Source organism: Vibrio hibernica, from assembly GCF_015223435.1.
Classification (GTDB): Bacteria; Pseudomonadota; Gammaproteobacteria; order Enterobacterales; family Vibrionaceae; genus Vibrio; species Vibrio hibernica.
Genome location: NZ_VHKO01000019.1, coordinates 1 through 47,405, shown reverse-complemented (window position 1 = coordinate 47,405; position 47,405 = coordinate 1). Strand labels below are relative to the sequence as shown.

The following is a 47,405-nucleotide window of genomic DNA, read 5'->3' as shown; positions in this document are numbered from 1 at the left end:
TGGTATTGCTCACCCTGCCAGTGAAAGGTCATGGTGTGCACGTTCTTGTAGGCATCAAAATGTTTTTCTGGGAATGCAATAAATTGCTTGTGCGTCTGCTTAAAGACTTGTCGGAAAAACGGAAGCAGTTGATTTAAATCGCTACGGGTGTAAGCTTCGTAGGGTTCTGTATCGCTGTAACCTCTGACCACCACGTTATCAAAGTAATGAAACGACAAGTCAAGGTATTTGATAAACAAGATACTCATTTGTCCGCGTATCTGCGCGTAGGTCGAGCTTTTCATCAAACCCAACATTACTCGGTCATTATGGTGAGACATATAGCCTTCAACAGAGCATTGGGTGAATGCGTTGACACTCTGCTTATCGCACCACCTGAGATATAAGGATGTGGTAGAAAAGATCTTGTACAGGGAGTGATGGCTGCCGCCTTCTTCAATAGCTTTATCGAAACTCTGTTTTAACTGAAGAATAACGCCCTCTCGGTCAGCATCTTCAAATTGTCCGCCCTGTTGCAATAACTGCGTAGAGGGAAAGTGCTTGACCAGAAAACGGTTAAAGTCCGCTTTTTGAATGCCATATATGTCTAATTGAATACACAGCTCTGGCTGCCAACCGCTGAGATATTCCACTTTACTCATTTTCACCTCCCTGTTCGTCATGTAATGCGCTGTGCATGATGTTATCGAGGATGCCAAACTTGACCTTGAAAGCCTTTTTCCGTCTTAGAAAGCGCAAATACTTCCAGGTGGTCGATTCATTTTTATGTCCCATCCACGCCATCAACAGTTCCATACACTCAAGATCAAGGAGTCCGGCTTCGAGTAAGTCGCTGAGGCGGTAAGTGCCATAGGTCGAGCGAAAATCGTGGAAACGGTGGGTGAAGGTAGGGTGTGACTTTTTAATTACGCTGCGTAACTCTGACCACCTTGCTTCGATTGATTTTGCGGTTACCGGATTACCTTGTTCACTGACAAACAGAGGTTCGTGGCGCTCACAGCGCTCCAACGCATCAACAGCTTCCTGTTTTAGCTCTAATGCCACTTCAAATAAATTATCCAGTTTATTATTTAGCTTTTTCACACGCAGTAAGCGCCGCTCGGAGGTGCGGTAATCATCTAACTGAGTTAATAATTCGGCTGATATTTCAATGGTTCTTCGCTTGGCATATTTGGTTTGAACACCATTCAATTGCGGTGAAATTATCAGTTCATAGCGGTGCTCACTTTCAGCAAGTCGTATGGCAGTCTTTAATGCATCAAGGGAGACTGTGGCGACTTCGTTGATCCGCATTCCGGTATCAATAGAAAGCAGCACTTGAAGGCGTAATTCAATGGATGCTTGAGGCAGATACGAGGTCAATATGCCCAGCGAATCATTACTCAGGGGGGTGAGCGGCCTTATGTTCTTGCTGCTACTGTCCCTCGGCACTTTAATTCGTAGATCACTTGTCTGCACGCTGAATGTTGGCGAAATATGTGCCAGCATCCCTGTGCTTTGAATGGAGACAAACTCTATTTTGAATGGAGCCTCTTTCTCGTTTTTGATCTTCAAGTAACCATCATGCATTAACCATTTGTAGTAGTTAACAATTTGGTTCATTCGCACGCTGGCAGTGCTATGCGCCAAGTCACCCTTTTTAATCTGCTTTAGTAGGTGGGAGCGAAATAGATAAGTTGGTTTTAGCCTTTTGACGGGAGGGAATGTATCCCACGCTAAGTTCTCATCTTCAAGGAATTGATAATAGGCATAAAGAGCTTGGGAGCAGGGACTAAGGTCTTTAGCATCCTTAACCGCTTTTTGGTAAAAGAGGTAGCTATTGGCTTCATGGTTGAATGAGCCATCACCATTGAAGAGAGTTGGGAGGCTGCCAATATTTCCCTTAACAGGAGAGCACTGGTAGGTGTTGTCACTGATTGATAGTTCTGTCTGTTTATAGACATTGCTTGATTTTATGAGATACATAAATTCACCTAGAAAACCACTGACTATACATACAGCATAGTCAGTGACTGATTGTTTTCCAGATTTATTTATGTGTGTAAGATGCTTTTCCTACACTAACCCGTCATAGTAACGAATTCTTCGCTTCCTGTTGGATGGATAGCAACAACGGCATCAAAATCTGCCTTGGTTGCACCCATTTTCATCGCAACTGCAAAACCTTGGATCATTTCATCCACTGTAAAACCGATACCATGTAGCCCGACAACTTTTTCATCGTCACCCGCACAAACGAGCTTCATCTTACATGGTTGGCGATGTTGCGTTACCGCGGTGTACATTGCGGTGAATCCTGACTGGTAAACTTTTACATTGTCTTTGCCGTATTGCTCAACTGCTTGTTGTTCAGTAATACCAATAGTACCAATTGGCGGATGGCTGAATACGACGGTAGGAATAAGGTCATAATCCATTTTGGCGTTAGTCTGCCCATTGAATAGGCGCTCAGATAATTGACGGCCAGCTTTAACTGCCACCGGAGTCAGTTCAACACCACCTTCCATAATGTCGCCTACACAATAGATACCTTTTACGTTGGTTTCTTGGTATTCATCGACTTTAATATAACCGCGGTCATTAGTGGCAACACCGGTCACATTTAGGTTAATTGTATCGGTGGCTGGATGACGACCAATTGCCCAAATAAGTGTATCAACATTTTGGCTTTCACCGTTTTCAAGATGAAGAGTGACGCTGCCATCAGCTTCTTTAATTACTTCTTTAGGAACAGAATGTGTATGCAGCGTTGGACCTTCGGTATTCATTACTTCAACCAAGGTTTCTACAATCATAGGATCAAAGCTGCGTAGTGGCGATTCTTTGCGGACATACAAATGGGTATCGGTGCCGAGAGCGCTTAATACGCCAGCGATTTCGACTGCAATATAACCTGCGCCAACGACAGCAACACGTTTTGGTTGTTCGTTTAGCTCAAAGAAACCGTTTGAATCAATACCATGCTCTGCACCTGGTACATTTGGAATGCTTGGGCGTCCGCCAACGGCAATTAGAATATGATCGGCGGTGTAAAGTTCACCGTTTACTTCAACCGTTTTTGCATCGACAAATTTCGCAAAGCCACGGATAACATTGATTTTATTGTTACCTAAAACACGGTCGTAAGACTGATGAATACGACCAATGTATGCTTGGCGATTCTCAACCAGTTTTGCCCAGTTAAAGCCTTTTACATCGACATCGAAGCCGTAATCTTTTGAGTATAAATTGATAGCTTCAGCTACTTGTGCGCCATGCCACATCACTTTTTTCGGTACGCAGCCGACATTAACGCAAGTGCCGCCGAGATCTTGTGCTTCGATCAGTGCTACTTTTGCGCCATGCATTGCTGCACGGTTAGCTGATGCGATGCCGCCACTGCCGCCACCAATACAAATGTAATCAAAATGCGTCATCTTGTTCTCCGTAACTGTGTTGAAGGCATGCGATATTGTTAGCATGCTCATGATTATTAAGTTTGTGAGTTATTAATTCATAATGGGGATCACCCACCAGAACTGCAACCCCAATTGTTGTGAGTTCGATTATTCCGGGACAACCCAGTCTACTTTAGAAAATCCGGTAGCTGGCGCGATAGCTTGTTGTAATAAAGGTAAGATTTCCTGCATCTGACTTTCTAGCTTCCACGGCGGATTAATCACGATCATCCCTGATGCCGTCATACCTCGCTCTTCACTGTCGGCCGAAACGCCTAATTCAATTTGCAGGATTTTACGAATCCCGAGATCTTTTAAGCCTTTCATCATGTCATCGATATTACGACGGTAAACCACTGGGTACCAAATAGCGTATACGCCGGTTGACCAGCGCTTGTAACTTTGGCTAATTGCTTTCACCACATCTTGGTATTCGTGCGCCAATTCGTAAGGGGGATCGATTAACACCAATCCACGGCGTTCTTTTGGCGGCAAACATGCTTTTAAATGAGCAAAGCCGTCTTTTTGATGAATAGATACTTGGCGATCACGATGAAACTCTTGTTCAAGTAACGGAAAGTCACTAGGGTGCAACTCTGTAAGAACCATGCGATCATTTATTCGTAAGTGAGCACGCGCTACGCGTGGAGAACCTGGATAATAACGTAGCTCATCACCGTCGTTTAAGTTTTGAATCGCGTCTAAGTAACTGCTCACCTCTTCAGGCAATTCAGAGTTCCAAATACGAGCAATCCCTTGTTTGTATTCGCCGGTTTTTTCCGACCATTCATGGGTTAAATCGTAGCGGCCAACCCCGGCATGAGTATCGTGATAAACAAATGGCGCATCTTTTTGCTTCAGAGCATTAAGAATGAGGCTTTGAACAATATGTTTAACAACGTCGGCATGATTGCCAGCATGAAAACTGTGGCGATAACTCAGCATGAAAGGTCTCTTTAAAATAATTCAATATTGTCGCCATGATACCGAATATTGACTGGCGATGCCTTACAAAAGATAAACCGCGTTACCCATTGAATTTTACTTATATCGACTACATTTAATAGCAAAGACACAAATAATCTAGAATTTAAGCATTGAGCAATAAAGTCTCTCGCTTTAAAAGAACTTGGCGATTACGCCTTCAGTGATTAAGGAAGCATTCATGTCTAACCCGTTATTAAGCTTTACTGACCTCCCGCCATTCACTCAAATAAAACCAGAACACGTTCAGCCAGCAATGGAACAAGCAATTGCTGATTGCCGCGCTCAAGTGGAAAAAGTATTACAAAATGATGCTGTACCAAGTTGGAATACCATCTGTGAGCCATTAACTGAAACCGATGATCGCCTTGGTCAACTTTGGTCACCAGTAAGCCACTTAAACTCAGTAAAAAACAGCAATGAGTTACGTGAAGTGTACGAAGCGTGCTTGCCGTTACTATCTGAATACGGCACGTGGATTGGTCAACATAAAGGCTTGTACGATGCGTATAAAGCAATCAAAACCAGTGATGAATTTGCTACATTAAACACCGCACAACAAAAATCCATTACCGATGCATTAAAAGATTTCGAATTATCGGGTATTGCGCTTCCTGCGGATGAACAAAAACGTTATGGCGAGATCAGCAAACGTTTATCTGAGTTGGGGTCAACCTTCTCCAATAATGTGCTGGATGCGACCATGGGTTGGAGCAAACTGATCACGGAAGAATCCGAATTAGCCGGAATGCCAGAATCGGCTGTGGCGGCGGCAAAAGCGAATGCAGAAGATAAAGAATTAGACGGTTGGCTGTTAACTCTTGAAATGCCATCTTACATTCCTGTGATGACCTATTGTGATAATCAAGCATTACGCCAAGAAATGTATGAAGCCTTTGTGACTCGCGCGTCTGATCGTGGTCCAAATGCAGGGAAGTGGGACAACACAGAGATCATGGCTGAAGAGCTAAAACTGCGACATGAAATCGCCCGTTTATTAGGTTTTAGTTCGTATGCAGAAAAATCTCTAGCAACCAAAATGGCAGAAAATCCTGGTCAAGTGATGGGATTCTTAAACGATTTAGCCACCAAAGTGAAGCCACAAGGTGAGAAAGAAGTCGAGGAATTACGTCAGTTTGCTGAGCAAGAATGTGGTGTGACTGAATTGAACTTGTGGGACATCGGCTATTACAGCGAAAAGCAAAAGCAAAAATTGTTCCAAATTTCAGATGAAGAACTGCGCCCATACTTCCCAGAAGCTAAAGTTGTTTCGGGTTTATTTGAAGTATTAAACCGTCTGTTTGGTATGACGGTCAGCGAAAAGCAAGGCGTAGAAGTATGGCATGGTTCTGTCCGCTTCTTTGAAATTAAAGACTCGAAAGGCGAATTACGCGGCAGTTTTTACCTAGATTTATATGCCCGTGAACATAAACGTGGCGGGGCGTGGATGGATGAATGCCGAGTTCGCCGTAATCTAGAAGATGGTTCTATCCAATCACCAGTGGCCTACCTAACTTGTAACTTCAACAAGCCAGTGGGTGATAAGCCTGCGTTGTTTACCCATGATGAAGTCGTGACCTTATTTCATGAATTTGGTCACGGCATTCATCACATGCTAACCCAAGTTTCTGTTGCGGACGTATCGGGTATTAACGGCGTGCCTTGGGATGCAGTTGAGCTGCCAAGCCAGTTCTTAGAAAATTGGTGCTGGGAAGAGCAGGCGTTGTCATTTATCTCTGGTCATTACCAAACGGGTGAACCACTGCCAAAAGAAATGCTCGATAAAATGCTAGCCGCCAAGAACTTTCAATCGGCGATGTTTATTTTACGCCAGTTAGAGTTTGGCCTATTCGATTTCACTCTGCATTCGCAATACGATCCTGAAGTCGGTGCAAAAGTGCTGGAAACGTTAGCCGAAGTAAAAGCCAAGGTTGCAGTATTGCCAAGCTTAGAATGGAACCGTTTTTCACATGCATTTAGCCATATTTTTGCAGGTGGTTACAGCGCGGGTTACTACAGTTATTTGTGGGCTGAAGTACTTTCTAGTGATGCATTCTCACGTTTTGAAGAAGAAGGCATTTTCAATAAAGAAACTGGCCAAAGTTTCTTAAACAATATTCTAGAAATGGGTGGTAGTGAAGAACCTATGGAGCTGTTCAAGCGCTTCCGTGGTCGTGAGCCACAAATTGATGCCATGTTGCGCCATGCTGGCATTGAAGGATAAATAATTCTTTTTATTTGCAATGAAAACACCAAGCCCTGAATGAAAGTTCGGGGCTTTTCTTATTTATAAAGCTTATTTAATAGGGGTAGAGTGTTCTTTCATATAACCGATGGAATCAATAAACGCTTTAGCGTTATCTTGATCTCTGGTGTATATACGCTTTATTAAACTAGGGGTTTTATTTTGGATATCTATAATATACCAGCTTCTCTTGCTCCAAAGTGTCGTGGGGCCGAGGGAGTTGAAATACACTCTTGAATTATTTGATTTGGTTTTTGTTGTTGAAATGCCAGAAGCGATTATTGACGTATTACTCTGTGCTGCCGATCCAATGCCTATGGTCTTACTTGAATAGCCGTCATTAAAACCAATATAATCATCATTTATGAACAATGATTCTGGGCGATATTTATCAGGTTGTTGCATTATGACCTGCTCAATGATCTTTGTGGCATAAGCTTTGTTTGAAATAGATTTCGGGGAATACTCTACTCTTTCGGCTGTTGAGCAGGCACTAAGAAGTAAAGGGATAAGTAAGGTCCATGTTTTCATTTTTAACTTTCCATAATATTGAATAGCCATAAGGTCAGCAATATAGCTTATGTATTAGTGATACTTTTAATCGTTATTTCTATCTAATCAATCTTTGCACATTCGAGCTGACTAACACATTCGACAATTTTTCCAACAGCGAACCATTTTGGTGCCAATAATGCCAGTACAGTGGGACTTGTATGCCGTCCTGTTGTGGGAATATTTCAACTAATCGTTCAATAAAAGGTTCCGCTTGCAAGAGCGGCAGCAAACCATAACCTTGGCCGTTGAGTACCATGTGCACTAAACCTTCGCTTGATGGGCAAATATGGTAAGGATAGGTTTGATTACAGCCATATTGTTGCAAAGATTGTTTATGCAGTTTATCGGAGGAGCCAAAAATAACCGCGGGCGCATGAGATAATTCTGCATGTCGATCGTGAGTGGAAAAGTAACGCTGATAAAAATCATGTGTACAATAAAAGCGGTATTCCATATTGCCAAGAAAATAGCTACGAGTGCCATTGAGTGGTTTTTCTGAGCTACACAAACAGCCCAGCACCAACCCTTCTTCCAGATGCTTTAAGCCTTCACTTTGATCTTCAATCATGAGCTCAAACATTACACCATGCTGTTGTGAAAAATGCTGAATAGCAGGAAACCACCACGTGGCCAAGCTGTCGGCGTTCACCACGATTTTGATGGCATGTTGTTTGGTCATATCATCCATCACATGACTTAACTCTAATTCGAGTTGTTTGACCTTAATGACATGATTAGCCAGTGCTTGTCCGGTTTCCGTTAATGACAGAGCTTTGCCGCGATGAACCAAAATCGCACCGACTTTTTGCTCAAGCGAGCTGATACGTTGAGAAATAGCCGATTGCGTAATATTGAGTTCATTGGCAGCAGCATCAAAACTTTTGAGTGCGCCAATACGCTCTAGTGATTCTAATAATTTATAGTCGAACATAATCCACTTTATATAAGATTTTCTAATGTTGGTTAAGTTATTTTAATTTTAACTTATGATTATTTGCAGTGATACTGCGCGTCTCACGTTTTCACTTCAAGTTTTTAAGGAATCCACAGATGTTGGCAATGGCAGTAAAAGGGGCATTTTTGTCGGGCAGTTTAATTGTGGCAATAGGCAGTCAAAATGCGTTTTTATTAAAGTCAGGATTGAAGAATAACCATGTGATGCTGGTGGCGACCATTTGCTTTATTGGCGATATTTTGATGATTTCCACTGGTATTCTAGGTGTGGGTGCATTATTAGAACAAGCGCCAATGTGGCGTGATGCCTTAACATTGGCGGGTATTGCTTTTTTATGTTGGTATGGATTTTTATCGGCTAAATCAGCATGGAAAGGCCAAAGTCATCTAGATGTTGACTCAGGTGATGTCAATCGCAGTTGGATGGCAGTGGCAATGATGACGCTCGCGATGACTTTCCTTAATCCACATGTGTATATTGATACTATTGTGGTGTTAGGCGGTGTCACTTCATCGCTTACTTTTGATGAGAAAAAATGGTTTTTGCTTGGCTCACTAACGGCGTCGGCAGTGTGGTTTTATGGCGTAGCGTATATCGCTAAGAAATTGATTCCTGTGTTTGCGAAACCCGTGACTTGGCGAGTGTTGGACACTGTAATTGCACTGGTTATGTTTGGCATTGCTCTTAGTTTAATAAAGCCGCTGCTTGAAGCGAACTTGGTTTAATTTCTATCCCCATTCGCACAAAAAAAGGCTTCTTATCTCTCGTTAGCGAAAAGTATCGCTAACGAGAGATAAGAAGCCTTTTGATTAAGGGAGCTGAGTAGAATCGTTACGAGAACTGATTCATGGTGTTGTTTTCACCTGAAGCTTTCAGTGCTTGGTCGCCAGAGAAGTACTCTTTGTGATCATCACCAATGTTGGAACCTGACATATCTTGGTGTTTCACGGATGCCAAACCTTGACGCAGTTCTTTCCGTTGAACGCCCGCCACATAAGCCAACATGCCTTGCTCACCGAAGTAGTCTTTCGCCAAGTTATCGGTAGAAAGCGCTGCGGTGTGGTATGTCGGTAGCGTGATCAAGTGGTGGAAAATACCCGCTTGTGCCGCTGCATCACGTTGGAAGCTTTGGATTTTTGCATCCGCTTCTAGTGCCAACTCTGAACCATCGTACACTTGGTTCATCAATTGAGAGCGCTCATAAGTGGATACGTCTTTTCCTGCTTCATTCCAACCATCAAACACTTGTTGGCGGAAATTCAGCGTCCAGTTAAATGATGGGCTGTTGTTGTAAACTAGCTTAGCGTTCGGAATCACTTCGCGAATACGATTAACCATGCCCGCAATTTGTTCAACGTGAGGTTTTTCGGTTTCAATCCACAATAGATCAGCGCCGTTTTGTAGAGAGGTAATGCAGTCTAGTACAACGCGATCTTCACCTGTGTCAGGCTTGAAGCGAATCAGACCATTAGGCAGACGAGTGGGTTTGATCACTGCATTACCTTGTTTTAATACCATATCACCGGATTCAAGCTCAGATAACGAGGTAATTTCTACGCCATCAATATAAGCGTTGTATTGATCGGAAAGATCGCCTGGTGTCTGTGATACTGGAATTTTTTGCGTTAGCCCTGCGCCCAATGAATCGGTACGCGCCACAATCACGCCATCTTCTACGCCCATTTCTAGGAAGGCGTAACGCACTGCATTTATTTTGGCTAGAAAGTCTTCATGTGGAACGGTGACTTTACCGTCTTGGTGGCCACATTGTTTGGCATCCGATACTTGGTTCTCAATTTGAATGCAGCACGCACCCGCTTCAATCATTTTCTTCGCGAGTAAATAAGTCGCTTCTTCGTTACCAAACCCGGCATCAATATCAGCAATAATTGGGACTACATGAGTTTCAAAGTTATCGATTTGCTTTTGCACTGCTTGAACTTTTATTTGGTCACCTGACGCTTGCGCCGCATCCAAGTCTTTAAATAGATGATTTAACTCACGAGCATCGGCTTGTTTTAAGAAGGTGTACAACTCTTCAATCAGCATCGGAACCGAGGTTTTTTCATGCATGGATTGGTCGGGCAGTGGGCCAAATTCAGAGCGCATAGCAGCGACCATCCAACCGGAAAGATATAAGTAACGACCGCGTGTGGTTTCAAAATGCTTTTTAATTGAAATCATCTTTTGCTGGCCGATAAATCCATGCCAACAACCTAGAGATTGAGTGTAGTTAGATGAATCAAGATCATAAGCGTCCATGTCTTCGCGCATTATTTTTGCGGTGTAGCGTGCAATGTTTAATCCGGTTTTGAAACGATTTTGCAGGCGCATACGAGCCACATATTGTGGTGTGATCGCACTCCAAGTGCTGCCTTGCTTTTCGATCATTGAGGTCGCATCTGCAAGCTGTTGTTTGTAGCTGTTTTGCTGACTATTTGATAAATGAGTAGTGGTATTTGGCATAATGATTCCCTTCTTTTCTTATTAACAATATTCACGTTATTGGATTTTGTTTTGATTGATGTTGTCATCCTGAATAGTGACGAAGGAGTGTGGTTCAGGATCTCCTTCCACTATTTGAATTGAACCTCAACGGTGTAGGAGAGCTTGGACAACTCGTGCCTCATTTCCTTATTGATTCTTAGCCCAAGCTCGATATTGATGTAACAAAGGTTCGGTATAGCCACTTGGCTGATTGCGGCCTTGGAATATCAGCTCTCTTGCCGCTTGAAACGCTAAACTTTGTTCGGTGCGAGGCGACATCGCTTGATAGCCTTCAGTACCTTGGTTTTGGCTGTCTACTACTTGCGCCATCTTATGCATGCTGTCCATGACTTGTTCTGGGCGGCAGACGCCGTGTAATAACCAGTTGGCAATGTGCTGGCTGGAAATACGCAGCGTCGCGCGATCTTCCATTAACTCAATATTGTTAATATCTGGCACTTTTGAGCAGCCGATACCCATGTCTACCCAGCGAACCACGTAACCTAAAATACCTTGAATATTGTTATCGAGTTCCGCTTCTATTTGTTGCTCGGTCAGTTCGTTTTCAGTTAATAATTCAAGGTGTAATAAGTCGGCAAGTTTTGCTGGTGGACGTTGGTAAATACTCGCGTGCTGTTCAAATACATTCACTTGATGGTAGTGAATAGCATGCAATGTGGCGGCAGTTGGCGATGGTACCCAAGCGGTATTAGCACCTGATTGTGGATGCGCGATTTTGGCACTCATCATGGCATTCATTTCCTCTGGCATCGCCCACATGCCTTTGCCTATTTGCGCTTTACCTGCAAAACCACACGCTAAACCAGCGTCAACATTGTTGTTTTCATAAGCTGAAATCCAAGCTTGATGTTTGATCTCAGCTTTTGGTTTGAATGCGCCCGCTTGCATGCTGGTATGAATTTCATCGCCAGTGCGATCTAAAAATCCAGTATTGATGAACACCACACGAGATTGCGCCGCGCGGATGCATTCTTTTAGATTAACGGTGGTGCGACGTTCTTCATCCATAATGCCAATTTTGATGGTGTTTGGTGCAAGTTCTAGCATGTTCTCTACACGTTCAAAAATTTCGTTACTAAATGCCACTTCTTCTGGGCCATGCATTTTGGGTTTCACGATATAAATGCTGCCGGTACGGCTATTAGTGACACGACACGCTTGAGGATTTTTGATTTCGATAGCTGCAATCAAGGAGGTGATCACGGCATCAATCAAGCCTTCTGGCATATTGTTGGCGTGTTGGTCTTGCGCTAAATCACTTGTCATTAAGTGGCCGACGTTACGCACCATCAAAAGTGATCGACCATGTAAGGTGTAGTCATCGCCATTTTTATGGGTGTAACTACGATCGCAATTAAGGCGGCGAATCTGGGTTTGATTGCCTTTATTGATGGTCGCAGTTAGGTTGCCAGTAATTAAACCAAACCAATTACGGTACGCTTCAATTTTGTCTTCACTGTCCACTGCGGCTACCGAATCTTCAAAATCCATGATGGTAGAAAGTGCCGATTCCATTTGAATATCATCTAAACCAGCGATGTCATGCTGACCAATCGATCCTTTGCGGTTAATGATCAGCTCAATATGCAGGCCATTATTTTTTAAAACGATAGACGTTGGTTCAACATCCGGATTACTTGAAGCCACAAACTGGCAAGGCTGGGTTAAACCAGATTGGCTTCCATCTGGAAATGTCGCCAATAGGTGGTGAAAATAAACCGAATAGCTTTGAACATCGTGATGTGAACCTTCTTTTAATGGAAAACTATCATCTAGAAAGGTTTTAGCAAAAGCAATAACATGCTTACCACGAGCAGGATTGTATTTTTTGCCCGCCTTTAAACCGTCAGATTGTGGAATCACATCCGAGCCGTAAGCAGCATCATATAAACTGCCCCAGCGAGCATTAGCCGCGTTTAAAGCAAAGCGAGCATTTCTAATCGGAACCACCAATTGTGGCCCCGCCATGATCGACATTTCTTCATCTACATTGCTGGTGGTGATTTTGAAATCATTGCCTTGTTCAACCAAGTAACCAATGTCACGTAAAAATGCGTGGTATTGTTCGGTATTTAATTGGCGAGGGTTGGCTTGATGCCATTGATCAATCTGTTGTTGTAGCGTTTCACGCTGGGCTAAAAGCGCATTATTTTTTGGGGTAAGATCGGTTAACAGTTGGCTAAAATCTTGCCAAAACTGTGCTTGGTTTAACCCTGTTAGCGGCAACACTTCTTGATTGACGAATTGAACTAGGTCAGCGTTGAGCTTGTGTACCATCGATGGTGTGTTTTTGGTATTGATTGTCTGAGCTAAGTTCATAATGTTTCCCTCGTGTTACCGGTTATAAATGTGGTTCTGATAGAGCAATTAGTGACGGTTGTCTTAAAACTGAACATCAAATGCGGTTTTCTTATCTTGTGACTAAAAGAATATCGATAAATTAACTAAAATTTCACAAAGGAAATTACACAGTGTAAATTTTACAAAATAATCATAGGAAGTTCTCAAGGATGAAAACGGTACATTCACTCAATCGACAATCTCATTTTTTGGGAACAAAAGTCCGTAACCTGCGAAAACGTAACGGATTAACGTTGGAGGATTTATCCGCGCGTTGTGTCAAAGTGGATGCTGAAGATGCGCCATCTGTTTCTTATCTTTCGATGATCGAGCGCGGTAAAAGAGTGCCAAGTGAAGCGATGCTGGATGTGATTGCGCAAGTATTTCAAAAGCCATTAAGTTGGTTTTTGGACGATGCCAGTGAGGAGCAAGAATTCGCACCAGAAAAAGGTACCCGTGGTGGTATCAATGGCATGGTGCTTGAACCAAGCTTCCTTTTTTCGAATGATATTTTACAGATTGCCATTCCAGAAATGCTGTCTCAAACGGGAACGACGGGGCATCAATTTGCTCATTTGCTTATTCGTGCCCACCAAGAACATCATCAAAACCATTTTCCAGATCTAGAAAAAGCGGCGGAAAAAATCGGTCAAAAACGTATGCCACTTTCCGTTGAGGATTTACTGGAAATCTGTAAAGAAGTCGGCGTAAAAATTAAATGGTTTGACGAACCATCACAAGATGTAGTCGATAAAGCGGGTATTAAATCTAAGCATATCGTACGTTCTTACGCTGAAACTCCGAGTGTTATTCGTATTAATAAAGCCCTTAAAGCGACGCCAGAAAAGTTGAAATATGATCTAGCGGTTCATATTGGTCATAAGGTGTTGCATAACAGTGATGGTGAAAAAAACGTTATCGCGTCTGATAATCGTAATTTATCGACACTCAAACGAGATGATAAATCTCGAGATACGTTAAATTTGGATTCACAACATATTCTACAAGCGTGGCGAGATTTTGAATGTTCGTTTTTTGCCGGTGCGTTACTGTGCCCGAAAGTGCCATTTCGTCAATTGCTTGACCGCCATGGCTATGAGATCAGCGTGAGTAAATTGATTGGTGTATCGGAATCGGTGGTGATGCGTCGTATGACCGCTGTGTCTTCGTATCCGCATTGGCATTATTTTGATGCATACAATCCCGGGAAATTAAAAGCGGTGTATCGCGGTAATGGTATTCCGCTGCCGTGGGGCAATATGCGCATGGTGGAAGATCCGTGCCAGCATTGGTCGGTATTTCGCATGATTGGTATTCCGGGTAATACGCCAGTCGCGCAAATTTCGGTGTTAAATCAAAATGGTGTACCGCACATTTATTGCTGTGAATCGGTCAAGGTGAAAGACATGGCGGGCAATTACCATGTGCTATGCAGCGGAATCGATTTAAATCCCGCTTTGGATGCACAAGGTGAAGATGCGGTAGAGATTGCCACGGCACTGCAAAAAGAATGTGTACGCCGAGGTGGGCAAGCCGTGATACCACATGGCATTCGACAAAAGTTATTAACCGTGGCCAGAATTTTAAATATTAATTGGATTGAGCGCGGAATTGAAAATGACGCCAGAGTGATTTGTGCTCGCGGCGGCATGTGCCCACGGGTACCAACCTGTTATACCGAGAAAGCCGAACTTCGTAGCCCGGAACTGAAAATACCAACGTTATAAGATTAAGGCCAAGTAAACACTATCGGGATCTCTGATATTGAGATCCCGACATGTGAGAAACGAGGTTTATGCCCCAATCACACCACCATCTTCACGGGTAATTTTCATCACGGTTGAGCGCGGAATACCGTTGAGCTCAGAGAAACTTCCCGTGGGATGCTGTACGCCAATCAACATGGTTTTATTATCTGGGCTAAAGGTTAAGCCTGTGATTTCACAACCAGTTGGCCCAGTGAGAAATCGTTTAATTTCGCCAGTATTAGGATCGCCACACAGCATTTGATTATTGCCCATGCCTGCAAAGTCGCCTGAATTTGAATAATCACCATCGGTTTGGATCCATAAGCGACCAGCGTTATCAAATCCAATCCCATCAGGACTATTGAACATATTGTCTTTGTTTATATTCTGGCTACCCGAACGCGGATTTTTAGCATCGTATTTATCCGGATTACCTGCCATCACATAAATATCCCAAGTGAATTCATGGACGGCATGGTTACCATTTTTAGGTTCCCAACGAATGATATGACCATAAATATTATTTTCGCGAGGGTTGGCTGCATTTAATGCTTGGTTCTCTTTCACGCCTCGGTTTTTATTGTTGGTTAATGTACAAAATACTTGATCTGATTTTGGATTAATCGCTACCCATTCAGGGCGATCCATTGTAGTTGCGCCCACTTGTGTTGCTGCTTGGCGAGCAAAAATAACTACTTCAGCTTGATTATTAAAACCATTTTCAGGCGTTAAACCATTTTTACCAAAGGTCAGCTCTAACCATTCGCCATTACCGTAAAGCTCACCATCTTGAGCGGAAAACTTGGCCACATACAATGTCCCTTCATCCAATAAATCACGATTGGCTTCTGGTTTACTCGCATTATATTTTGCTTTTGAAACGAATTTATATAAATGCTCACCACGTTCATCATCACCTAAATACACCACTACTTTGTCATCTTGGTTGATGGTTAATGCAGCGTTTTCATGCTTAAAGCGGCCCAATGCCGTGCGCTTTTTAGGTTTGGAGTTTGGATTCATAGGATCGATTTCGACTACCCAGCCGTGACGGTGGTTTTCATTTGGCTCTTTTTGTATATCAAATCGTTCATCAAATTGATGCCAATTGAAATCACCATCTCCTGATTTTATGCCATATCGAGCATCTCTCTTTGGCACTTTAATGTCGTTTTTACTGCCAAAGAAGCCATCAAAATTTTCTTCACAAGTCAGGTAAGTTCCCCAAGGTGTCGAACCATTAGCGCAGTTATTAAATGTGCCGAGTACTTGTGTACCAGTTGGATCCGCGTTGGTTTTGAGGTGTTGATCGCCGGCGGCAGGGCCGGTGAGTACCATTGGCGTGTAAGCCGTGATGCGGCGATTAAGACGACCATCAACATTCACATTCCAGCCTTGCTGATCGTTACGAAGCTCAACAATAGAAACCCCAACCGCAGCTTGTGAACGGCGAACTTTTTCGGCGGTTAATGTTTTACCGTGATCATTAAATAAAGTGGCGTAATCGGTGCTTTCATTGTTTACCGCTAAAACGGCACGCGATTGGCTGAGTGGCAAAAATGTCATGCCATCGTTATTGTCACCAAATTGGTTTTCTTGATCGGTGGCTGAGTTGGTTTGGGAAAAAAGAGTAGCTTTAGGTTTAATTGAATCACCCCAAGCGATAAGCGGTTGAGCAAGATAACCTTTTGGAACCACAACGGTATCTGAGGTTGAGGCTGCGATAGGATTAAAGCCAATAACGGTCGAGTCGCTGTGTTTTTTTGTCATCGCATTGGCTAATGGCGAGGTCGCAAAAAAAGCAATAGAACTTCCTACTGCCGTTGTTTGTAAAAATCGACGTCGACTTAAGCTATTGTCGATAATTTTTGAAAAATCAGAAGGTGTAGATAAAAGGTTATTTGAATGATCATCGTGTTCAATATGGCTCATAACAGCTTCCTTGGTCTATTTTTAGTTTGACCAAGAGGCTAAGGCTTCTATGTTAAATAAATATGACGATCTATTTACGTTAATATTTCATGCGAGATATTCCCGCCTTACTTGCCGCCTCATTGCAACTTCAATTACTTTGGGTATAAATGCTGAGAAGGTCACAATGAGTACTCCAAAATACGTTATGGATTCACGTTGCGATTAATGGGGTTTTGCAAAGAAATCAAGGTTTCAGTGGACTGAACTTCATCAATTGCTTGCAGCTTATTGATCAAAACATGCTGTAATTCTTCGATGTTTTTACACATCAGTTTGACGAAAATATTGTAAGCGCCGGTGGTGTAATAGGCTTCAACCACTTCATCGAGGGCATTTAGTTTTGCGATCGTGGAATGATAATCACGCGCCGCGTTTAAGTTAATCCCAATAAAACAGCACACATCATAGCCAAGCTTTTTCTCATTAATGACCACTTCGGTGCGCTCAATAATATTCGCGGCGCGCATTTTTTCTACCCGAACATGTACGGTGGCTGGGCTAACATTAAACATTTTAGCCATTTCGGCGTATGGGGTACGAGCATCGGCCATCAAAGTTTTGAGAATATCTCGATCAAGTTGGTCGAGTTTAGGTACGTTATTTTGCATGCTGTCTTCCTGATCCTGAATAGAATATAATTTATCACAGATTGACGCCTATCTAATCTTATCGATTATATTTCCTTTGTGCGCGGTTGAACGCCTTCATCTGTGAAGTGGTCAGGTTAATTATTATTTATCTATTTAGAGGTTGCCGATTGTGCAGTTGAACTTATGTTGTGAAGCGCCAGAAAGAATGGCGGAACTGCAAGAACTTGCCCAACGCTGGCAGCTGACTCATCAAGTTGACTCCGTATTTGCCCTGGTTTTAACTTCTGACAGATTAGAACTGCGCAAATTAGATGAGCCTAAATTAGGGGCTATTTATGTTGATTTGGCGGGTGGAGCGGTAGCACATCGGCGTAAGTTTGGTGGTGGGAAAGGGCAAGCAATCGCCAAAGCGGCGGGATTAAATAAAGGCGCTAGACCCACGGTTTTAGATGGTACCGCTGGGTTGGGGCGAGATGCCTTTGTATTGGCCTCATTGGGTTGTAAGGTGCAGATGGTTGAGCGTAATCCAGTGGTGGCGGCATTGTTAGATGATGGGTTAGCGAGAGCCAAACAAGATCCCGAAATCGGCGGTTGGGTGAGTGAGCGAATGAGCTTGCTGCATGCTTCTAGTCATGACGCTTTGACGCAATTAACACAGCAAGCTGACTTTGTAATGCCAGATGTCGTTTACCTTGATCCTATGTATCCGCACCCTGAAAACAAAAAGAAATCGGCATTAGTCAAAAAAGAGATGCGCGTTTTTCAATCTTTAGTCGGGGCAGATAACGACGCGGATGCGCTGCTTAAACCAGCATTATCGCTCGCCACTAAACGAGTGGTGGTGAAGCGTCCTGATTATGCGGATTGGCTAGATAATCAAAAACCAAGTATGGCGATTGAAACCAAAAAGAATCGTTTTGATGTGTATGTGTTAAACGCCATGACAGAAAAATAGAACGCGTAATAACGAACACTTGACCTAACGTTCACAAAGATATTGAAATTTATTCGTTATTAGATGGTCTTATCTACTTGAATGGCACATTAAAAAAAGAGAGCAATATGAAATCTACGACCTTATTACTATCATTAGCGTTATTGCTACCTGCGACCACATTTGCGGCAACGTCAACTGCGGATTCAGCTTGTTCTGAATTGAACAACAAGATCATTGTCGGGGAAAAAGAATGGCTGACGGTGATGAATACCGATCAAAGAACAATTGCTAAAGTGGATACGGGGGCAACGACCTCTTCCATTAATGCGCTCGATATTAAAGACTTTGAAAAAGACGGCAAAGATATGGTGTCATTTAAACTTAAATCAAAAGATAAAGTCAGTGATACGATTACATTGCCAGTAAAACGTTGGGTTAAAATCAAGCAGTCTTCGAGCACTAAACTGTCTCGCCGTCCAATCGTTGATCTTGAAATTAAGCTCGGTGATAAAACCTACACCACCCCATTTAACCTGGTCGATCGTGATCATATGATTAGCGATATATTACTTGGTCGCTCATTCCTAAATCCGATCGCTTTGGTCGATGTTGAGCAAAAATACATTTATAAATAAGCGTTGTTATCAATGATGCTCAAAGTTTAAGTGAAGAGTTTAAGGTGCTTATGGCGTATCGCTATAGGCACCTTAAACTGTTAATAAGATAAGATAAGATAAGATTTAGATAGGTAATTTTGAGTATTGCATGACTAACTCAGCAATACTTTTAGTCGCAAACTTCTTCATTAAACTAGAACGATGTACTTCCACGGTTCTGACCGCAATACACAAATCATCGGCGATTTGTTGATTCTTCATACCTTTCACGATTAACGCTAAAATTTCTTTTTCTCTTTCGGTTAATGATGCAAATGCCAATTGGATGGTGATGGTTGCTTGTACTTGGCGTGAATATTCACATGCTTTATCTATTGCCTGAGCGAGCTTGAATCCATCGACTGGTTTTTGCAGGAAATCCACCGCGCCTTGTTGCAGAGCTTCAACTGCCATCGGGACATCGCCGTGTCCAGTTAAATACACCACTCCTAATGGGCTGCATTGTGCGATCAATTGTTGATGGACTTGTTGGCCGCGCATTAATGGCATACGGCTATCCAGTACGACACATCCTGCCTTGTCTAATTGAGCATGATTGAGAAAATCGGGTCCATTAGAAAAACACGTCACCGAATAATCTAATTCTTGTAATAAGAAAGCCAATGAATCGAGTACGGAATCATCGTCATCGACGAGATAAATAGGAAGCGTCATTATACTTATTTATTCCTTAAGATGATGGAGTGCTAGATAGTTGAGTGAGAGCACTATAGGGCAGTTGAATGCGAGCTTCACAACCATGAGGCTGAATGGATTGTAAGCTGAAATAGCCACGATGGTGCTCAATAATATCGTGGCAAATCGATAAACCAAGCCCTAACCCTTCCTCTTTAGTGGTCACAAATGCAGCTTGTAAATGTTCAATTGGATGACTTAGCCCCGCGCCATTATCAGTAATAATAATATGGGCTTCGCTTGCAAGATATTCGACCACAATCTTAATGTGATTATCCAATGGATCACCGTGACTTAAGCAAGAGTCGGCTGCATTGTTGAGTAGATTAATCAGTACTTGTTGTATTCCGACTGGATCAAGATGAACGTCACGAGCATGACCAATGGTTTGAGTATGAATATTCACATGTTTAAGGCTTAAATCATGGTGTAGCAGAGCAATGGTGTCATCTATAATCGCTTGAATATTGAAATCCCTAGTGGCAACTGGCCGTCTAGTGATTAAGTTACGTAAGCGTTGCACGATCGCATCGACACGTACCACTTGTTGCTCAATTTTGTCCATGACCGGAGCGAGATCTTCCGCTTTGGCGCCCTTAGATATTTTAAGTATTGCCCCTTGATTATAATTACGGATCGCGGCCAAAGGCTGGTTGATTTCATGCGCTAGGTTGCTGCCCAACCCGCCGACAATGGCGACTCGCTGTGCATGTTCCAGCATTTGGCTTTTCTGTTTCAGGTCGTAGTTGGCTAAGTTCAACAATTTTTGATTACGATTAAAGCGGTATTCCAACCAAAAATGATAACCGCTGAGTGCCAAGAATAAGATTAATGCCCCCCATGCCCATTGTTGATTTTGCTTTAACCACAATAATGCTTGTTGCCACCAAGGCGTTTGTAATGGATGTATATCGAGTTCTTGATATAGCTTATCAATACGGTGTGGGCTAATTGGGGAGGCCCAACCTTTTGATTGGGCAGCTTTTGCTGCAACGCTGTCGGCAGGCAGGTTGAGTAACGCTTTAGCGACATTGGTGGCAAGACCTTCACTGGCTTTACTGGTTTTGGCAAATGACCAGTTGGGATAAAGCGGGGTGGAGACGGAGCAAGGAAAGCCTGGAGGCGGGTTATTATTAATGACGCGAAATTTTTCAGCATCAATTAATCCTTCCTTGGCCATGTTCTCAAGTAAACAGGCAGGCGTAATTGCCACATCGGCGCGGTTATCACGCAGTTGATAGATCATGGCGTCTAATGGAAATCCAATGTACTCAACGTGCTGAAAGAAGTTTTGTGGGTTTTGTTGCTGTGATTTTAAATATTGTTTTAAAGTCAGAAAGCCGCCAAAGGCATCGGGTGAAACCGCCACGGCGTTCGAGTGTTGTAAATCGCCCAAATTTAAAAAAGGACTATTCACTCTTACTACTAAAGCACTGCCTAATGCTTGACTGGTACCATGTGGCCAAGGGCTGTTTAACGTGGCGATCCAAGACAGTGGGAATTGCCGCCCAAGTATGACGGATTGACCAGGATTGGTGATCGCAAATTCGACGGTGTCTTCACGCACGGCTTGTTCTAGCTGCTCTAAATTACTGGGTAATAACTCAAACTGATATTGAGGAAGTCGGAGGTTGAGCCAATCAATCGTAGGCTGCCAACGTTGTATTGCGTCAACATTGCCGCGTGGCGCTAAAACGGCAACCTTGATGATAGGCGCTTGAGGTTGCTGCGCATAAGCGTTTAGGCTCAATAGTGGGCTGCAAAATGGAATAAGCAGCAGACAGAATAAGCATCTTATTTTTCGAACATGGATGAGATGCGTCAAATTGTATCCTTTTATGCCAAATTAAATGATGAGTAAGAAGTGATGCGCTCCTCTATACCTAAAATCGTGACTGTTTTAAATAAATTGCACCTCTTTATTCTAGCCTAATTTGTTCTAGATCAAGTGAGGTTCGCTTATGTGGAAAACCACAGTAGAGCAAAAATTACCCATTAGAGAGAATACCTCTTAAGAGCTAGTATCACCAAGGTAGATTCTAATGGATAAAACGAAACGTCGATTTTTTAGTGGTATAGGTGCTATCACCGCAGGCGCTGCCATCATTCCTGTGACCAGTGTCGCCGCGACACCCATTATTCGCAATAACCAAGAACCTGATCGCCAAGGCATGAAAGGTAAGCGTTATGCGATGGTGGTTGATTTGCGTAAATGCATTGGCTGCCAAGCGTGTACTGTGGGGTGCAGTATTGAAAACCAGGCGCCAATCGGCCAGTTTCGAACCACGGTTAAGCAATATGAAGTCACTTTAGATGATGGTTCAACTGCAACCAAACAAACTAAAATGTTTACTTTGCCGCGTCTTTGCAACCATTGCGAAAACCCACCTTGTGTTGCTGTCTGTCCGGTTCAAGCTACTTTTCAGCGTGAAGATGGCATTGTCATGGTGGACAACAAACGTTGTGTTGCCTGTGCTTATTGCGTGCAAGCTTGCCCTTATGATGCTCGTTTTATTAATGAAGAAACGCTCACCGCCGATAAATGTACTTTTTGTGCTCATCGTTTAGAGCAAGGTTTACTGCCCGCTTGTGTCGAAACTTGCGTGGGTGGCGCTCGGGTGATTGGGGATATTAAGGATCCAAACAGTGAAATTAGCCGTTTATTAGCCGAGCATAAAGATGACATTAAAGTATTGAAGCCAGAAGAAGGCACCAATCCTCATGTGTTTTACATTGGTTTAGCGGCCGAGTTTACCTCTCATATTGGTAGCGGAAATGTTGACGCTAGAGCCGCGATTTACGATCCGGCTGAAGTTCACAATAAAGGAGCGAACTTATGAGCATTACTGAAGTATTAGTTCCCATGCAAGATGTCGCTTGGCTGCCGTGGGCGGTGCAATATTTTTTCTATATTGGTAGTGCTTATGCGGCGGCAATTTTATTTTTAATTAGCTTAGTGTTGCGAGATAAGACCAGCCATCAACTGAGAGCATCATTCGCATTATGTTTAGCCATTTGCGCCATTGTTGGCCCATTAGCTTTAACCGCTGATTTACACCAACCCGGCCGAGCATGGCATTTCTTCACTCATCTAACATCGTGGTCTTGGATGTCACGTGGCGCATTATTATTGCCGTTATTTTCAATGCTGTCTGTTGCGGCGGCGTGGTTGTATTTACGTCCCGATATTGATCAATTAGAGAAAAGCGAGCATAAAATTGTACGTTTATGCTCAATGCTAACGCTAGGAAAATGGCAAATATCCAATCGATTAATGATAACGGTGGCGGCTATCACCGTGCTTTCTGGTTTGTCGATTGCGATTTACACCGGCATGGAGATTGCGGTGGTGGCATCACGCCCAATGTGGCATCAGCCTGCTTCGCCGATAATTTGGTTTGTCACGGCTTTCTTTGGCGCCATTGGATTTAGTCTGTTCATTTTAAGTTTCTTATCGAGCAATGAACCAACCCAAACGTTAACGTCAACCGATGTTAGTTTATTAAAACGCAGCGTGGTGATCTGCTCGGTGTTATCACTGATTTTATTACCAATTTGGGTATCCAATGGTGCGTATATGGATTTACTTCATTACGGACAATGGTTCGCCAATTTATTGCTGATGATGGGCGCATTCGCCGCGTGCTTGGTGATGTCGTTATGGCTTTTACGCGGTCATCAATTTAAGCGTATCAGTTTGTGGGTTGCGAGCGCGTTAACCATTTCAACGTGTTGGTCGATTCGTTGGATGACTATGATCGAAGTGCAAACATTGCCAAAGTTTGATGTTGGCCCTTACCCCTACGATGTGCCATGGGGCGCACCGGGGATTTTAGGTGTGGTTGGTATGGCCGGATTATGGTTATTACTGGCGATGATATTAACGGAGATCGTCTCCGCCAAGGGAAATCAGCCTCAATTAATGGCAGTAGATTCAGGAAAAACAGCATCAAATTCATCACAACCAGTAAGAGGTCATCATGGATAATAAACGTCGTAAGTTTTTAAAATCTGGTCTTGCTGTTGGTGGTGGTGTTGCATTTGCTGCCGGTTATGCCTCTACCGCTAAACATACTGCAGAGGGTATTTTAGAAGGTACATCGGGTGAAAAAACCAAACATGCGCATTTTGGTAATTCATTAGAGCCAGAATACTACGTCAAAAATGGTAATTTGATCGCCAATGATAAACAACGAGTTGCACCTTCGATGTGCTTTGGTTGCTATAGTTTATGCGGTGTGCGTGTGCGTATTGATAACGAAACGGATAATATTTTGCGCATTGCGGGTAATCCGTATCATCCGCTTTCGAGTGAACAAAAAATCCCATTCGAAATGCCAGTTAAAGAGGCATATTTGTCGCTAACGGGTGAGGCGGGCATTGAGGGTCGTTCCACTGCTTGTGCGCGTGGCAATGCCATGATGGACGTACAAAACAGCCCATATCGCGTGACTCAACCATTAAAGCGAGTGGGAAAACGTGGAGAAGGGAAATGGCAGCCAATCAGTTTTGAGCAGTTGGTTAAAGAGGTGGTGGAAGGTGGTGATTTATTTGGTGAGGGTCACGTCGATGGCTTGCAAACGATTCGCGATCTTAAAACACCATTGGATGCGAATAATCCAGAATATGGTCCATTAGCTAATCAGCTATTAGTGACCAATGCGACCAATGAAGGGCGTGATGATATTTTAAAGCGTTTTGCCTTCAATAGTTTTGGCACGCGAAATTTTGCCAATCATGGTTCGTATTGTGGTTATGCATTCCGCGCCGCTTCGGGGGCTTTTTTACATGATTTGGATAAATTCTTACATCTCAAACCCGATTATGAACATGTGGAGTTTGCTTTGTTTATTGGCACTTCGCCAGCGCAAGCGGGCAATCCATTTAAGCGCCAAGCTCGTCAATTAGCCAAAGCTCGTACACGTGATAATTTTGATTATGCGGTGGTGACGCCAGTATTGCCAATGACATCAAGTTTAGCTGCTGGTCATAACAACCAATGGGTATCGATTAAACCAGCCAGTGATTCGGCATTAGTTTTTGCCATGATGCAATGGATGTTTACCTATGATCGTTACAACAAGGATTACTTAGCTCAGCCAAGTGCCGAAGCGATGAAAGCAGCCGGTAATGCTCATTGGTGTAATGCGACACATCTGGTGATCACCGAGATTGGGCACAAGCGTCAAGGTTCGATGTTACGAGCATCCGATATTGGTTTACCTTTTGATGGGCAAGCGCATTCAGACAGCGATCCTTATATCGTAATTGATGAAGCATCTGGCGAATTGGCGGTCAACACTCAAGCTAAGCCTGCGCGTTTGTTGGTAGAACAAAGTGTTGAAACCAAACACGGCATGTTGCAAGTGGCGTCTTCTTTGCAAAAATTAAAACACAGCGCGTTTGAACACAGCATGCAACAGTGGAGCGAGTTGTGTGAAGTGCCGGTGGAGAAAATCATTGAGCTAGCGGATAAATTCACTCGCCATGGTCATAAAGCGGTGGTGGATACCCACGGTGGCAACATGCACACCAATGGTTTTTATAATGGCTACAGTATTTTAATGCTCAACGCTATGGTGGGAAATATTAATAAAAAAGGCGGCATGATGGCCAAAGCGGGCGGTTGGCCAACCTCTGGCGCGGGGCCTCGTTACGATTTCACCAAGTTTACAGGCAAAGTTGCGCCGACAGGGGTGTTTTTATCGCGTAGTAAGTTCCCATATGAAAAAACCACGGAATACAAAAACAAAGTAGCCGCAGGGGAGTCCCCTTATCCAACGCGCGCACCTTGGTATCCGATTTCGGCGCCGTTATTAACCGAGCATTTAACTGCTGCGATTGATGGTTATCCGTATCGTTTAAAAGCGTGGATCAACCACATGGGTAACCCGTTATACGGCATTCCTGGCTTGGTCACTTTGCTTAAAGATAAGCTGAGCGACCCAAAACAATTACCTTTGATAGTATCGGTCGATGCGTTTATTAATGAAACCAGCGCCATTTCTGACTACATCGTGCCTGATACCGTCACATATGAAAGTTGGGGAATGGCAGGGCCGTGGCATGATGTTCCAACTAAAGCTGTCACGGCTCGTTGGCCGGTCGTTACACCGCGCACCGAAAAAACGAAAGATGGTCGTTCAGTTTGTTTAGAAACCTTTTTGATCGATGTGGCGAAAGCGATGAATCTAGGCGGTTTTGGTGATAACGCGATTCAAGATGCACAAGGTAACTGGCATGGCATTCACTCTGCTGCTGATTACTATCTGCGCAGCGCGGCGAACTTAGCCTATATTGCTGGTGGCGCGCCGAAAGCGTCTGCGGAAGATATTCACTTTTCTGGCCTTGATCGCTTATTGCCGGAAATGCAAAGAGTTCTCAATGCAGAAGAGTTTGCCAAGGTGGCCTTTATTTATGCGCGTGGTGGTCGTTTTGAGAATTTATCAGAAGCTTATAAAGGCGATTTGATGAAATATCAATGGCAAAAACCAGCAGCAATTTGGAATGAAAAATTGGGCACATCACGCAATACCATGACCGGTGAATTGTATTCAGGTTGTCCGACTTGGTTCCCGCAGAAATTGGCCGATGGCACACCAATGGATAAGCAATTTCCAAAATCAGAATGGCCATTTACGTTAACCAACTTTAAATCGAATGTGCACAGCGCAATATCAAACCTATCGCCACGTTTAAATTCAGTTAAAGGGGTGAATCCGGTTTATATTCATCCGCTTGATGCCAAAAATTTTGGTGTTAAAACGGGTGATGTCTTTACGGTTGAAACACCAACTCGATCACTAGAAGCGATTGCCATGATTGTCGATGGTATTCGCCAAGGTACATTGGGGTTCGAGCATGGTTTTGGGCATACCGAATTAGGTGAGCGAGCGCATTGGATTGGAGATAAGCAACAACCAGTGAAAGTGAAAACCTTCGGTGATGGCGTCAATATTAATGATATTGGTATTATCGATCCTACGCGTGAAGGTAAAGGTGTATTGCTTGATTGGGTGGTGGGTTCAGCCGCTAGGCAAGCAATACCCGCTAAGATTACATTGAGTTAAGCTTAAGCAAGCCGGTAGAAATGAAATGGGCAGCCAAGTTGGCCGCCCATCTTTTTATTTTTAGAAGTGGCGTTTATTGGGCAACTTTCTTTTTTACCCAGATTTCATTGACCCAAAGTGAAAGTAAGATCACCGCGCCACCTAACGCTAGGCGAGTGAGATCGACATCGCGGTTCCAAATAAAAATATTGACCACTAATCCTGCTGGTACTAATGCATTGTTCATTACCGCGAGCGCGCCAGCATTCACCATGCACGCGCCTTTATTCCATAAGAAATAGCCTAGGCCAGAAGCAATCAATCCTAAATAGATCAAAATTCCCCATTGCAGATTGGTAGTTGGAAGTTTGTCAGTATGCCCCAGCAATAAGAAGGCAATGGTGGCGACAATAAACGCCCCAATATAAAAATAGCCAAAGATCACGCGTTGTGGCAATTGAACGCTTTCTTTTTCCATTACATATTTATAACCGACTTGTCCAATCGCAAAGCATAAATTCGATGCTTGTACTACCAAGAAACCAATCAAAAAGTTGTCGTTAACGCCTGAGAACTTAATGATGGCGGCACCGAAAACGGCAATGGCGGCAGTGATTAAATACCAAGGCGAAAACTGGCCCTTAAGTAAGTCATAAATTAAGGTGACATAAAGCGGAGTAAATACGGTGAATAGCAATACTTCTGGTACGGAAAGCAATAAGAAAGATTGATAATAGAAACAATACATTAAGCCGAGTTGTAGGCCACCAATCGCCATGAGCTTTATCATTAAAGCGCGAGGGATCCCTTTGAATCTTAAGAAGGGTAAAAAAAGCGCACCCGCGAGGGCGATACGTATCCAAACCGAAAACCAAGCATCCACTTGACCGGAAAGATAAACACCGATCAAGCTAAATGAAAACGCCCACAATAAGGTGACCGCAGAAAGATAAAACATGACGAATTCCTGTAAACCAAAAGTAATTCTCCAAGTTTACCTTGATCTAAAATAAAATCAGCCTAATCTTCGCTTTCTTTTATCTTGGCGTTCGGGTTATTTAGTCCTCCAGAGGCACGATCAGCATATCGACCGGAGAGTCATTGATCATTTGTCGAGACGTTGAAAGTAGTTTGCTCCAGAAATCTTTGTGATGCCCACACACGACTAAATCAATATTAATCTGTTTAATAGCATTGCGAATTTCATTACATAAGTCGCCACTAGAAACAATAATCTCACTGACAGGGTAGTCGAGTGCTTGCACTAAAGTGTGTATTTTTGCTTGGGCTGCTTCCAGCATCGCATTCTGGGTTTCAGCAAAATTGATTTCCATAAAGCCGGTGTACATATCGGTGAAGTTCACATCAATATGGACCAGAGAAAGCTGTGCATTTAAAGCGCAAGCAAGCTCAGCGGCTTTTTTAGCTAATACTTCACTGTCTTCAGATAAATCCACTGCGACTAAAATATGTTTATATGTCATATCAATCTCCAATACATACGATTTTATAAGTTTAGGTCTAAACTCATAGTACGCCTCAATTTTAAAAAAAAATAGATGCAGTGTCACAATCGTTACTTAGATATTTTTCTTATTTTAGATAGTTAGAATGCTGATTTTTCAATAGGTAAGTAAAAGTAATGGATTTGTCACAGCGGGGTTTGAGCAACATGATATAGTGGTGCTAGAGCGTCAATATTCATTAACGTAGGAGTTTTTTATGCTGTCAAAAGCGATGATCGATAATTTAAATGATCAAATAAATCTGGAGTTTTTCTCATCCAATCTATACTTACAGATGAGTGCTTGGTGTGAAGACAAGGGCTTTGAAGGTGCGGCAGTATTTTTACGCAAGCATGCCGTAGAAGAAATGGAGCATATGCAACGTTTATTTACTTATGTTAGCGAAACCGGTGGTTTACCGATTTTAGGTGCGATTGATGCACCAAAACATCAGTTTAAAAGCCTTGGTGAAGTGTTCCGTGAAACCTACGAGCATGAGCAAATGATTACTGACCGAATTAATAAATTGGCCCATGCCGCTTTCACTACGCAAGACTACTCAACCTTTAATTTTTTACAGTGGTATGTTGCAGAGCAGCACGAAGAAGAAAAATTATTCAAAGGTATTTTAGACAAGCTAGAATTAGTTGGAGAGGACGGAAAAGCGCTCTTCTTTATTGATAAAGATCTAGCAGAGTTAGCTAAACAAGGCTCATCTTCTGTGATGGCAAGTTCGACTACCGCTTAATTTCGGTATCGAATGATAAGATAAGGACTGATTGTCTTTTTCTTCTCTCATCACAAGACGGTGTTTGGAGGGAAAGATGATCAGTGCTGATACTTTACTTATTGCGTTTACGCTCGTAACCGCTATCAATCTGGTGCGATACCTAACCGCACTTCGCTCACTCATTTTTATTATGCGAGAAGCACACCCATTGCTGTATCAGCAAGTCGACGGGCGAGATTTCTTCCATACTAACGGTAATGTTTCCAAGCAAGTACGCTTATTCCACTATTTAAAAAGCCGTGATTATTTAAATCACTACGAACCTGTTTTTATCGCTAAGTGCGCCAAAGTCCGTGACTTGTTCATGTTATCGGCTGGTTTACTTGGGTTGACGTTATTGATGGCTTTTATTGCTTAGCTGATATTACCAATATACTTTGTCTCCCATCATTTAAGGATGTGCTAAAATCGCGCATCTTTTTTGTGCGGTAGAGTAAGTTATGAGTAATCATTTTGATGTTGTGATCATTGGTGCTGGTGCGGCTGGGTTGATGTGCGCAGCGGAAGCGGGAAAACGTGGCCGAAAAACCTTAGTGATTGATCATGCTAAAAAACCGGGACGTAAAATTTTAATCTCTGGTGGTGGTCGCTGTAATTTTACCAATTATGATGTTAGCGCCAATAACTTTGTTTGCCAAAACCCACACTTTGTAAAATCAGCTTTATCGCAATACACGCATTGGGATTTCGTTAGCTTGGTGTCTAAATACGGCATTGAATTTGAAGAGCGTGACCATGGGCAATTATTTTGTCTATCCGCTAATGATGAAGATAAGAACCCAGCCAAAAACATCGTTAGTATGTTACTTAAAGAATGTGATTTTCCCCATGTATCACAATGGTATCGCTGTGATATTCAAGAGATTAAAAAAACAGAGACGGGATTTTCCTTCCACTCTATTTCGAGCAATAAAGAGCAAACGGGTGAAATCACTTGTGAGTCTTTGGTGATCGCAACCGGTGGTCTTTCAATGCCAAAACTGGGCGCAACCCCGTTTGGTTATCAAGTGGCGGAGCAGTTTGGTTTACCAATCGTGTCAACCAGTGCTGGTTTAGTGCCTTTTACTTTGCACAAGGAAGATAAAGAAGCGTTTGCTGAGCTGTCTGGCATTGCCGTTCCGGCAGAAATTACCGCGCAAGATGGTACGCTGTTTAAAGAAGCCTTACTGTTTACGCATCGTGGTTTGTCTGGCCCATCGGTGCTGCAAATCTCTTCCTTTTGGCGAGCAGGTCAAACGGTCACTATCAATCTTGTTCCTAATGATGATGTGCTTGAATTACTGACACAATCACGAGAAAAGCATCCTAACCAAAGCCTTAAAAATAGCCTGTCCAAAATATTACCAAAACGTTTAATGGAAGTGTTTATTGACCGAAAATTGTTAAATGACAAACCACTTAAACAGTTTACGCCTAAAGAGATTCAAGCCGTTGTTATTCAATTAGAGCAATGGCAAGTACTACCCAATGGTACAGAAGGTTATCGCACCGCAGAAGTCACTTTAGGTGGTGTAGATACCAATCATCTATCCTCTAAAACCATGCAATGCAAAGACATCCAAGGTTTGTATTTTATCGGCGAAGTGGTAGATGTAAGCGGTTGGCTAGGAGGCTACAATTTCCAATGGGCTTGGAGTAGTGGTTTTGCTGCTGGGCAATGGGTCTAGTCATGTGTAGAGACAATAAAGTTTGCCCGTAAGCATTAAAGTTTGCCCGTAAGAGCATTTTCAGACAATAAAGTTTGCCCGTAATGAGGTTGTTTACTATGCTTTTAGGACATGAATTTTATTGGATTTAACTATGCCTCGTGGACGGAAGTTAGAATCGCTACAAGACTTTGAACGTGCTTTGAAGAATAAATATGGAATTGGTCAAGGCCCAGAGTATAAGCCTTGGCTGAGGATTCAAGATGTAAAGTCTAATGGTGTGCGTTCATTAATCTATGGTCGAAAAACACATAGAGAGCACCATATGATGTCATTAATAGAGTCAGAGCTATTTTATTTAGCTGAGTTTTCAAATAATGTCATCGATATCAGAGAACAATTTCCGTTACTCCCTCTTACCTATACTCAAAAAATAGCAAAGCTACTTGGGGTTGAGCATCCTAAGCATCCTAAAACAAAAGAACCCATTATCATGACAACGGATCAGTTGCTCACGATCGACTCCTCTGAAGGTATCAAATACCATGCAATTTCTGTAAAGCCTGAGGGTGATTCGGGAAATTTGCGTGTACTAGCAAAAATTGATATTGAACGTATTTGTTGGGAATTACTTGGGGTCAAATTTAGTTACTTTACTGGTAATGAATTAACGAGAGTTCAGAGCAGTAATCTTGAATGGGCAGCATCACCTTTTAGAGAGCATCCTATAAGTTTTTCTTGTGAGCAAATCGATAATGCTCTATCCACAATAGTCGCAGGACAATTTTTTATTGAAGATCTTTGCAATCAGTTAGTTTCAATGAATATTACCTCTTATGATAACGCTTTACTGTTAATTCGTTTTCTCATTGTGGATAAGTTTATTGATGTTGATCTATCTTTCAATATTCCCGAATCTGGTCTAATTAATATTAAGTCTGTTACTAAAAGTCAAGGGAGTATCTAATATGGTGCTTCCTAGGAATAGCGTTTGGAATGTGAATAATTCGAACTTGGTTGAAGATGGGCTTTATCGTCTATTGGATATCATTCAGGATGTTGAGTCTGTCATCTTATTTTCGCTTGGCAATACTTCTGCGACAGTAAGGCCGATAGCTGTTTCATTAGAAAGTTTCACAGAGCTTGTATCTAGTCGTAAAGCTAAAAGGTCAAAATATGAATTGCCGGCTTATCTATTGATTGACGAAGAAAACATTCCTAATGAGTATATTGTTCGTCGAGATAAGAATTATCATTTAGTAAAAAGCATCATATCAGATAGAACCTTTCTTTTTGATTATGCGACTAAGAAACGCTCACCTCAACTTGCTGAGTATTCCAAAATAATTAATGTTGATCGTAAATCTTTAGCTCGGTTACTTACTACTTATTGGAGGAATGGACAAGATAAGATGGCTTTGTTACCGGCATTTTCAAACAGCGGTGGTGCTGGGCAAGATAGAGTGCCAACAACGGTACCATTAGGCGCTCCAAAACAACCAAGAACAGTTACTGTTGATAGAGCTGTTAAATTTATTGTAACTGATGTCGATAGGACCAAATTTAGAAAAGCGTTAAAGAAATATTATCTTAAAGAGTCAGGACTGACTCTATCAAAAACCTATAAAAACCTATTAAAAGATAGCTATTCGAAAGAGATAAAATTAGCTCAGGCACAAGAAAGGTTTCCTTGTATACCAACCTTGAAGCAGTTTAGTTATTGGCGGAAAAAATTGCTTACTAAAGATGAAATTATTAAACAACGAATGTCAGAAAATGATTACCTTAGAAATAAAAGGGGGGTTTTAGGTAGTGTTACAGACCGGAGCTACCTACCGGGATCTCATTTTGAAATTGATGCTACCGTTGCTGATGTACATATAGTTTCTGAGCTTGGTTCTCAATATGTTTTAGGTCGGCCGACGATTTATATCGTTGTTGACAGAGCCAGCCGCATGATTGTTGGTATGCATGTCTCGCTTTATCATGCTTCTTGGCGTGCTGCTAGGCAAGCATTAACAAATAGCTTCTTACCTAAATCAATTTATTGTAAAAGTTTTGGGGTGGATATTGAAAATTCAGAGTGGCCCTGTGCTCATATCCCTACAGAGTTGGTTTGTGATAATGGGGAAATGATAGGAGTACAGGCGAATAAAGCTTTGACTCCGATGACTCGATTATCATTTACTCCCCCATATAGGCCTGATTGCAAAGGTGTTGTTGAGAAGCGATTTGATATTATCAACAAAGAATTACTTCATGAGTTACTTGGTACAACTAGAGGCGGTCTGGTTGTTCGAGGTGCTCGAGATCCTAGAAAAGACGCAATTTATACACTTAAAGAAGTTACAGCTGAAATAATAAAATCAGTACTGGAGCATAATCGATCTATTCTTGATGATTTGGCTTTTTCTAGTCCCTTACTTATTGAGAATGACCTGTCACCAACACCATTGAATTATTGGAAGATACATGTAGCAAAACATATGCATGAACTTCAATCAGCTAATCTTGATGAAGTTATTGCTCGATTGCTTCCCTCCGCTGAAGTAAGTATGACGAGAAGTGGTATATATTTTAATAGAATGTATTACTCATGTTCAGAGGTTGAGGAGCTTAATTTGGCATCTGTCGCTAGGTCATCGGGGCGTTGGCGGCTAGAGGCTCGTATTGATGAAAACACAACGAATTATATTTATGTTCGTTTAGATAGAAATAAAGGATTTGTTCGATGTGACTTATTACCTCGTAGTCGAATGCTAAGTGATAAATCTATGTTTGATGCAAACTTTATTCAAGATTGGTTAGATAATAAGAATGAGTTAACACCAATATCAACATCCTCCATTGATGATCATAAGCACAGGCAAGAGGTGACCCGACAAGCGAAACGTAGAAGAGACGGTGAAGCGAAAGTTTCTTTTAGGGAGAAATCTCATAACACTCGGCAGAGACGAAAAGAAGAGTTAGAAGCAACAACAAACAGTGCAACGACTTCGAAAACAGCCATTATTAATAATATACCGACCAATTTACCTTCTGAAGATAAAGTTATTCCATTGCCAAAAGGTAGAAAAAGAAAAACCAGTGGAGATGGGATGTGAGAACTGAGAAAGCAGTATATCAAGATGCAATTTTACCTGAACATCAGGGCAATCCACTTATTGAAGCTCTTCCCATGAAACAAGGATGGGAAAATGTGATGGGATCGTTTAGTAATTATCCTGATTACTCAGAAGAAATAGCCGAACATCCCGATCCATTAATCCGTGATGAATACTTAAATCGTATTGAAGAAATTAGGCAGCCGTTAACCGATTATGAAGCATGTTTTAGAGCAGTAGAGAGAGCGATTAAAAAAGGATATTCCGCCAAGAACCCTCTTAGCCCCACAACGGCTCAATTTTTACATTATTTGGTTGATGAAAAACCGAATATAGAGCCGCGGACAGGTTTTTTTCAACCTAAAGGGGATGGACTTACCCTTATAGGCGAAAGTGGAGTAGGTAAAACTTCAATGATAGAGCAAGTTCTGAATTACTTCCCGAATGTTATTGAGCATGAAACTTATCAAGGGCAAGTATTAGAGTTCAGAAAACAAGTTGTTTGGATAAAAGTTGATTGCCCTAGTAACTCAAGTGTTCGAGATTTATGTGAAGAGATCCTATCGACACTAGATTTGACTCTTGATAGAGAAAAAACCAAGGCGGCAAGAACGATAGGAGCTTTGATACGACAGTTAGAGCAGTGCATGAAGTCAAGCTTTATTGGTATGTTAGTAATTGATGAAATGCAGAATCTAAAGTTTAAGAGAACGGGTGGGGAAAATAACTTATTAAGATTTTTACACAGGTTGGTGAATAAGCTAGGTGTACCACTTTTTTTCGTAGCAAACCCTCCTTTTGAACAATCATTATTTAAAGAGCTTAAAGCGGCCCGACGAGCAGAAAGTGGCTATCACCATACTATGTCAGTATTGGCTCGGGATAGTGCTTCATGGAATGCGTTTGTAGAGCAATTATGGCAATACCAGTGGACTAATGTTTACACGGATTTAACCGACGAATTAAATGATGATCTTCATACGCTCTCTGTGGGCAATATTGATATGGCAAGCCGTACCTACAGAGAAGCGCAAAGATTACTTATTGGAACTCACGATGAACGCATGACATCTACAGCATTGACATCTGGTAATGCTGTTGCTTGTGGCCTTTCAAGGCAGACAGAGGAGGTTAATGAGCTCAAAATGGTAATTTCCTTACCTAAAGGGAAGCAACGTAATGTTCATCGTGTAGCAAAAAGCACAATAAAAACTGTAGACAAAACAGGGGATATTATGAAACCTCAACATCCAGAATTTGCTTCACAGTTAATTGAATTGGTAGGCTCTGTCGATTTATTGAGTAGAATTAGGAACCCAGACCTTTGTCAACAAGCTAGCGAAGCAAATAACCCTATTGATTATCTGAGGGCGAAAAAGTTAATGCTGGAAAATCCACTTGAAGAACTATAATTAAAGCATGATTGGTTTGATAATAAGGTTTTCATGCAATTACCAAGTACACTCCCAGATGAAACCTTTCATAGCCGAATTTGCCGCCATTTTAGTTATAGCGGCTTAACGACGGCACAATATTTAGAAAAGATACTTGGTAATGAAAAATCTACTTTTCATCCTTATTTTGTCGGTGACCTAAGTAGAATGGCTGTCCTTATTAATGAGTATCCTATTGATATCATTAAGTATCAAAGTCTTAACTCTTTCTTTTCTTATTTTCTACCTAAATATAAGAATATAATTAATGATTCAAATGCCAAGGTCTCTCAAGTGATTAGAGCTTGCCAAGTATCCACGTTTCGTGAACGTGAACAATTAAGTATAAAATTCTGCCCTCAATGTGCAAAAGATGAAATTCAAGAATTTGGTGTATCGTATTGGCATTGCTTACATCAAATTTCAGGTGTTGAAGTATGTAGCAAGCATCATGTGTGGTTGATACATAGAGCGCTCCCAGAGCGAAGCCACATAAGCAATTACTTCTTCCCAAGTGAATATGCTGAAACTAAAAATTGCTCACCATTAGCCTTTGAGTTTGTAAATTATTGCCAAAGCGTATTGAATCAAACCCGAAATGCAGAGCTAAAAGTCCCCTTCAACTATAAAGAAATAATGAAAGATTGTGGGTTTATCACATTAAATGGGAGTATTAGACGGAAGACTTTAAGTGCAGAGCTGTATTACTTGGCACAGCAAGTGTTACCAAGGGGGCACCTTTTGCTGCCTCGTAGTAAAAGCGATTACTCATATTGGATAGAGACGTTTAAAGGGAGCTTGAATCAACCGCCCTTTAAGCATTTATTGATGAGTTTTTATTTGAACCATGTAGCCACGAGACAACTGTCATTACCATTAGCCACTGAACCTACACTTTCAAAAGATTTAGCTCTAGAAAAGTCTTGTTGTGACTTATTATTACGTGGATTTTCAATGGCTGATGTTGGGAGACAGATTAATAAAAGTCGATGCTATGTAAAATCCGTTGCATTAAGGAATAAAATTCCTGTAAATCTTAAGCCAAAGATTATTACTGAAGAATTAAAGGTTGATGTAATAGCGCTAGCGCGGAAAGGCTTTCACAGAAAAGTGATTGCGAATAAATACAAAATATCAACAGGGAGCGTTGAACTTATCATATCAACGACTAATGGGCTTGTTGAATGGCGAAGGAAATGCAAATGCCAATCTACGTCTCGTCGGTATAAAACTATAATTCTTCGCTACATATATTCTAATAGTCATAGCCTTAGAAAAGATGTAAAGAATGCCTGTGAGGCTGCTTTTTTCTGGTTATATCAGCATGATAGAAATTGGTTAGAGGATAACTTGCCGAGAGCCACAAAGACAAAACATGTAGATAAAATCAATTGGGAACAATTAGATGTAGAGCTTGCGGAAAAAGTGATTGAAATTTTGAGGTGCAATTCAAAACAAATAAGCAGAAGCGAATTAGATAGGCAATTAGGAGGGCATGGTTGGTTAATCTCGAAGAAAGAAAAACTCCCTAAAACATTGAATATTTTTTTATCTTATAAATGGTAATTGTCGTGGTCAACTAAAATTGGCCACGATATTAAAGCTGAATTGCATTTTGACCTGAGCATTTTGCTCGATGCATGGGGCTACCCACCGATTGATCGTGATGAAGTGTATAAAGAGATTTTTGGGCAGGCTGAGAATTTTAAGTGCAATGTGGCATAGGTAATGGGATAGTGATTTATTTATTTTTAAGAAATGCTCGGTAGTATTATGAATCTTAAGCATTTTGAAGATGAATCAGTTCATAGTTGGATTTTTCGTAATCTAATTGTCGAAGGGGAAATCGACTTTTCTACCATTCTTACCTCAGATGGGTATTGGTATAATAATGCCACCTTTCTTAAGAAATGCCCAGAAAGAATGGAGGGTATTGATGATGTTGAATTAATTCGATTTCTTCGATGTTCAGGAATGGCACATAAATCAGCAGGATTCTATGACAACCCTGTAGACTATTTAGATAAAGTTGAGAATATCTTTTATCCTTCATTAAAACGGGTACCCAAATCAAGTAGTTACGGCCCAATTCCTATTAGGTTTTGTCCTGATTGTATTTCAAGATCAATTAAAGAATATGGTTGTGCGTATTTTAAGTGGGAGTGGCTGGATGGAGTTAATTGCTCTGTACATAATACACTTCTTAAACAATTAAGTAGGTCTAAGCGGAAAAACATTGTTTCGACTATATCGAAAGTTTTAGCAGCCCATGAACTAGAACCAACGATGATTTGCAGCCTTAGTTTGGAATATACAAAAGTCCGTATTAGCAGTTATAGTTCTGCGCAACTACCTTTTCATATCATGCCTTGTTTTCTGTCTAACTTCCATTTTTGGGCTACAAGATGGAGGGAAGATCATAGTCTTGGGACTGATTTTTATAATTGGTATTATAAGAACAGAAGAAGAAAGCCTATATCTCGTGAATGCTTGCAGTGGGTTTTTGAAAAATATATGGAAGAATTCCCAAAGAAATCGAAACAATACATTTCAGAGTATGGAGAAGTTACCTGCGTTAAATTTGGAATAAATGGACCAGGTTTACTTTCTGAAAAGTTGCTCAAAAGCAGAAAATATAATTGTTCTTATTGTACTAAATGGACCAGTTTTGGTGAATGTCCAGCAAGACCCATAATGGTTGTTGGATTAGACTCTAGACTTCAGACGAATTTAGAGAATCCATGTGATTTTTTCCTACAGCATGGGTTCCCATATTACCCTCGTAGGTTAGTTGATTTAGAACCGAAAACAATTGATTCTATTTTCGAATCGATAATGGGGCTCGATAGGAGTAGCGGTCGCGTTTTACCTAAAGTCAATACATTATGAGTGGAAGATAACAGGGCTATTTGATTCATTTATGTACGAGTGGAGCAAAGCCGTATTTCTCATAGTAAGCGTCAGTATATTTATGGAATGGGAATCTTCCGAATTAAAATCTGGTTATTAATGTTAAAGACACTGATAACGTTAATCTCCAAAATGAATTGCAGTGATCTAGATATTTATAAAGTGAATGGTTTAATGATTGGGTTGCACGAATATATATCACAGGAAGAGTAAAACAGACCCACATCAATGACGTCATGGTATTGAATATCCGATACACAATACGGTTCAATGTATCGGTTTTTCGATACGCCATACGGGTTTAAACAAAGGAGGGGGGAGAAAGTTTATTTGGCATATCGGCGTCTTTTAGTTGTGTTATTTACCCATATCATTTCTGCCCCAAAGCTTGTCTTAAAGCAGCTCATACCTTACAGCCGGTAACTCACTATGCTATAAATCATCTAATGTTACTTTCAATCGAGGAGCGAGCCATGAGCCGTAGACCACTTTCAGAAAAAGAACTGCTTGAGGATATTACACCCAAAACAGCACACGCTGATGAACTCGCGACTACAAATGAAAAAGATTGGGGATCTTATTCTGAAGATACGGATAAAGCAGAAAGCGATTTTCTTGTTCAAAGAGACGATGCTCTTAACGACACCCGAATGGAAAAAATGCTAAAAATGGCTGAACGCTTTAACAAAAGCGGGAGTGTCGATAGGGAAACTCTCATGAAAGTTAAAGGACTTACTGAATCGGAAATACCGTCAGAAAACGAGTACAGGATGGTTTTAAAGAGGATTGAAACCATATTCGATGCTGAACCAGGCACACCCGAAGGTGACGAACTTGAAAAGCTAGTGACCTGGGTGGAAGCGTATGAAGAAGAGCACTACCCATTTTAAGATAGTTAGCCCTCTGCTGATTCATCTTTGCCCCAAAGTCATTTAAGACTTCAATTTTCAAAATAGTCAGTGGTTCACTTTTTCCATATATTTTCTAATCTGAAATGAGCTTTTTAGAGTAGCTACCCTAAAACATTTTTTTCCAAAATACTTACTTAATATAAGAATCTAGAACTTTAAGTACCACTTGCATGTCGACTTCACGTTGTTCTTTATCATCTTCGAGTACAACATGCTCGAGCAAATGTCCTTTAATTACTTCTCTCATCAAGCCATTCACAGCCCCGCGAATCGCTGCTATCTGTTGTAAAACATCTTGGCATTCATGCTCTTGTTCTAGCATTTTTTTTAGCCCATTTACCTGACCTTGTATTTTGCTTACACGAGCGTTGAGCTTTTTCTGATCTTTGGTTGTATGTGACATAGCTTGTCTTCTTATCATTACAGGTGAGCGATTCTAACCATAATGTAGCACTAACATTATACTAGGGGGTAGTATTTAATACTGGGGGGGAGTATGATTTAAAGTAGTTAAAATAACCCACAGAGAATAAAAATGGATTTTGTCGCATTACTACAGCAAGGCAACGGGTGGTTTTTTATTCCTAGTGCCATCTTACTTGGCGCTTTGCATGGTTTAGAGCCCGGACATTCTAAAACAATGATGGCAGCCTTTATTATTGCAGTGAAAGGAACGGTTAAGCAGGCAGTAATGTTAGGATTAGCTGCGACACTTTCACATACAGCAATTGTATGGCTAATAGCCTTTGGCGGTATGTACATTAGTCAGAAGTTTACGGCTGAAGCGACTGAGCCATGGATGCAACTGGTATCGGGTGCCATTATTGCTTCAACGGGTTTGTGGATGTTTTGGAGAACATGGAGAGAAGAGCGTGCTTGGCATGAAGCTCATCATCATGATCAAGAATGGACTACCCAAGTTGTCGATACAGGTCATGGGCACATTTCACTCTCTATTGTTGAGGAAGAGGATCGTCAACGCTTTCATTTGCGAACACTCGACGGTAAACCTTTAACGGCGGAAAGCGTTAACATTTCAGTTCCAAACATAAATGGTCAACCAACTGAGACTTATCATTTTGTTGAACGTGAAGGATACTTGGAGTCAGTCTCTTGTATTGAATCTTTTGATAGTTTTTCAATTATAGTGAGTATTGGACATCACGATCATTCTCATGATTTTGCTGTACATTTTAATTCTGAAGCTCATCCACATAGTGAAGCTGAAACAAAGGAATATCAAGATGCACATGAACTTGCCCATGCTCAAGATATTCAAAAACGCTTTGAAAACAAAAGTGTGACCAATGGGCAAATACTTCTCTTTGGTTTAACCGGTGGCTTGATTCCATGCCCAGCAGCGGTCACGGTTTTACTTATCTGTTTACAACTTAAGGAAATGGCACTTGGTGCGACCTTGGTTGTATCTTTTAGTATTGGTCTTGCATTGACCTTAGTAACCGTTGGTGTTGTGGCAGCGATCGGTGTGCAAAAAGCGACATCTAAATGGAGTGGTCTGAATGATTTAGCGCGTCGAGCCCCCTATTTGTCGGGAATATTGATTATAGCAGTAGGTTTGTATATGGGCATTCATGGCTATTCTTCATTGATGAATTAAGTAAGTTATAGCCTCTATGGAATTGATAACGTAGGGGCAATTTTTTATAAATATGTCGAATGGTGTATTTTCACTGTGAGCTTAACGCTATGAAAAAGCAGAAAAATCCTTGCATCGATGTCTGTGATTTCTCAACATGTAAAGGCTGGTGTTTGGGATGTGGAAGAACACGGGAAGAATGTAAAAAATGGAAAGTATTGAAACCTTATAATCTGAATATCCTAAAGAAAGAACTCCCAAATAGGTTATCACAAATTAAAAAAGGGCAAGGCAAGTGAAGTTCATTGCAATACTTAAAGTTATCCATATTTTCCTAAATTAGAAAAAACACTAATTCGTTTATGTCCATCTTCGAGTTAGCTGATGTGGCTAGCACAGAGCTGCCACATTCTTAGTTAGGACTGAAATTTTTCTCAATACATTAAGTATTCTTCTGAAAGGTAAATCGTCTTCTGTCTCGTTCTGTATGTCTATACAGTTATAATTCGATTTTTTAGTAATAAGCGGTTTTGTGTGAAAGCGAGAACTTATGCTTAGATGTGATTTGACAGATTTCATTATAAAACATTGTTAATTAACAATAATGTATAAATATTGAAAGTTCATCCCTGTCACAACTAGCTCGCTAACCCCAATTCTCGCTTTCTCCATCGCATAAAATCGGCTAAATGCTTTTAAAAAACCGTTGTTAGAGTATCTTATAGTAATAAATGAATTGATTAGCAGCGATCGTGTATAAAATCCCTTCGGGTTTATTTAAGTTTCTTGTTAATACACTGTTACACGGCAGCTGAAACGGCTGTGCAATCCCCAAAAAATAACAACTGAGGCGAGTATGGGATTTTGGTTATTAGTAGGAGGCGCAGTAATTTTGTACTACGTCATAAAAGCAATGGCAACATCCTCAAAACAGCAAGCTCATAAGAATGATAGATCAAGTTCCGAAAATGAAATTCGTGTAACTATGACTACAAGTAATCGGGTGGTTGCGAACAGTAATCGTGATGATGGCGGCGATCTAGCCACCTTCAGCATTTCTTATGGCTATGAAGAAGAAAAAAGCAAAAACAAAACGCCGGGGAAATGGATAAAATCCGGTCAATCCATCACCATAAAGGGACAAATATTTACGGGTGGTAATTTTTATTTTGGTGGAAAGCTCAGTTCATTTGATGAATATGGAACGGAAGCCTCATTAGTTGATGATTCGCTAAAAATTGAAAACAAGCCTTCAAGTTATGAAGATGAAAGTTTAGGATATTGGCCTAAATTTATCTCGCTCACACCTAAAGGGCGTGGTGCTTTCCTTAGTTGGCTATCCGGCAATAGAAGTGATCCAGAGACACCTTTGGGTTATGTGTTTATTTATTTCTATGGTCTTGAAAGGCGCATTACTGTTGATTCAATTAAACAGGCAGTGGATGACACTGAATTCAAATCGTTGTTTGACGAAATTTTGCGATTAAAAGGGATTTACGGCAATAGTCGTTCATTTTCAAATTATTCCACTCGTCTTCTAGAGATTATGTGTCTATTACGACCTCACGTAGTATCAAATCCAGAATTTGAAAAAACACCTCAAAGAGATTCACTGTTATTCAGACATCGCCTTGCCACTACGGTAAATGAAGGAAAGCCGGTTTCAGCTGAATTGGCATTGGCATGGATTCGGTTTTATCCGGATTATAATCTGAAGAAACCGGCGCGGCGTTGTGGCTATGAATTCAGCCAAATGTTTACACGCCTTTATAGCAAAAAATATGGGGACGGCATTGTCGTCAAACCCAATAAAACACGATTAAAGATTGAGTATCATCCCGCTAGTTCTTCCTTACGTGGTATATCGTTTCCTCAACAGGATCTTCCCGACCCAAGTAACTTGAAAGGCCCTGTAAATAAACTTATTGCCATTGCAGATGAATGTACGGCCGAATTAGATGCTTATAGTCGCTATCTTGCTAAGCCCGATACGTCCCGCACAGATATTGAAGCCGTACTGTTACTGCCAGACGATCTTGGTGATATGGGCGCTACTCTAGGATTAGGGAAGTTTAAGAAATGGGCGGATGATGCCATATCAACAAAGAACGGTCTGGTGAATGTCGAGGCGTTCTGGATATATACCAAATCACCTTTACCTGCCAAGATCAACAAAAAGGAAGCTGAGTTAATTCAGAATCTTGCACAAAAAGCCGGTTACGGCATAGCACCCGATACACGTTACCACCATGCTAAAATAAGCGTAGATGGTAAGCTGGTTCTATTTTATGAAGGACATGGTAAATACTTTGAGCCCTCCAAAGCATTTAGTGAAATGGGAATGGCACTGCGTCTAGGAGCTATGGTTGCCACGATTGATTCACATGTGGATCAGGCGGAATTACATTTATTCACCCAACTCATTGACCACGATACTAATTTATCGCCTACCGAGAAACGATCACTACATGCCTATCTGGTATGGAGACTTAATACACCTTCAAATGTCACGGGTTTAAAAGCCAGAGTGGAACTGCTCGGAAAAACAGAAAAAGCTGCTGTTAGCCGCATATTGGTCAGTGTTGCGATGGCTGATGGAAAAATTGATCCGGGAGAAATCAAACAGCTTGAAAAGCTCTACACCTTACTAGGACTAGATAAAGCCCTTGTTACTGGAGACATTCATAGAATGTCATCAAGTAAAGTGGGAGTACGACCCGTCAACCCTCAATCAGAAACTATTTCGCCAGCTTCCACTACATTCCAACTTGATGAAAGTATCCTCGCAATACATGAATCTGAAACCAAAGATGTACAAAGCATGTTAGGCGCTATATTTGTGGAAGACTCACCCGAAGAAGAGTCTGATGACTCAGCTATGGATAACTCTGTAGTAGAGGAAGAAGCCGGAATTGATAAACCGCATTATGCTTTATTTGAAAGTTTGATACGAAAAGATAAATGGGCTCGTGAAGAAGTGGAAGCACTATGCCGTGATTATGGCCTAATGGTTAGCGGAGCATTGGAAACTATTAATGACTGGTCATTTGAAAAAGTGGATGCAGCTGTACTTGAAGAGGACGGTGACGCTATTTATGTCGATCAGGAAATCGTAGAAGAGATAGAAGGTTAAACCTATGGAAAAACGTATCCGATTAAAAGAACGTGACGCAATCATTCAATCATTGAAGTCAGGCGTGACCCCTAAAATTGGGATTCAGCATATTCAGGTAGGGCGAAGCAATGAAGTCAAAGCGTTGTATAAGGACATTGAAAGAATCTCTCAAGGCGGCGCAGCATTCAGGCTCATCATTGGTGATTATGGATCAGGAAAAACATTTTTTTTGAGTGTGGTACGTTCTATTGCTCTTGAAAAAAAACTGGTTACGGTCAATGCGGATCTTTCGCCGGATCGGCGTGTGCACGCCTCTTCAGGGCAGGCACGTAATCTTTATTCCGAGCTTATGAGGAATCTGGCTACCCGTAATAAACCGGATGGAAATGCTTTAGCTAGTGTTGTAGAGCGTTTTGTAACTCAGGCTCGTAAAGAAGCAGATGAAAAGAACATTGATGTTTCAACAGTAATACATCAAAAACTGGCGTCCTTGTCAGAATTGGTTGGCGGATATGATTTTGCAAAAGTCATTGATGCTTACTGGAATGGTCATGAGCAGGATAATGAAGAGTTAAAATCAAATGCCATTCGTTGGTTACGTGCTGAATACACTACTAAGACAGATGCGAGAAGGGATCTTGATGTCAGAACAATTATTTCAGATAACTCGTTTTACGATGCGTTAAAGCTTATGAGCCTATTTGTTCGTCAAGCGGGTTATGAAGGTTTGCTTGTTAACCTTGATGAGATGGTCAATCTTTATAAATTAAGCAGTACACAAGCACGTACATCTAACTATGAGCAGATTCTTCGGATGCTCAACGATTGCCTTCAGGGGTCGGCTGAATATCTTGGATTGTTATTGGGTGGAACACCGGAGTTTTTATTAGATCCACGCAGAGGATTATATAGCTATGAAGCACTGCAATCCCGTTTAGCTGAAAATAGCTTTGCGCAACGTGCAGGTGTTATTGATTATTCATCTCCAGCATTACATCTAGCGAGCTTAACACCAGAAGAGCTTTATATTCTCCTGAAGAACCTGCGTCATGTATTTGCCGAGGGTGACACATCAAAATATCTCGTTCCAGATGATGCACTAAAATCATTTCTTCATCATTGCAGTCAGACTATTGGGGATGCCTATTTTCGAACACCGAGAAATACCATCAAAGCGTTTTTGGATATGCTGGCAGTACTAGACCAAAACCCTTCTATGCAATGGTCACAGTTAGTTCAATCCATTGCTATTGAGGATGATCGTCCAAGTGATACAGATGAGATTATGGTGAATGAAGAGACAGGCGAAATGTTGAATTCTGATGGACTAGCTGATTTCAAATTATGATAGAGGAATATCAGCGCCTTGATAAGCGTGTACAAAAATGGTTATTTAATCAGGGATGGCCTGATTTAAGAGAAATACAAAAACGGGCAATTGGACCTATTCTAGCCGGTGACAGAGATGTTTTGATTAGCGCATCAACGGCCGCAGGAAAAACAGAAGCCTTTTTTCTGCCAGCATGTAGTGCAATTGCCGAAGAGGAAAACGGCTTTGGTATTTTGTATATCAGTCCTTTAAAAGCATTGATTAACGATCAATACCGCAGACTAGAAAGTTTAAGTGAAATGCTCGATATGCAGGTTACGCCGTGGCATGGTGATAGCCTCCAATCCAAAAAGAAGAAAGCCAGAAATAATCCTTCCGGCATTCTTCTTATTACCCCTGAATCCTTGGAGTCACTCTTAGTCAGAGAGCCAGGATGGGTTAAGCAATCCTTCACCTCACTCAAATATATTGTCATTGATGAATTTCATGCGTTTATCGGAACAGAGCGAGGTCAGCAGTTACTTTCTCTACTTACCCGCCTAGAGCATATTACTGGTCGAATCTCTAATCCCATTCCACGGGTTGCGCTAAGTGCGACACTCGGAGAGCTTGAAAAAGTACCGTTATCTCTCAGGCCGAATAAAAGTCTGCCTTGTGAAACCATTACCAGTAGTCAGTACCAAAGCATTATTAAAGTTCAGGTTAAAGGATATTTAGAACCGATAGACATCATGGCAGATGAAACACGAACCTCCGCCGAACAGCAGATTTGTCAGGAAATTTATACACTTTGTAGAGGCGACTCACATCTAGTTTTTGCGAATAGCCGAAGCCGGACGGAAAGCATAGCTGCGCAACTAGGTGACTTATGCGAACAGCAGGTCGTACCGAATGAATTTTTCCCTCATCATGGCTCATTAGCTAAAGAACTTCGAGAAGATTTAGAAGCAAGATTGCAAAAGGAAACACTGCCAACTACTGCTATTTGTACCATGACATTAGAGCTAGGTATCGACATTGGGAAAGTGAGTTCTGTTATTCAGGTTACTGCTCCACATTCTGTATCAAGTTTACGTCAGCGGTTAGGTCGCTCCGGCAGAAGAAATTCACCATCTATTTTACGAATGCTTATCGCTGAAAATGAACTTAGTGATAAATCCAATATAGTTGATGGTCTTAGATTAGAGTTGGTTCAATCACTAGCAATTATACGGTTACTCATCGTAGAGAACTGGTTTGAACCGGCAGATACAAAGCAAATGCATCTCTCTACCTTTTTACACCAGATTCTTGCTGTAATTGCGCAATGGGGAAGCGTTAGAGCAGACCAGCTTTATTCTTTATTATGTGAGCAAGGATCGTTCAAAGAAATATCAATTCAGCACTTTAAACAATTATTGTCCCATATGGGGACAGTTCAACTGATACAGCAGTTAAATAGCGGTGAATTAGTTTTGGGAATTGAAGGCGAGCGCCTTACCAATTCCTATACCTTTTATGCTGTCTTTAAAACACCAGAAGAATTTCGCATTGTTGCAGGAAGTAAAACCCTCGGAACGCTACCCGTTGATTCACTCATTCTTAAAGATCAACACATTATATTTGGTGGACGTAGATGGAAGATCACTGATATTGACGATGAAAAGAAAGTTATCTACGTGACTTCTACAAAGGGTGGTAAACCCCCTAAATTTAACGGTAGTGGCATGTCGATTCACGACAGGGTTCGACAAGAGATGTTACGTATCTATCGCTCTGGTGACTATCGCATTGAAGTTGGCGACCAGAAAATAGATTTTTTGGATAATCTCGGAAGTCGGCTATTTAAAGAAGGAGCATATCTTTTTAAAGAAGCCAGCCTTGAGAAACAACCTATCTATCAAAGCGGCAAGCATTGTTATATTTTTTCATGGATGGGCGATAAAGTAGTTAACACGCTTACTGTTTTGCTTATTAGAAGTGGATATGTATGCAGTAATTTTTCTGGGGTTATTGAAGTGCAAAATTCGAATGCGGATGACATAAAAAATTGCTTAATAGATTTAGAAAATGATGTATTACCGAATGAAGCCGAACTGTCGAGAACACTTTCCATTCAGCAAAAGTTAATTGAAAAGTATGATGAGTATCTGCCTGAAGAGTTGCTAACCGAGGGGTACGGGAGAAAAGCTTTTAATTCTATGGGTACGAAACAATGGATATTAGGCAGTCTTGTTTGAGATTTCGATTCAAAAGCGTATAACAAGTTGCTGCACGCGGAGAAATTACTCGCTGCGCTCCTAATTTACCGGTGAGCAAGGCGTTACTTTCCCACATCAACTAATCCGTAATTTACTAAATTAGTAAAATCGATACCTCAAAATTGTCCAAAAATGTGTTTGGAAGTGATC

General features: G+C 41.5%; 37 protein-coding genes and 1 pseudogene. 23 read left to right on the top strand and 15 right to left on the bottom strand.

Translation table 11 applies throughout. The annotated features are described in order from the left end of the window. The 4 genes and pseudogenes from FH976_RS09130 to FH976_RS09115 all read right to left on the bottom strand — a co-directional run. Positions 1-641 (bottom strand): annotated as a pseudogene (locus tag FH976_RS09130) (hypothetical protein); the annotation flags it as partial. Next, on the bottom strand, positions 634-1,965 hold the full coding sequence (locus FH976_RS09125) for a site-specific integrase (protein ID WP_194090559.1): 1,332 nt from the start codon (positions 1,963-1,965) through the stop codon (positions 634-636). The gene FH976_RS09125 and the pseudogene FH976_RS09130, both read right to left, overlap by 8 nt. A 95-nt stretch (positions 1,966-2,060) precedes the next feature. Further along, a complete protein-coding gene (gene gorA / locus FH976_RS09120) occupies positions 2,061-3,416 on the bottom strand; it encodes a glutathione-disulfide reductase (protein WP_194090558.1) in 1,356 nt (451 codons plus the stop codon). Positions 3,417-3,545: 129 nt separating this feature from the next. Beyond that, complete coding sequence (locus FH976_RS09115; RefSeq protein ID WP_194090557.1) at positions 3,546-4,382, bottom strand: 23S rRNA (adenine(2030)-N(6))-methyltransferase RlmJ; 837 nt, start codon at positions 4,380-4,382, stop codon at positions 3,546-3,548. 220 nt (positions 4,383-4,602) lie between these two features. Here FH976_RS09115 and prlC point away from each other — a divergent pair, with 220 nt between their 5' ends. After that, positions 4,603-6,645: an oligopeptidase A gene (gene prlC, locus FH976_RS09110; RefSeq protein WP_194090556.1), complete on the top strand. Its 2,043-nt coding sequence runs from the start codon at positions 4,603-4,605 to the stop codon at positions 6,643-6,645. Between the two features lie 72 nt (positions 6,646-6,717). Here prlC and FH976_RS09105 read toward each other — a convergent pair whose 3' ends face one another. Then, positions 6,718-7,197 (bottom strand): sensor protein, encoded by a 480-nt coding sequence (locus FH976_RS09105; protein ID WP_194090555.1) that lies wholly within the window; start codon positions 7,195-7,197, stop codon positions 6,718-6,720. A 79-nt stretch (positions 7,198-7,276) separates the two neighbouring features. Further along, complete coding sequence (locus FH976_RS09100) at positions 7,277-8,152, bottom strand: ArgP/LysG family DNA-binding transcriptional regulator (RefSeq protein ID WP_194090554.1); 876 nt, start codon at positions 8,150-8,152, stop codon at positions 7,277-7,279. 119 nt (positions 8,153-8,271) lie between these two features. Here FH976_RS09100 and FH976_RS09095 point away from each other — a divergent pair, with 119 nt between their 5' ends. Next, positions 8,272-8,901: a LysE/ArgO family amino acid transporter gene (locus FH976_RS09095; protein WP_194090553.1), complete on the top strand. Its 630-nt coding sequence runs from the start codon at positions 8,272-8,274 to the stop codon at positions 8,899-8,901. Positions 8,902-9,007: 106 nt separating this feature from the next. On the opposite strand, the gene FH976_RS09090 is transcribed toward FH976_RS09095, so the two are convergent. After that, complete coding sequence (locus FH976_RS09090) at positions 9,008-10,642, bottom strand: isocitrate lyase (RefSeq protein WP_194090552.1); 1,635 nt, start codon at positions 10,640-10,642, stop codon at positions 9,008-9,010. Positions 10,643-10,810: 168 nt separating this feature from the next. Continuing rightward, on the bottom strand, positions 10,811-13,003 hold the full coding sequence (locus tag FH976_RS09085; protein WP_194090551.1) for a malate synthase G: 2,193 nt from the start codon (positions 13,001-13,003) through the stop codon (positions 10,811-10,813). Positions 13,004-13,194: 191 nt separating this feature from the next. Here FH976_RS09085 and FH976_RS09080 point away from each other — a divergent pair, with 191 nt between their 5' ends. Then, on the top strand, positions 13,195-14,751 hold the full coding sequence (locus tag FH976_RS09080; protein WP_194090550.1) for a DUF3612 domain-containing protein: 1,557 nt from the start codon (positions 13,195-13,197) through the stop codon (positions 14,749-14,751). Positions 14,752-14,817: 66 nt separating this feature from the next. Here FH976_RS09080 and FH976_RS09075 read toward each other — a convergent pair whose 3' ends face one another. Both FH976_RS09075 and asnC read right to left on the bottom strand, forming a co-directional pair. Further along, on the bottom strand, positions 14,818-16,704 hold the full coding sequence (locus FH976_RS09075) for a PhoX family protein (protein WP_194090549.1): 1,887 nt from the start codon (positions 16,702-16,704) through the stop codon (positions 14,818-14,820). A 185-nt stretch (positions 16,705-16,889) separates the two neighbouring features. Beyond that, complete coding sequence (gene asnC / locus FH976_RS09070; RefSeq protein ID WP_194090548.1) at positions 16,890-17,354, bottom strand: transcriptional regulator AsnC; 465 nt, start codon at positions 17,352-17,354, stop codon at positions 16,890-16,892. Positions 17,355-17,505: 151 nt separating this feature from the next. On the opposite strand from asnC, the gene FH976_RS09065 reads away from it, so the two are divergent. Together FH976_RS09065 and FH976_RS09060 are read left to right on the top strand one after the other, a co-directional pair. Then, a complete protein-coding gene (locus FH976_RS09065) occupies positions 17,506-18,291 on the top strand; it encodes a class I SAM-dependent methyltransferase (RefSeq protein ID WP_194090547.1) in 786 nt (261 codons plus the stop codon). Positions 18,292-18,398: 107 nt separating this feature from the next. Then, on the top strand, positions 18,399-18,908 hold the full coding sequence (locus FH976_RS09060) for an ATP-dependent zinc protease family protein (RefSeq protein ID WP_194090546.1): 510 nt from the start codon (positions 18,399-18,401) through the stop codon (positions 18,906-18,908). A gap of 105 nt (positions 18,909-19,013) precedes the next feature. Here the strand turns inward: FH976_RS09060 and FH976_RS09055 are convergent, their stop codons facing one another. Beyond that, positions 19,014-19,604 (bottom strand): response regulator transcription factor, encoded by a 591-nt coding sequence (locus FH976_RS09055; RefSeq protein ID WP_194090545.1) that lies wholly within the window; start codon positions 19,602-19,604, stop codon positions 19,014-19,016. 16 nt (positions 19,605-19,620) lie between these two features. Continuing rightward, positions 19,621-21,450 (bottom strand): sensor histidine kinase, encoded by a 1,830-nt coding sequence (locus tag FH976_RS09050; protein WP_228767386.1) that lies wholly within the window; start codon positions 21,448-21,450, stop codon positions 19,621-19,623. 217 nt (positions 21,451-21,667) lie between these two features. Here FH976_RS09050 and dsrO point away from each other — a divergent pair, with 217 nt between their 5' ends. The 3 genes from dsrO to FH976_RS09035 are packed head-to-tail and all read left to right on the top strand — an operon-like array spanning position 21,668 to position 26,695. Further along, positions 21,668-22,465: a sulfate reduction electron transfer complex DsrMKJOP subunit DsrO gene (gene dsrO, locus FH976_RS09045; protein WP_194090544.1), complete on the top strand. Its 798-nt coding sequence runs from the start codon at positions 21,668-21,670 to the stop codon at positions 22,463-22,465. Then, a complete protein-coding gene (nrfD, locus tag FH976_RS09040) occupies positions 22,462-23,613 on the top strand; it encodes an NrfD/PsrC family molybdoenzyme membrane anchor subunit (protein WP_194090543.1) in 1,152 nt (383 codons plus the stop codon). Before dsrO ends, nrfD begins: the two co-directional genes overlap by 4 nt. Beyond that, positions 23,606-26,695 carry a tetrathionate reductase subunit A gene (locus FH976_RS09035; protein ID WP_194090542.1) on the top strand — a complete coding sequence of 1,030 codons (3,090 nt, stop codon included), beginning with the start codon at positions 23,606-23,608 and terminating at the stop codon, positions 26,693-26,695. The genes nrfD and FH976_RS09035 overlap by 8 nt, the downstream gene beginning before the upstream one ends. Before the next feature lie 73 nt (positions 26,696-26,768). On the opposite strand, the gene FH976_RS09030 is transcribed toward FH976_RS09035, so the two are convergent. Beyond that, entirely contained in the window at positions 26,769-27,632 is an 864-nt protein-coding gene (locus FH976_RS09030; protein ID WP_194090541.1) for a carboxylate/amino acid/amine transporter, read from the bottom strand. A 100-nt stretch (positions 27,633-27,732) separates the two neighbouring features. Further along, positions 27,733-28,158 (bottom strand): universal stress protein, encoded by a 426-nt coding sequence (locus FH976_RS09025; protein WP_194090540.1) that lies wholly within the window; start codon positions 28,156-28,158, stop codon positions 27,733-27,735. Positions 28,159-28,396: 238 nt separating this feature from the next. Between FH976_RS09025 and ftnA the strand changes: the two genes are divergently transcribed. From ftnA to FH976_RS08975, 10 genes are all read left to right on the top strand, one after another. Beyond that, positions 28,397-28,927 carry a non-heme ferritin gene (ftnA, locus tag FH976_RS09020; protein WP_194090539.1) on the top strand — a complete coding sequence of 177 codons (531 nt, stop codon included), beginning with the start codon at positions 28,397-28,399 and terminating at the stop codon, positions 28,925-28,927. A 76-nt stretch (positions 28,928-29,003) separates the two neighbouring features. Continuing rightward, positions 29,004-29,327: a universal stress protein UspB gene (uspB, locus tag FH976_RS09015; protein WP_194090538.1), complete on the top strand. Its 324-nt coding sequence runs from the start codon at positions 29,004-29,006 to the stop codon at positions 29,325-29,327. An 82-nt stretch (positions 29,328-29,409) separates the two neighbouring features. After that, positions 29,410-30,636 (top strand): BaiN/RdsA family NAD(P)/FAD-dependent oxidoreductase, encoded by a 1,227-nt coding sequence (locus FH976_RS09010; protein ID WP_194090537.1) that lies wholly within the window; start codon positions 29,410-29,412, stop codon positions 30,634-30,636. Between the two features lie 133 nt (positions 30,637-30,769). After that, positions 30,770-31,582 carry a TnsA endonuclease N-terminal domain-containing protein gene (locus FH976_RS09005; protein ID WP_194090536.1) on the top strand — a complete coding sequence of 271 codons (813 nt, stop codon included), beginning with the start codon at positions 30,770-30,772 and terminating at the stop codon, positions 31,580-31,582. A 31-nt stretch (positions 31,583-31,613) separates the two neighbouring features. Continuing rightward, complete coding sequence (locus FH976_RS09000) at positions 31,614-33,719, top strand: transposase (RefSeq protein WP_324187420.1); 2,106 nt, start codon at positions 31,614-31,616, stop codon at positions 33,717-33,719. Next, positions 33,716-35,131, top strand: coding sequence for an ATP-binding protein (locus FH976_RS08995; RefSeq protein WP_194090534.1), 1,416 nt, complete (start codon positions 33,716-33,718; stop codon positions 35,129-35,131). The genes FH976_RS09000 and FH976_RS08995 overlap by 4 nt, the downstream gene beginning before the upstream one ends. A gap of 33 nt (positions 35,132-35,164) precedes the next feature. Next, positions 35,165-36,718 carry a TnsD family Tn7-like transposition protein gene (locus FH976_RS08990; RefSeq protein WP_194090533.1) on the top strand — a complete coding sequence of 518 codons (1,554 nt, stop codon included), beginning with the start codon at positions 35,165-35,167 and terminating at the stop codon, positions 36,716-36,718. Further along, positions 36,719-36,877, top strand: coding sequence for a type I restriction enzyme endonuclease domain-containing protein (locus FH976_RS16155; RefSeq protein WP_194090532.1), 159 nt, complete (start codon positions 36,719-36,721; stop codon positions 36,875-36,877). It begins immediately after the preceding gene. Between the two features lie 48 nt (positions 36,878-36,925). Further along, positions 36,926-38,041 carry a hypothetical protein gene (locus tag FH976_RS08980; RefSeq protein WP_194090531.1) on the top strand — a complete coding sequence of 372 codons (1,116 nt, stop codon included), beginning with the start codon at positions 36,926-36,928 and terminating at the stop codon, positions 38,039-38,041. Between the two features lie 494 nt (positions 38,042-38,535). After that, positions 38,536-38,952, top strand: a complete 417-nt coding sequence (locus FH976_RS08975) for a hypothetical protein (protein WP_194090530.1) — start codon at positions 38,536-38,538, stop codon at positions 38,950-38,952. A gap of 151 nt (positions 38,953-39,103) precedes the next feature. Here the strand turns inward: FH976_RS08975 and rcnR are convergent, their stop codons facing one another. Continuing rightward, positions 39,104-39,376, bottom strand: coding sequence for a Ni(II)/Co(II)-binding transcriptional repressor RcnR (gene rcnR, locus FH976_RS08970; RefSeq protein ID WP_194090529.1), 273 nt, complete (start codon positions 39,374-39,376; stop codon positions 39,104-39,106). Positions 39,377-39,508: 132 nt separating this feature from the next. Here rcnR and FH976_RS08965 point away from each other — a divergent pair, with 132 nt between their 5' ends. From FH976_RS08965 to FH976_RS08945, 5 genes are all read left to right on the top strand, one after another. Then, positions 39,509-40,591 carry a nickel/cobalt efflux protein RcnA gene (locus FH976_RS08965; protein WP_194090528.1) on the top strand — a complete coding sequence of 361 codons (1,083 nt, stop codon included), beginning with the start codon at positions 39,509-39,511 and terminating at the stop codon, positions 40,589-40,591. 89 nt (positions 40,592-40,680) lie between these two features. After that, positions 40,681-40,869, top strand: a complete 189-nt coding sequence (locus FH976_RS08960) for a DUF1289 domain-containing protein (protein ID WP_194090527.1) — start codon at positions 40,681-40,683, stop codon at positions 40,867-40,869. A gap of 557 nt (positions 40,870-41,426) precedes the next feature. Beyond that, positions 41,427-43,703, top strand: coding sequence for a tellurite resistance TerB family protein (locus FH976_RS08955; RefSeq protein WP_194090526.1), 2,277 nt, complete (start codon positions 41,427-41,429; stop codon positions 43,701-43,703). Between the two features lie 4 nt (positions 43,704-43,707). Continuing rightward, on the top strand, positions 43,708-45,033 hold the full coding sequence (locus tag FH976_RS08950; RefSeq protein WP_194090525.1) for an ATP-binding protein: 1,326 nt from the start codon (positions 43,708-43,710) through the stop codon (positions 45,031-45,033). After that, positions 45,030-47,234, top strand: coding sequence for a DEAD/DEAH box helicase (locus FH976_RS08945; RefSeq protein WP_194090524.1), 2,205 nt, complete (start codon positions 45,030-45,032; stop codon positions 47,232-47,234). Before FH976_RS08950 ends, FH976_RS08945 begins: the two co-directional genes overlap by 4 nt. Positions 47,235-47,405: the final 171 nt, after the last annotated feature.

What these genes read in the sequence shown, in the direction of transcription:
- FH976_RS09125 (WP_194090559.1), bottom strand. Translation starts at nt 1,965, where the DNA reads ATGTATCTCATAAAATCAAGCAATGTCTATAAACAGACAGAACTATCA.
- gorA (WP_194090558.1), bottom strand. Translation starts at nt 3,416, where the DNA reads ATGACGCATTTTGATTACATTTGTATTGGTGGCGGCAGTGGCGGCATC.
- FH976_RS09115 (WP_194090557.1), bottom strand. Translation starts at nt 4,382, where the DNA reads ATGCTGAGTTATCGCCACAGTTTTCATGCTGGCAATCATGCCGACGTT.
- prlC (WP_194090556.1), top strand. Translation starts at nt 4,603, where the DNA reads ATGTCTAACCCGTTATTAAGCTTTACTGACCTCCCGCCATTCACTCAA.
- FH976_RS09105 (WP_194090555.1), bottom strand. Translation starts at nt 7,197, where the DNA reads ATGAAAACATGGACCTTACTTATCCCTTTACTTCTTAGTGCCTGCTCA.
- FH976_RS09100 (WP_194090554.1), bottom strand. Translation starts at nt 8,152, where the DNA reads ATGTTCGACTATAAATTATTAGAATCACTAGAGCGTATTGGCGCACTC.
- FH976_RS09095 (WP_194090553.1), top strand. Translation starts at nt 8,272, where the DNA reads ATGTTGGCAATGGCAGTAAAAGGGGCATTTTTGTCGGGCAGTTTAATT.
- FH976_RS09090 (WP_194090552.1), bottom strand. Translation starts at nt 10,642, where the DNA reads ATGCCAAATACCACTACTCATTTATCAAATAGTCAGCAAAACAGCTAC.
- FH976_RS09085 (WP_194090551.1), bottom strand. Translation starts at nt 13,003, where the DNA reads ATGAACTTAGCTCAGACAATCAATACCAAAAACACACCATCGATGGTA.
- FH976_RS09080 (WP_194090550.1), top strand. Translation starts at nt 13,195, where the DNA reads ATGAAAACGGTACATTCACTCAATCGACAATCTCATTTTTTGGGAACA.
- FH976_RS09075 (WP_194090549.1), bottom strand. Translation starts at nt 16,704, where the DNA reads ATGAGCCATATTGAACACGATGATCATTCAAATAACCTTTTATCTACA.
- asnC (WP_194090548.1), bottom strand. Translation starts at nt 17,354, where the DNA reads ATGCAAAATAACGTACCTAAACTCGACCAACTTGATCGAGATATTCTC.
- FH976_RS09060 (WP_194090546.1), top strand. Translation starts at nt 18,399, where the DNA reads ATGAAATCTACGACCTTATTACTATCATTAGCGTTATTGCTACCTGCG.
- FH976_RS09055 (WP_194090545.1), bottom strand. Translation starts at nt 19,604, where the DNA reads ATGACGCTTCCTATTTATCTCGTCGATGACGATGATTCCGTACTCGAT.
- dsrO (WP_194090544.1), top strand. Translation starts at nt 21,668, where the DNA reads ATGGATAAAACGAAACGTCGATTTTTTAGTGGTATAGGTGCTATCACC.
- nrfD (WP_194090543.1), top strand. Translation starts at nt 22,462, where the DNA reads ATGAGCATTACTGAAGTATTAGTTCCCATGCAAGATGTCGCTTGGCTG.
- FH976_RS09035 (WP_194090542.1), top strand. Translation starts at nt 23,606, where the DNA reads ATGGATAATAAACGTCGTAAGTTTTTAAAATCTGGTCTTGCTGTTGGT.
- FH976_RS09030 (WP_194090541.1), bottom strand. Translation starts at nt 27,632, where the DNA reads ATGTTTTATCTTTCTGCGGTCACCTTATTGTGGGCGTTTTCATTTAGC.
- FH976_RS09025 (WP_194090540.1), bottom strand. Translation starts at nt 28,158, where the DNA reads ATGACATATAAACATATTTTAGTCGCAGTGGATTTATCTGAAGACAGT.
- ftnA (WP_194090539.1), top strand. Translation starts at nt 28,397, where the DNA reads ATGCTGTCAAAAGCGATGATCGATAATTTAAATGATCAAATAAATCTG.
- uspB (WP_194090538.1), top strand. Translation starts at nt 29,004, where the DNA reads ATGATCAGTGCTGATACTTTACTTATTGCGTTTACGCTCGTAACCGCT.
- FH976_RS09010 (WP_194090537.1), top strand. Translation starts at nt 29,410, where the DNA reads ATGAGTAATCATTTTGATGTTGTGATCATTGGTGCTGGTGCGGCTGGG.
- FH976_RS09005 (WP_194090536.1), top strand. Translation starts at nt 30,770, where the DNA reads ATGCCTCGTGGACGGAAGTTAGAATCGCTACAAGACTTTGAACGTGCT.
- FH976_RS08990 (WP_194090533.1), top strand. Translation starts at nt 35,165, where the DNA reads ATGCAATTACCAAGTACACTCCCAGATGAAACCTTTCATAGCCGAATT.
- FH976_RS08980 (WP_194090531.1), top strand. Translation starts at nt 36,926, where the DNA reads ATGAATCTTAAGCATTTTGAAGATGAATCAGTTCATAGTTGGATTTTT.
- FH976_RS08975 (WP_194090530.1), top strand. Translation starts at nt 38,536, where the DNA reads ATGAGCCGTAGACCACTTTCAGAAAAAGAACTGCTTGAGGATATTACA.
- rcnR (WP_194090529.1), bottom strand. Translation starts at nt 39,376, where the DNA reads ATGTCACATACAACCAAAGATCAGAAAAAGCTCAACGCTCGTGTAAGC.
- FH976_RS08965 (WP_194090528.1), top strand. Translation starts at nt 39,509, where the DNA reads ATGGATTTTGTCGCATTACTACAGCAAGGCAACGGGTGGTTTTTTATT.
- FH976_RS08960 (WP_194090527.1), top strand. Translation starts at nt 40,681, where the DNA reads ATGAAAAAGCAGAAAAATCCTTGCATCGATGTCTGTGATTTCTCAACA.
- FH976_RS08955 (WP_194090526.1), top strand. Translation starts at nt 41,427, where the DNA reads ATGGGATTTTGGTTATTAGTAGGAGGCGCAGTAATTTTGTACTACGTC.
- FH976_RS08950 (WP_194090525.1), top strand. Translation starts at nt 43,708, where the DNA reads ATGGAAAAACGTATCCGATTAAAAGAACGTGACGCAATCATTCAATCA.
- FH976_RS08945 (WP_194090524.1), top strand. Translation starts at nt 45,030, where the DNA reads ATGATAGAGGAATATCAGCGCCTTGATAAGCGTGTACAAAAATGGTTA.